The 54,357-nt window shown below is 72.3% G+C and carries 58 protein-coding genes and 2 tRNA genes (1 of these 60 only partly in view); 34 read left to right on the top strand and 26 right to left on the bottom strand.

Translation table 11 applies throughout. The features are described 5' to 3' along the window. The 4 genes in view from N4P33_RS05030 to N4P33_RS05015 are tightly spaced (at most 19 nt apart) and all read right to left on the bottom strand, a layout consistent with a single transcriptional unit that may run on beyond the window. A protein-coding gene (locus N4P33_RS05030; RefSeq protein WP_260824997.1) for a 2-hydroxyacid dehydrogenase crosses the window boundary here: on the bottom strand, positions 1-398 show its start. The gene continues 643 nt to the left of window position 1, outside the view; the window shows 398 of its 1,041 coding nt (coding positions 1-398); the start codon lies at positions 396-398; its stop codon lies off the left edge, out of view. 19 nt (positions 399-417) lie between these two features. Continuing rightward, a complete protein-coding gene (locus tag N4P33_RS05025; RefSeq protein WP_260824996.1) occupies positions 418-1,038 on the bottom strand; it encodes a histidine phosphatase family protein in 621 nt (206 codons plus the stop codon). Then, positions 1,035-2,525: an FGGY-family carbohydrate kinase gene (locus N4P33_RS05020; RefSeq protein ID WP_260824995.1), complete on the bottom strand. Its 1,491-nt coding sequence runs from the start codon at positions 2,523-2,525 to the stop codon at positions 1,035-1,037. Before N4P33_RS05020 ends, N4P33_RS05025 begins: the two co-directional genes overlap by 4 nt. Further along, entirely contained in the window at positions 2,518-4,044 is a 1,527-nt protein-coding gene (locus N4P33_RS05015) for an FGGY-family carbohydrate kinase (protein ID WP_260824994.1), read from the bottom strand. Before N4P33_RS05015 ends, N4P33_RS05020 begins: the two co-directional genes overlap by 8 nt. A 309-nt stretch (positions 4,045-4,353) precedes the next feature. Between N4P33_RS05015 and N4P33_RS05010 the strand changes: the two genes are divergently transcribed. Next, positions 4,354-5,145, top strand: a complete 792-nt coding sequence (locus N4P33_RS05010) for a DeoR/GlpR family DNA-binding transcription regulator (RefSeq protein ID WP_313904442.1) — start codon at positions 4,354-4,356, stop codon at positions 5,143-5,145. Positions 5,146-5,208: 63 nt separating this feature from the next. On the opposite strand, the gene N4P33_RS35645 is transcribed toward N4P33_RS05010, so the two are convergent. Further along, positions 5,209-5,424 carry a hypothetical protein gene (locus tag N4P33_RS35645; protein WP_399028600.1) on the bottom strand — a complete coding sequence of 72 codons (216 nt, stop codon included), beginning with the start codon at positions 5,422-5,424 and terminating at the stop codon, positions 5,209-5,211. Between the two features lie 81 nt (positions 5,425-5,505). On the opposite strand from N4P33_RS35645, the gene N4P33_RS35640 reads away from it, so the two are divergent. From N4P33_RS35640 to N4P33_RS04945, 13 genes are all read left to right on the top strand, one after another. Next, entirely contained in the window at positions 5,506-5,940 is a 435-nt protein-coding gene (locus N4P33_RS35640; RefSeq protein WP_399028597.1) for a histidine kinase dimerization/phospho-acceptor domain-containing protein, read from the top strand. A 460-nt stretch (positions 5,941-6,400) separates the two neighbouring features. Further along, a complete protein-coding gene (locus N4P33_RS05000; RefSeq protein ID WP_260824993.1) occupies positions 6,401-8,524 on the top strand; it encodes an ATP-binding protein in 2,124 nt (707 codons plus the stop codon). Positions 8,525-8,592: 68 nt separating this feature from the next. Next, entirely contained in the window at positions 8,593-9,054 is a 462-nt protein-coding gene (locus N4P33_RS04995; protein WP_260824991.1) for a roadblock/LC7 domain-containing protein, read from the top strand. Continuing rightward, the gene (locus tag N4P33_RS04990) at positions 9,051-9,428 is read left to right on the top strand and encodes a DUF742 domain-containing protein (RefSeq protein ID WP_260824990.1); all 378 of its coding nucleotides are present in this window, start codon (positions 9,051-9,053) and stop codon (positions 9,426-9,428) included. The genes N4P33_RS04995 and N4P33_RS04990 overlap by 4 nt, the downstream gene beginning before the upstream one ends. Further along, a complete protein-coding gene (locus N4P33_RS04985) occupies positions 9,406-10,071 on the top strand; it encodes an ATP/GTP-binding protein (protein ID WP_260824988.1) in 666 nt (221 codons plus the stop codon). The genes N4P33_RS04990 and N4P33_RS04985 overlap by 23 nt, the downstream gene beginning before the upstream one ends. Before the next feature lie 75 nt (positions 10,072-10,146). Next, positions 10,147-10,722: a GAF domain-containing protein gene (locus N4P33_RS04980; RefSeq protein ID WP_260824987.1), complete on the top strand. Its 576-nt coding sequence runs from the start codon at positions 10,147-10,149 to the stop codon at positions 10,720-10,722. Between the two features lie 207 nt (positions 10,723-10,929). Next, complete coding sequence (gene tdh / locus N4P33_RS04975) at positions 10,930-11,961, top strand: L-threonine 3-dehydrogenase (protein ID WP_260824986.1); 1,032 nt, start codon at positions 10,930-10,932, stop codon at positions 11,959-11,961. Between the two features lie 41 nt (positions 11,962-12,002). Further along, positions 12,003-13,196, top strand: coding sequence for a glycine C-acetyltransferase (locus tag N4P33_RS04970; protein ID WP_260824985.1), 1,194 nt, complete (start codon positions 12,003-12,005; stop codon positions 13,194-13,196). 36 nt (positions 13,197-13,232) lie between these two features. Continuing rightward, on the top strand, positions 13,233-14,138 hold the full coding sequence (locus N4P33_RS04965) for a LysR family transcriptional regulator (protein ID WP_260824984.1): 906 nt from the start codon (positions 13,233-13,235) through the stop codon (positions 14,136-14,138). Positions 14,139-14,172: 34 nt separating this feature from the next. Further along, positions 14,173-14,757, top strand: a complete 585-nt coding sequence (locus N4P33_RS04960) for a helix-turn-helix domain-containing protein (protein ID WP_260824983.1) — start codon at positions 14,173-14,175, stop codon at positions 14,755-14,757. Further along, positions 14,754-15,299 carry a GNAT family N-acetyltransferase gene (locus N4P33_RS04955; protein WP_260824982.1) on the top strand — a complete coding sequence of 182 codons (546 nt, stop codon included), beginning with the start codon at positions 14,754-14,756 and terminating at the stop codon, positions 15,297-15,299. The genes N4P33_RS04960 and N4P33_RS04955 overlap by 4 nt, the downstream gene beginning before the upstream one ends. 30 nt (positions 15,300-15,329) lie before the next feature. Next, positions 15,330-15,689 carry an MmcQ/YjbR family DNA-binding protein gene (locus N4P33_RS04950; protein ID WP_260824980.1) on the top strand — a complete coding sequence of 120 codons (360 nt, stop codon included), beginning with the start codon at positions 15,330-15,332 and terminating at the stop codon, positions 15,687-15,689. Positions 15,690-15,820: 131 nt separating this feature from the next. Then, positions 15,821-17,152, top strand: a complete 1,332-nt coding sequence (locus N4P33_RS04945) for an MFS transporter (RefSeq protein WP_260824979.1) — start codon at positions 15,821-15,823, stop codon at positions 17,150-17,152. Positions 17,153-17,186: 34 nt separating this feature from the next. Here the strand turns inward: N4P33_RS04945 and N4P33_RS04940 are convergent, their stop codons facing one another. Continuing rightward, positions 17,187-18,107 (bottom strand): transketolase family protein, encoded by a 921-nt coding sequence (locus N4P33_RS04940; protein ID WP_260824978.1) that lies wholly within the window; start codon positions 18,105-18,107, stop codon positions 17,187-17,189. 40 nt (positions 18,108-18,147) lie between these two features. After that, entirely contained in the window at positions 18,148-18,855 is a 708-nt protein-coding gene (locus tag N4P33_RS04935; RefSeq protein WP_260824977.1) for a transketolase, read from the bottom strand. 128 nt (positions 18,856-18,983) lie between these two features. On the opposite strand from N4P33_RS04935, the gene N4P33_RS04930 reads away from it, so the two are divergent. Next, a tRNA-Pro gene (locus N4P33_RS04930) sits at positions 18,984-19,057 on the top strand. A 53-nt stretch (positions 19,058-19,110) separates the two neighbouring features. Here the strand turns inward: N4P33_RS04930 and N4P33_RS04925 are convergent. Then, positions 19,111-19,347: a hypothetical protein gene (locus N4P33_RS04925; protein WP_260824976.1), complete on the bottom strand. Its 237-nt coding sequence runs from the start codon at positions 19,345-19,347 to the stop codon at positions 19,111-19,113. Here N4P33_RS04925 and N4P33_RS04920 point away from each other — a divergent pair. The 5 genes from N4P33_RS04920 (at position 19,337) to N4P33_RS04900 (ending at position 24,205) form a co-directional block, all read left to right on the top strand. After that, positions 19,337-19,696: a hypothetical protein gene (locus N4P33_RS04920; protein ID WP_260824975.1), complete on the top strand. Its 360-nt coding sequence runs from the start codon at positions 19,337-19,339 to the stop codon at positions 19,694-19,696. The genes N4P33_RS04925 and N4P33_RS04920 overlap by 11 nt on opposite strands. A gap of 293 nt (positions 19,697-19,989) precedes the next feature. Then, a complete protein-coding gene (locus N4P33_RS04915; protein WP_260824973.1) occupies positions 19,990-21,228 on the top strand; it encodes an ABC transporter substrate-binding protein in 1,239 nt (412 codons plus the stop codon). Continuing rightward, the gene (locus tag N4P33_RS04910) at positions 21,225-22,133 is read left to right on the top strand and encodes a carbohydrate ABC transporter permease (protein WP_260824972.1); all 909 of its coding nucleotides are present in this window, start codon (positions 21,225-21,227) and stop codon (positions 22,131-22,133) included. Before N4P33_RS04915 ends, N4P33_RS04910 begins: the two co-directional genes overlap by 4 nt. Further along, positions 22,133-22,966 carry a carbohydrate ABC transporter permease gene (locus N4P33_RS04905; protein WP_260824971.1) on the top strand — a complete coding sequence of 278 codons (834 nt, stop codon included), beginning with the start codon at positions 22,133-22,135 and terminating at the stop codon, positions 22,964-22,966. Before N4P33_RS04910 ends, N4P33_RS04905 begins: the two co-directional genes overlap by 1 nt. A 51-nt stretch (positions 22,967-23,017) precedes the next feature. Then, positions 23,018-24,205: an ABC transporter ATP-binding protein gene (locus tag N4P33_RS04900; RefSeq protein WP_260824969.1), complete on the top strand. Its 1,188-nt coding sequence runs from the start codon at positions 23,018-23,020 to the stop codon at positions 24,203-24,205. 18 nt (positions 24,206-24,223) lie between these two features. Here the strand turns inward: N4P33_RS04900 and N4P33_RS04895 are convergent, their stop codons facing one another. From N4P33_RS04895 to N4P33_RS04860, 8 genes are all read right to left on the bottom strand, one after another. Continuing rightward, positions 24,224-24,751: an NUDIX hydrolase family protein gene (locus N4P33_RS04895; protein WP_260825005.1), complete on the bottom strand. Its 528-nt coding sequence runs from the start codon at positions 24,749-24,751 to the stop codon at positions 24,224-24,226. Positions 24,752-24,767: 16 nt separating this feature from the next. Further along, positions 24,768-25,904 carry an amidohydrolase gene (locus N4P33_RS04890; RefSeq protein WP_260824968.1) on the bottom strand — a complete coding sequence of 379 codons (1,137 nt, stop codon included), beginning with the start codon at positions 25,902-25,904 and terminating at the stop codon, positions 24,768-24,770. Position 25,905: 1 nt separating this feature from the next. Next, positions 25,906-27,309: a glutamine synthetase family protein gene (locus N4P33_RS04885; protein ID WP_260824967.1), complete on the bottom strand. Its 1,404-nt coding sequence runs from the start codon at positions 27,307-27,309 to the stop codon at positions 25,906-25,908. Positions 27,310-27,373: 64 nt separating this feature from the next. Further along, entirely contained in the window at positions 27,374-28,186 is an 813-nt protein-coding gene (locus N4P33_RS04880) for an SAM-dependent methyltransferase (protein ID WP_260824966.1), read from the bottom strand. Positions 28,187-28,330: 144 nt separating this feature from the next. Then, on the bottom strand, positions 28,331-28,984 hold the full coding sequence (locus N4P33_RS04875) for an endonuclease (RefSeq protein ID WP_260824965.1): 654 nt from the start codon (positions 28,982-28,984) through the stop codon (positions 28,331-28,333). A 4-nt stretch (positions 28,985-28,988) separates the two neighbouring features. Further along, positions 28,989-29,321: a DUF3140 domain-containing protein gene (locus N4P33_RS04870; RefSeq protein WP_260824964.1), complete on the bottom strand. Its 333-nt coding sequence runs from the start codon at positions 29,319-29,321 to the stop codon at positions 28,989-28,991. Between the two features lie 50 nt (positions 29,322-29,371). Next, the gene (locus N4P33_RS04865; protein ID WP_260824963.1) at positions 29,372-29,854 is read right to left on the bottom strand and encodes a Dps family protein; all 483 of its coding nucleotides are present in this window, start codon (positions 29,852-29,854) and stop codon (positions 29,372-29,374) included. Between the two features lie 92 nt (positions 29,855-29,946). Beyond that, a complete protein-coding gene (locus N4P33_RS04860) occupies positions 29,947-30,756 on the bottom strand; it encodes an alpha/beta hydrolase (RefSeq protein WP_260824962.1) in 810 nt (269 codons plus the stop codon). 151 nt (positions 30,757-30,907) lie between these two features. Between N4P33_RS04860 and N4P33_RS04855 the strand changes: the two genes are divergently transcribed. Together N4P33_RS04855 and N4P33_RS04850 are read left to right on the top strand one after the other, a co-directional pair. Beyond that, positions 30,908-32,095 (top strand): thiolase family protein, encoded by a 1,188-nt coding sequence (locus N4P33_RS04855; protein ID WP_260824961.1) that lies wholly within the window; start codon positions 30,908-30,910, stop codon positions 32,093-32,095. A gap of 161 nt (positions 32,096-32,256) precedes the next feature. Further along, a complete protein-coding gene (locus tag N4P33_RS04850; RefSeq protein WP_260824960.1) occupies positions 32,257-33,024 on the top strand; it encodes a sulfite exporter TauE/SafE family protein in 768 nt (255 codons plus the stop codon). Positions 33,025-33,036: 12 nt separating this feature from the next. Here the strand turns inward: N4P33_RS04850 and N4P33_RS04845 are convergent, their stop codons facing one another. Further along, positions 33,037-34,434 (bottom strand): diacylglycerol kinase family protein, encoded by a 1,398-nt coding sequence (locus N4P33_RS04845; RefSeq protein ID WP_260824959.1) that lies wholly within the window; start codon positions 34,432-34,434, stop codon positions 33,037-33,039. A 228-nt stretch (positions 34,435-34,662) separates the two neighbouring features. On the opposite strand from N4P33_RS04845, the gene N4P33_RS04840 reads away from it, so the two are divergent. Continuing rightward, positions 34,663-35,412 (top strand): cobalt-precorrin-6A reductase, encoded by a 750-nt coding sequence (locus N4P33_RS04840; protein WP_260824958.1) that lies wholly within the window; start codon positions 34,663-34,665, stop codon positions 35,410-35,412. A 10-nt stretch (positions 35,413-35,422) separates the two neighbouring features. Here N4P33_RS04840 and cobF read toward each other — a convergent pair whose 3' ends face one another. Together cobF and N4P33_RS04830 are read right to left on the bottom strand one after the other, a co-directional pair. Beyond that, positions 35,423-36,196 carry a precorrin-6A synthase (deacetylating) gene (cobF, locus tag N4P33_RS04835; protein ID WP_260824957.1) on the bottom strand — a complete coding sequence of 258 codons (774 nt, stop codon included), beginning with the start codon at positions 36,194-36,196 and terminating at the stop codon, positions 35,423-35,425. A gap of 53 nt (positions 36,197-36,249) precedes the next feature. Continuing rightward, the gene (locus N4P33_RS04830) at positions 36,250-36,783 is read right to left on the bottom strand and encodes a DUF309 domain-containing protein (RefSeq protein WP_260824956.1); all 534 of its coding nucleotides are present in this window, start codon (positions 36,781-36,783) and stop codon (positions 36,250-36,252) included. A gap of 101 nt (positions 36,784-36,884) precedes the next feature. Here N4P33_RS04830 and N4P33_RS04825 point away from each other — a divergent pair. The 3 genes from N4P33_RS04825 to N4P33_RS04815 all read left to right on the top strand — a co-directional run bounded on the left by N4P33_RS04825 (position 36,885) and on the right by N4P33_RS04815 (position 38,587). Next, a tRNA-Pro gene (locus N4P33_RS04825) sits at positions 36,885-36,958 on the top strand. 68 nt (positions 36,959-37,026) lie between these two features. Further along, on the top strand, positions 37,027-37,698 hold the full coding sequence (locus tag N4P33_RS04820; RefSeq protein WP_260824955.1) for an NUDIX domain-containing protein: 672 nt from the start codon (positions 37,027-37,029) through the stop codon (positions 37,696-37,698). A gap of 85 nt (positions 37,699-37,783) precedes the next feature. Continuing rightward, the gene (locus tag N4P33_RS04815) at positions 37,784-38,587 is read left to right on the top strand and encodes a DUF427 domain-containing protein (RefSeq protein ID WP_260824954.1); all 804 of its coding nucleotides are present in this window, start codon (positions 37,784-37,786) and stop codon (positions 38,585-38,587) included. Here N4P33_RS04815 and N4P33_RS04810 read toward each other — a convergent pair. The 5 genes from N4P33_RS04810 to iolC all read right to left on the bottom strand — a co-directional run bounded on the left by N4P33_RS04810 (position 38,577) and on the right by iolC (position 44,436). After that, positions 38,577-39,386, bottom strand: a complete 810-nt coding sequence (locus tag N4P33_RS04810) for a GntR family transcriptional regulator (RefSeq protein WP_260825004.1) — start codon at positions 39,384-39,386, stop codon at positions 38,577-38,579. The genes N4P33_RS04815 and N4P33_RS04810 overlap by 11 nt on opposite strands. A gap of 200 nt (positions 39,387-39,586) precedes the next feature. Further along, positions 39,587-41,464, bottom strand: a complete 1,878-nt coding sequence (gene iolD, locus N4P33_RS04805; RefSeq protein WP_260824953.1) for a 3D-(3,5/4)-trihydroxycyclohexane-1,2-dione acylhydrolase (decyclizing) — start codon at positions 41,462-41,464, stop codon at positions 39,587-39,589. Then, entirely contained in the window at positions 41,461-42,354 is an 894-nt protein-coding gene (iolB, locus tag N4P33_RS04800; RefSeq protein WP_260824952.1) for a 5-deoxy-glucuronate isomerase, read from the bottom strand. Before iolB ends, iolD begins: the two co-directional genes overlap by 4 nt. 27 nt (positions 42,355-42,381) lie before the next feature. Beyond that, complete coding sequence (locus tag N4P33_RS04795) at positions 42,382-43,257, bottom strand: deoxyribose-phosphate aldolase (protein ID WP_260824951.1); 876 nt, start codon at positions 43,255-43,257, stop codon at positions 42,382-42,384. A gap of 192 nt (positions 43,258-43,449) precedes the next feature. After that, a complete protein-coding gene (gene iolC / locus N4P33_RS04790) occupies positions 43,450-44,436 on the bottom strand; it encodes a 5-dehydro-2-deoxygluconokinase (protein WP_260824950.1) in 987 nt (328 codons plus the stop codon). A 364-nt stretch (positions 44,437-44,800) separates the two neighbouring features. Between iolC and N4P33_RS04785 the strand changes: the two genes are divergently transcribed. The 5 genes from N4P33_RS04785 to N4P33_RS04765 are packed head-to-tail and all read left to right on the top strand — an operon-like array spanning position 44,801 to position 49,758. Further along, entirely contained in the window at positions 44,801-45,820 is a 1,020-nt protein-coding gene (locus N4P33_RS04785) for a sugar ABC transporter substrate-binding protein (RefSeq protein WP_260824949.1), read from the top strand. Further along, positions 45,820-46,896 (top strand): ABC transporter permease, encoded by a 1,077-nt coding sequence (locus tag N4P33_RS04780; RefSeq protein ID WP_260824948.1) that lies wholly within the window; start codon positions 45,820-45,822, stop codon positions 46,894-46,896. Before N4P33_RS04785 ends, N4P33_RS04780 begins: the two co-directional genes overlap by 1 nt. A 5-nt stretch (positions 46,897-46,901) precedes the next feature. Beyond that, entirely contained in the window at positions 46,902-47,813 is a 912-nt protein-coding gene (locus tag N4P33_RS04775; protein ID WP_260824947.1) for an ATP-binding cassette domain-containing protein, read from the top strand. A gap of 1 nt (position 47,814) precedes the next feature. Next, complete coding sequence (locus N4P33_RS04770) at positions 47,815-48,717, top strand: sugar phosphate isomerase/epimerase (protein WP_260824946.1); 903 nt, start codon at positions 47,815-47,817, stop codon at positions 48,715-48,717. A 21-nt stretch (positions 48,718-48,738) separates the two neighbouring features. Beyond that, a complete protein-coding gene (locus tag N4P33_RS04765; RefSeq protein ID WP_260824945.1) occupies positions 48,739-49,758 on the top strand; it encodes a Gfo/Idh/MocA family protein in 1,020 nt (339 codons plus the stop codon). Positions 49,759-49,820: 62 nt separating this feature from the next. On the opposite strand, the gene N4P33_RS04760 is transcribed toward N4P33_RS04765, so the two are convergent. Next, positions 49,821-50,825 carry a Gfo/Idh/MocA family oxidoreductase gene (locus N4P33_RS04760; protein WP_260824944.1) on the bottom strand — a complete coding sequence of 335 codons (1,005 nt, stop codon included), beginning with the start codon at positions 50,823-50,825 and terminating at the stop codon, positions 49,821-49,823. A gap of 252 nt (positions 50,826-51,077) precedes the next feature. On the opposite strand from N4P33_RS04760, the gene N4P33_RS04755 reads away from it, so the two are divergent. Next, positions 51,078-52,100, top strand: coding sequence for a LacI family DNA-binding transcriptional regulator (locus N4P33_RS04755; protein WP_260824942.1), 1,023 nt, complete (start codon positions 51,078-51,080; stop codon positions 52,098-52,100). Positions 52,101-52,150: 50 nt separating this feature from the next. Continuing rightward, positions 52,151-52,762: a TMEM175 family protein gene (locus N4P33_RS04750; RefSeq protein ID WP_260824941.1), complete on the top strand. Its 612-nt coding sequence runs from the start codon at positions 52,151-52,153 to the stop codon at positions 52,760-52,762. An 11-nt stretch (positions 52,763-52,773) separates the two neighbouring features. Here the strand turns inward: N4P33_RS04750 and N4P33_RS04745 are convergent, their stop codons facing one another. Further along, positions 52,774-53,937 carry a Gfo/Idh/MocA family protein gene (locus N4P33_RS04745; protein ID WP_260824940.1) on the bottom strand — a complete coding sequence of 388 codons (1,164 nt, stop codon included), beginning with the start codon at positions 53,935-53,937 and terminating at the stop codon, positions 52,774-52,776. 111 nt (positions 53,938-54,048) lie between these two features. On the opposite strand from N4P33_RS04745, the gene N4P33_RS04740 reads away from it, so the two are divergent. Further along, on the top strand, positions 54,049-54,357 hold a 309-nt coding region (locus N4P33_RS04740), incomplete at its 3' end, for a LacI family DNA-binding transcriptional regulator (protein WP_260824939.1).

The raw sequence follows: 54,357 nt of genomic DNA, 5'->3' as shown, positions 1-54,357 counted from the left end.
GCGAGGATCAGGGCCAGGGTGTGCTCGGCGGTGGCCACGGCGTTGCGGCCCGGCGCGTAGCAGACGGCGACGCCGTGCCGGGTGGCCGCCTCCAGGTTGGCGTTGACCGGACCGCCCCGGCTGACGCAGAACAGCTCCAGGTCCGGGCAGGCGGCCAGGACGCGCTCGGTCAGCGGTGCCATCTGGGTGACGCAGATCCGCGCGCCGCGCAGCGCCTCGATCAGCTGCTCCTCCGTGCCGGACGCCTCGTCGACCTCGGCGACCTTGCCGAACGGCGTGTGGGGCCAGGGGAGTTGAAGTTGCCGTACGTCGACTCCGGGGGCGGCGGAGCGCAGTTCCTGTTCGAGCAGCCGGGGCAGGACGAAGTGGTCGCCGGCGGCGAGGACGGTGGTGGGCACGGTGGGTCTCCGGATGCGATCAGGAAGGGAGGACGAGATGAACGGGCGCGTTCAGCCGCAGCAGCGACGCCTCGCCGCCGCGCAGCCGCAGTTCGGTCAGGGCGCCGTTCTCCAGACCGGGGAAGACACGGCGGTAGTGGGCGAGCGGGATGCCGAGCAGCTTGCACAGCACCAGGCGCAGCAGCGTCGAGTGGGCCACGACGAGGACACGGCCGTCGGGGAGTTTTCGCGCGACCTCCTCCAGGCACTCGATCGCCCGGTCGGCCGCGGCCACCGGATCCTCACCGCCGGGCAGATGGTGGGTCACCGGGTCGGCGAGGAACGCGGCCAGCTCCTCGGGGAACGCCTCGGCCATCTCCGCGCGGGTCAGCCCGTCGCCGCGGCCGAAGTCCACCTCGTACAGGCGCTCGTCGACCCAGGGGGTCAGGCCCAGCGCGGTCGCCGCCGGTTCGGCGGTCAGGCGGGCCCGGGACAGCGGGGAGCAGAGCACGGCGTCCAGCCGCTGCCCGGCGGCCCAGGTGCCGAGCGCGGCGGCCTGCCGGCGGCCGAGTTCGGTGAGCGGCACATCGGTGCGGCCCGCGTAGCGGTTCTCCGCGTGCCAGGCGGTCTCGCCGTGGCGGACGAGGACGAACGTGGTCACTGTGCGGCCTTTCTGTGCGCATGGTCGGCCACGGCCGCGTCCAGCAGGCCGCGCCGGGTCAGTTCGTCGACGAACCCGGTGTAGACGGGCAGCAGGGCCGCGGTGCGGGCCGGGTCGGGGTGGAGTTCCTCGCGCAGCCGCACCATCGCCGCCGCGGCCTCCCGCAGTGTGGCGCCGGAGGCCGTGGCGGCGAGCACCGCCATGCCGAGGGCGCTCTCGGCATGCTCGGGCAGACCGACCGTACGGCCGAGCAGGTCGGCGCGCAGCTGCGACCAGTAGCGGTTGCGGGCGCCGCCGCCGGTGAAGGTGAGCGGCCCGTCGACGGGTGCGCCGAGGTGGTCGAGGTAGTCGAAGCACAGCCGTTCGACGCAGGCCACGCCCAGCAGGCAGGCGTGGAACTCCTCGGCCTCGCCCGCCGGTTCACCGAGTACGAAGGGCTCGGCGCCGGGCGCGCGGAACGGGAAGCGTTCGCCGCCCGCGCCCACCAGCGGGTAGACGACGGCGGTGGAGCCGGTCGCGGCCGCCCGCGCGGTCAGCGCGTCGAGATCGGCGCCCGGGAAGCGCCGGGCGAGGATCCCGGCGCCGCTGCTGGAGGCGCCGCCGGGCAGCCAGGTGCCGCCGGGGCCACGATGGCAGTACACCACGCCCCCGGGGTCGCGCACGAGGTGCGGGCTCGCGCCCTTGAACACCAGCGTGGTGCCCAGCACCGAGTTCCAGGCGCCCGGCGTCAGCGCTCCGGCGCCGATCTGTGCCGCGCAGCCGTCGGTCATCCCGGCCGTGATGGGCGTACCGGCGGGGATGCCGGTCGCCTCGGCGGCGTCCGCGCACACGGCGCCGACCACTGTGCCCGGCGGTACGACCTCCGGCAGCAGGCCGGCCGGGACGCCGAGCGTGCTCAGCTCCGCCTCGGGCCACCGGTCGGCGAGCAGGTCGTAGCCGCTCTTCAGCGCATGGCTGGCGTCGCTCGCCACCTGCCGTCCGGCGAGCCGCCAGGTGATGAGGTCCGCCTGATGCAGCAGCCGGATCTCCCGGCTCCGGGAAGGGAGTCGGTCCAGCAGCCACAGCAGCTTCGGCAGCGCCCAGGACGGCTGCATCGCGCGGTAGCCGAGCTTCTCCCACACCCCCGCGCCCACCGTGTTCACGCGGTCGGTGTACGCGCCGGCGCGTCCGTCGTCGTACATCAGACCCGGTGTGAGCGGCGTGCCGGAGGCGTCGGCCAGGAGCACCGTCCCGGACGTGGCGTCGACGGCCAGGCCCCGCACCCGGCGCGGGTCGATGCCGGACAGGGCGTCGCGGCAGGCAGCGGTGAGCGCCGGCCACCACTGCGCCGGGTCCTGTTCGTGCCGCACGCCGTCACGGCGGCCGGTGAGCGGGCGGGACGCGGCGCCGAGCAGACGGCCCGTGCCGTCCACGGCGACCGCGCGGGCGCTCTGGGTGCCGAGGTCGAGGCCGAGGTGGACGGCGTCGGGGGACAGGGCGTCAGACATGCGGGGCCTTCGGTGGTGCGGGTACGCGGGAGGGTGCGGGCGCCGGTGACCAGCCGAGGGAGCGGGCGGCGTCCCGCCAGGTGAGATACGCGCCGTACAATTCGTCGTAGAGGCTCGCGCGCTCGGGGTCCGGCTCCCAACTGGAGCGCATCCGCACGTACTTGGCGGCGGCACTGTGCATGCTGCTCTCCGCGCCGCTGAGCACCAGGCCGGTCAGGAACGCGCCCTTGGCGCCCAGTTCGGTGTCGGCGCTACGGGCCGTCGGCACTCCGGTGACGTCGGCGATGAGCCGGCACCAGTCGTCGCTGGCGGATCCGCCGCCGCACAGGCGCAGTTCGTGCACCTCGGTCCCGGACGCGGCCAGGCAGTCGCGGACGACGAGGGACAGGCCCTCGAACACGGCGCGGGCCAGATGCGCGGGCGTGTGATCGAGGGACAGGCCCCAGAACGCGCCCCGCGCACGCGGGTCCAGGAAGGGGGCACGTTCCCCGGCGGGCGACAGATACGGCAGGAACGCCAGCCCGCCCGCGGCCGGTTCGGCGTCGAAGGCGAGCCGGCCGAGCGCGGCGGGATCCTCCACGGACAGGGTGCGGCAGGCCCAGTCGAGCACCTCCGTGCCGGACAGGGTGGGGAAGGCGCGCAGCGTGCGTTCCCGGCCGCGGTAGGCGATGTTGATGCCGCACGGCTCGCCGCCGGTGTCCGGCGCGCGCGAGACGATCTCGGTGCACAGGGTCGTGCCGAGGATCGCGCACGCCTGGCCGGGGTTGACGGCCCCGGCACCGCGCGCGGTCGCGGCGATGTCGTACGGGGCCATCACGACCGGCAGTCCGGCGGGCAGGCCCAGTTCGGCGGCGGTCCGGTGGGTGATCTCGGCGATCCGCTCGTGCTCACCGAGGATCCTCGGCAACAGGGGCTCCGCCCAGCGCAGTTGGAACACATCGAGGATCACCGGGTCGTAGGCGCCGGTGGAGTGGTCGAGGAAGGGCGCCGAGGCGTCCGACTCGTCGATCGCGGTGACGCCGGTGAGCCTCAGGAACAGCCAGCCGGCCGCCGTCAGCGCCGTACGGGATCTCTTCAGCCGCTCCGGGTCGTGCTCGGCGAGCCAGCTGAGCACCGCGTTCGGCATGCCGCTGCAGGTGAGTGAGCCGTTGCGGCGGAACGCCTCCTCCAGCACGCCGTCCGCCTGCCAGCGGGTGAGCAGGTCACCGGCGCGCCCGTCGGACCACAGGATCGCCGGGCCGGTCGGACGGCCCTCGCCGTCCACGAGCCAGCAGCCGTCGCCCTGCGCCGTGAAACTCACCAGCCACACGGGATCCTCGTCCGGGTCCAGTTGGGCGAGGGCGCTGCGCACGGCGAACACCACGCCGTTCCACACCGCCTCCATGTCCTGTTCCGCCCAGCCGGGGCGGGGCCGCAGCACCTCGGTGCCGATGCGGGAGACCGCCAATTCCTGACCCTGGTCGTCGAACACGACGGATTTGATGACCGAGGTTCCTACGTCGATGGTGAGTACCGACATGACTGCAATACCTGCCCCTTCATGCCCCTGCGCAAAGGACGCGCCCGTGCACCGCACGAGCCCGGAGAGCGCGGCGGCTCGCGAAATCAGGGAATCGCGCGGCGGGCGCCGCGTCAATCGGCCCGGGGAGTTATCCCGTGGCGGGATCGCGCCGCTGTGTGAGATCCCGGGGGCGGCCGGGTGCCCGCACGGCGCGGGAGCCGCGCCCGCAAGGGAAGGGGCCGGGGCACGTCGTGTTACGTTCATGTGAGATTCGCATCGCCGTATCTCGTGAGTCGTGTGCTCACAGGAACCGGAGGGAGCCGCGCCATGCCCGGCATCGACGCCCGCACGGACGCCCAGGAGGAGCGCCGGCAGCGGCTGCGCGAGCTCGTCACCTCCCAGGGCTTCGTCCGCACCGCCGACCTCGCGGCCGAATTCGGCGTGAGCGTCATGACCGTCCACCGCGACCTGGACGCACTTCAGGCGCAGGGCTGGCTGCGCAAGGTGCGCGGCGGGGCGAGTTCCCTGCCCTCCACGCAGTTCCACGGCAGCGTCAGCGAACGGCTCACGACGATGGCGCCGACCAAGCAGCGGCTGGCGCGCGCCGCCGCCGAGGAACTCGCCCCGGGCCAGGTCGTGATGATCGACGACTCCACGACCTGCCTGAACCTGGTCCGGCACCTCGCCGACCACACCCCGATCACGGCGATCAGCAACGCCCTGCCCGCCATCACCGCCCTCGCCCGCGAGCCCGGCGTGGCGCTGATCGCGCTCGGCGGCACGTACTTTCCCGCGTACGACGCCTTCATGGGCGCCCATACCGCGCACAGCGTGGAGTCCTTCCGGGCCGATGTGCTGTTCATGTCCACCACGGCGGTCACCGGCGGCCGCTGCTACCACATGTCGCCCGAGACGGTGCAGGTCAAGCGGGCGATGATGGCGGCCGCCGCCCGCCGGGTGCTGCTCATCGACCACACCAAGTTCGCCAACCAGGGCCTGTACGCGCTCGCCCCGCTCACCGACTTCGACCTCGTACTCGTCGACGACGCGGCCCCGGCGGGCGAGGTACGGCGGCTGCGGGACAGCGGGGTGGACGTACGCACCGTCGCCGGGGCCTGAAGGGTTCTGCAGGCCGGTCTGAAGGAGCCCGGGGGCTCCGCGGGCCCGCACGTCACGTGAAAGTCACACGGATCTCACTCGGCGTGCCAAGCGGATGCCGAGGTCCGCAAGGGCGGCCTGCGGCGTTCGGCAGGCCGCCTGGCTGCTGGTCGCCGTCGGCCGGTCGGCGTCGTCGCGGCGGGCGGTCTCGGCTACGGCGTCGCCCGCGCGGGTCTCGCCCCGGTCACCCGCCTCACCGCCACGGCGGAACGCGGGGCCGCCACCCGCGACCCGCGCCACCGCATCACCCTGCCGGGCCCGCCCGACCCCGCCCGGCGACGCAGGGACGAACTCGCCCGGCTCACCGCCACGTGCAACACCGTGCTGGAGGAACTGGACCGTTCCGTCACCGCCCAGCGGCGCCTCGTCGCCGACGCCTCCCACGAACTGCGCCCCCCGCTCATCGCGCTGCGCACCAAGGCCGAACTCCTCGCCCTCGCCGACTGCCTCCCCCAGGAGCGGCGCGACCGTGCGGCCCGAGCCCGGGTACGCCAACTCGCGGACGTCATAGATCTGGTGAACGACCTGATCGAACCGGCCCGTGCCGAGGAACCCCCGCCCCTGCTGGAACAGGTCGACCTGACCGACCTCTCCCGGCTGACCCGCCTGCTGACCAACCTCCTCGACAACGCGGCCAAGTTCAGCCCGCAAGGGACCTCCCGCACATCTTCGACCGCTTCTACCGCGCGCCCTCGGCCCGCGCACTGCCCGGCTCCGGACTGCGCTGCATGCGGGCTGAGCGGACCTCAGGCCTGATGATTACTGAGGGTGAGGGTCGGGGGTGGTGCCGTCCCCGGGGGCCGGGGTGTTCTATGTGCCCGAGGGGCCGGTCGGGCCGGTCGGGCCGGTGAGCGGGGCGGTCGAGGTGCGGTCGGCTTCCTCGGCCGCCCCGCTCACCTCTGACCGCTTCTGAGCAGGTCGGATCGATTCGTGAACGCTGTCCGGACGCATGTCGGCGGGCTTATCGGTCTGTCGTACGAAGCCTCATACCAGAGCGGGACGTCTGCCGTAGGAGTTTGTCAACTGCCCACCGCACATGATGCGGTGACGACTACGGTGAGTGTCGGTCGACAGCGTCGCATGAGGGAGCGGGGACCGGTACGTGCAGGCACAAGGCGGACGAGGGAACCTGCCGGGAGGCGTCGGCGCCGAGGCGGAGACGGGACCGGCCGCGCGCGGGCGCGCGCCTCGGCGCGAAGGTGCGTCCCGGCGCGAGGTGACGTCCCGGCGTGAAGCTGCGCCCCGGCGTGAAGGCGGGCGGCACGGGCGACCGGCCGTCAAGTCCGCTCCGGCGCTGCCCGAGACGCACATACGGCCCCAGCTGCTGCGTCTTGCCGTGCTGCCCCCCGTCGCCGTCGCCCTCAGTGCCTGCGCCGCCGTGCTGTTCCTGGTCCGCTCCACCGGAGTGCGGCCGGGCCCCGCCCTGTGGGGCGTGCTCGGCGGCGCGGTGTGCGTGGCGCTCGCCGGCATCGTCATCGCCGCCGTGGCCGCCGACCGCGCCGCACGCACCGTGCACGACCGCATCGGCACGTTGCGCCGGAGCACCGCCCGGCGCGAGGGCGAACTGCGCGCCCTCGTCGAGACCCTGCGCCGCGGCGACGGCCCGCCCCCTCGGCCCCGGCACGCCGGACTGCCCCGGGACGCCGACGACTTCGACCTCCTCGCCACCGACCTGGCCCGTGCGCACGACGGTGCCGTGACCGCCGTGGTGCAGGCCTCCCGGCTGTCCAGCCAGGCGGGCAGCGAACAGAAGCTCGAGGTGTTCGTCAACCTGGCCCGGCGCCTTCAGTCCCTGGTGCACCGGGAGATCTCGATCCTCGACGAGCTGGAGAACGAGATCGAGGACCCCGACCTGCTCAAGGGCCTCTTCCACGTCGACCACCTCGCCACCCGCATCCGCCGCCACGCCGAGAACCTCGCGGTGCTCGGCGGGGCCGTCTCCCGGCGGCAGTGGAGCAACCCCGTCTCCATGACCGAGGTGCTGCGTTCGGCCATCGCCGAGGTCGAGCAGTACTCGCGGGTCAAGCTCGTGCCGCCCGTCGACGGGACTCTGCGCGGGCACGCCGTCGCCGACGTCATCCATCTCCTCGCCGAACTCGTCGAGAACGCCACGGTGTTCTCCGCCCCGCACACCCAGGTGCTGCTGCGGGCCAACCTCGTCACCTCGGGGCTCGCCGTCGAGGTCGAGGACCGAGGACTGGGCATGCCGGTCGGCGAACAGGACCGGATGAACGCCCTGTTGAGCGACCCCGACCAGGTCAATGTGGCCAGTCTGCTGGCCGATGGGCGCATCGGTCTGTTCGTGGTCTCCCAGCTCGCCAAGCGGCACGGCATCCATGTGCGGCTGCAGACCAACATCTACGGCGGTGTACAGGCGGTGCTCGTGGTGCCGCAGGCGTTGCTGGGCGCGGAGCCGGGGGCGCCGGCAGGGGCTGCGGTGGGCGCGGTCGGGCAGCCGCGTGAGGGTGACACCGGCGCGGGGACCGACTCGGGTACGGGCCCCCAGCGCGTGGTGACCGCGCCGGGTGCGCCGCTCTCGCCGGTGGCCGCACCTGCCGTACCGCAGTGGCAGCGGCAGCCGACCGCGCCACGGCCCTCGGTGACCAGGGAGCCCGCATCCGCACGGGTGCCTGCGCCCACGCCGGCGCACGGATCCGCAGCCTCGTCCCCGACCGCATCCGCGTCCGCCGCCGCATCGACGTCCACGTCCGCCACGGCGCCCTCCTCCGACGGAGGAGCCATCGCCCCGCCGCTGCCCGTGCGCGGTGCCCGGCAGGTGCGGCCCACCCCGGCCGAGGCCGTGCCCGGTATCAGCGCCGACGACCGGCAGCTGCTCGCCGAGAACGACACCAAGCCGCTCACCCCTCGCACCGGCACCGTGCGCGGCACCATGGGCAAACCCCAGCTGCCCCGCCGCCGCGCCCAGGAGCACATCGCACCCCAGCTGCGCGAGGGCCCCGCTCCTCGCCAGGACACCGAGCACGTCCCCGGCCACGACCCCAACCTGATGGCCGCCTTCCAACGGGGCATCAGCCTGGCCGAGTCCCAGCAGCACATGGAGTCCCACCAACTCGTCGAACGGGACCACATGCAGACCGGCCCCGTGGAGACCGGCCACATGGAGCCCCAGCCCATGGAACGCGGCAGCAACGGGACCAGGCACACGGAGCCCGGCCACACGGAGCCCCACGCCATGGAGCGCGGCCACATCGGGCCCGACCACATGGGGCGCGAGCACATGTCGCCGGTCCCCATGCCCGACCGCACACCACTCCCCGCAGGGGACACAGCGCGTACCGACCACACCGCCCGGCACGACGGGAGCGCCTCCGCCGGATGACCACCCCCACCCCCACTACACGATCCAGCGCTCCCGCAGACCTTCGTATCCCAAGGAGTCGATCCACCATGGCGAGCGATGCGCCGACCGCCCATGTATCCGATCTCGACTGGCTGATGAGCGGCCTCGTGCAACGCGTACCGCACACCACCAGCGCCGTTCTGCTGTCCTGCGACGGGCTGGTGAAATCCATGCACGGCCTCGACCCGGACAGCGCCGACCACATGGCCGCCCTGGCCTCCGGCCTGTACTCCCTCGGCCGCAGCGCGGGCATCCGCTTCGGCGACGGCGGCGACGTCCGCCAGGTGGTCGTCGAGCTGGACTCGACCCTGCTGTTCGTCACCACCGCCGGCTCCGGCACCTGCCTCGCCGTGCTGGCCGGCCGCGAGGCCGACGCCGCCGTGCTCGGCTACGAGATGGCGATGCTGGTCAAGAGCGTCCGGCCCTATCTGGTGACCGCACCCCGCCAGCACGCCGTCGAGCCCCAGGCATCCCCGGGTTCGCCGGCCTCCCCGGCGATGAGGCCTTGAGCGCGGCGACCGCCGGTGACGGACCGTGGCTCGACGACGCGGCCGGGCGGCTGGTGCGCCCCTTCACCGTCAGCAACGGCCGCACCCGACCCACCGTCGCCCTCGACCTGCTGTCGCAGGTGATGGCCACCGGAGCCACCCCCCTCGGCTACCTCGGCCCCGAACACGTACAGGCCCTCGACCTGTGCCGCGCCCCCGTCCCGGTCGCCGAGATCGCCGCCCACCTCAAGCTGCCGGTGGCCGTCACCAAGGTGCTGCTGGCGGACCTCGTCGACTGCGGGGCGCTGACCACCAAGCCCCCCGCGTTCCACCACACCCCGACGGACCGGGCCCTTCTGGAGGCAGTGCTCGATGGACTACGACGACAGCTCTGACTACGGCGACGGCGCGCACTACGGCGACCGCGCACCGTACGACGACAACTCCGAGCAGGGCGGCGACCTCTTCCCCACCGCGCTGAAGATCCTCGTCGCGGGCGGGTTCGGCGTGGGCAAGACCACCTTCGTCGGCGCGGTCAGCGAGATCGCGCCGCTCAGCACGGAGGAACTGCTCACCACGGTCAGCGCCGCCACCGACAGCCTCGACGGGATCGAGAACAAGGTCGAGACGACCGTGGCCATGGACTTCGGCCGCATCACCCTCGACGCCGAACATGTGCTGTACCTGTTCGGCACGCCGGGCCAGGAGCGGTTCTGGTTCATGTGGGACGAGCTCTGCGAGGGCGCCCTCGGAGCGGTCATCCTCGCCGACACCCGGCGCCTTCAGGAGTGCTTCGCGGCCGTGGACTTCTTCGAGCAGCGCGGACTCGGCTTCATCGTCGCCGTCAACGAGTTCGACGGCGCCTTCCGCTACGACCCGGAGGAGGTGCGCGCAGCCCTCGACCTGCCGGACGAGATCCCCGTCGTGTGCTGCGACGCCCGGATCTCCAGCTCCGGAGTCCAGACCCTGCTCACTCTCGTCCGGCATCTCATCGCCCACGCCCCGGCCGCCGCCACGGGGTACGGCGCCCACATGTGATCCCCGCACACCGTCACGGAGCCCGTATATGACCGTCGCCCATAGGACCTTCGCCCACCCTCAGGGAGCCCGCCCATGAGCTACGACCCGCCCCGCCCGGCCGGTCGTCTGCTGCTCACCCCGGAGGACAAGGAGGCACCCGCCCGAACCCGCAGGCTGCACCGGCTGGGCCTGGGGGAGCGCCCCGAGCCCTCCCTCGACGCCTTCGCCTACGGTCTCGCCGAGCTCACCGGAGCCCCGTACGCCATGGTCAACTTCCTCGGCGAGGAGGGTCAGTTCTTCGCGGGCCTGTGCACCCCGGCCGCCCCGCCCGCCGTCCGCAGTGACGGCACCGGTGCCCTGCTGGGCCGGGTGCTGCCCCGCGACCATGGCTTCTGCCCCCATGTGGTGGCCCGGCGCAAGGCGCTGGCGCTCCCGGACGTGAGCGACTATCCGCGGTTCGCGGGCAACCCGGTCGTCGACGAGTTCGGCATCCGCTCCTATCTGGGCGCCCCGCTGATCGACAGCACCGGCATGGTGCTGGGCACCGTGTCCGTCTGCGACATCCGCCCGCGGGCCTGGGGACAGGAGGGCCTGGCCGCCATCAAGGAGCGGGCCGCGGATCTCGTCGTACGCCTGGAGCGGCGGGAGGACGACGGGCTGCCGCTGTGAGACGGCCGCGGCGGTGAGCACCGCGAGGGGGTCGCACCGCCGATGAGGTGACGGCGTGAAGGAAAGCTGTGGCTGCGCTTAAGAAATCCTCGATGGACCGGTGAAGGTGTTGTACGGCAGATTGCAGTGCGATTCCACTCCTCTTCCCGGCACCCGGGCTTCCTTCGCATGCCCGGGTGCCGGGACTCACCCACAGGAGCCGTTGCGTTGAAGGCGCTGGTCAAGCAGAAGGCGGAACCCGGGCTGTGGCTCGCGGACGTCCCGGAGCCCGCCGTCGGACCGGGTGAGGTGCTGATCAAGGTGCTGCGCACCGGAATCTGCGGCACCGACCTGCACATCCGCAACTGGGACGGCTGGGCCCGGCAGACCATCAGCACCCCGCTGGTCCTCGGGCACGAGTTCGCCGGCGAAGTGGTGGAGACCGGCCGGGACGTCCCCGAGGACATCAAGGTCGGTGACCGCGTGAGCGGCGAGGGCCACCTGGTGTGCGGCAAGTGCCGCAACTGCCTGGCCGGCCGCCGCCATCTGTGCCGGGCCACCGTGGGTCTCGGTGTGGGACGCGACGGCGCCTTCGCCGAGTACGTCACGCTGCCCGCCACCAACGTCTGGGTGCACCGCGTCCCCGTCGACCTCGACATCGCCGCGATCTTCGACCCGTTCGGCAACGCCGTGCACACCGCGCTGTCCTTCCCGGTCGTCGGCGAGGACGTGCTGATCACCGGCGCCGGCCCCATCGGCCTGATGGCCGCCGCCGTGGCCCGGCACGCGGGCGCCCGGCACGTCATGATCACCGACGTCAGCGAGGAGCGCCTGGAGCTCGCCCGCAAGATCGGCGCGAGTCTGGCCCTGAACGTCGCCGAGTCGACCATCGCCGACGGGCAGCAGGCCCTCGGCCTGCGCGAGGGCTTCGACGTCGGCCTGGAGATGTCCGGCCGCCCCGAGGCCCTGCGGGACATGCTCGCCAACATGACGCACGGCGGCCGGATCGCGATGCTCGGCCTGCCCGCCGAGGAGTTCCCGGTCGACTGGGCCCGGATCGTCACCTCGATGATCACCATCAAGGGCATCTACGGCCGGGAGATGTTCGAGACCTGGTACGCCATGTCGGTGCTGCTGGAGGGCGGCCTGGACCTCGCCCCGGTCATCACCGGACGCTACGGCTACCGCGACTTCGAGGCCGCCTTCGACGACGCGGCGAGCGGCAAGGGCGGCAAGGTCATCCTCGACTGGACTGCTTGATTTTTTGCTCGGTTCGCCCGTAACGCACCCTTGGAGCTGCCATGTTCGAATCCGTCCGCGACGACCTGCGCGCCACCCTCGACGAGATCCGCGCCGCCGGTCTGCACAAGCCCGAGCGCGTCATCGGCACCCCGCAGTCGGCCACCGTGAACGTCACCGCCGGCGGCCGCCCCGGCGAGGTCCTCAACTTCTGCGCCAACAACTACCTCGGCCTCGCCGACCACCCCGAGGTGATCGCCGCCGCCCACGAGGCGCTGGACCGCTGGGGCTACGGCATGGCGTCCGTCCGCTTCATCTGCGGCACCCAGGAGGTGCACAAGGAGCTCGAGGCGCGGCTGTCGGCGTTCCTCGGCCAGGAGGACACGATCCTGTACTCCTCCTGCTTCGACGCCAACGGCGGCGTGTTCGAGACACTGCTCGGCCCGGAGGACGCGGTCATCTCCGACGCCCTGAACCACGCCTCCATCATCGACGGCATCCGCCTGTCCAAGGCCCGCCGCTTCCGGTACGCCAACCGTGACCTGGAGGACCTGGAGACGCAGCTCAAGGAGGCCTCGGACGCGCGCCGCAGGCTGATCGTCACCGACGGCGTGTTCTCCATGGACGGCTATGTGGCGCCGCTGCGGGAGATCTGCGACCTCGCCGACCGCTACGACGCGATGGTCATGGTCGACGACTCGCACGCCGTCGGCTTCGTCGGCCCCGGCGGGCGCGGCACCCCCGAACTGCACGGCGTGATGGACCGCGTCGACATCATCACCGGCACCCTCGGCAAGGCCCTCGGCGGCGCGTCCGGCGGCTATGTCGCCGCCCGCGCGGAGATCGTCGCCCTGCTGCGCCAGCGCTCGCGGCCGTACCTGTTCTCCAACACGCTCGCCCCGGTGATCGCCGCGGCCTCGCTCAAGGTCCTCGACCTGCTGGAGTCGGCGGACGACCTGCGGGTCCGGCTCGCGGAGAACACCGCCCTGTTCCGCCGCCGGATGACCGAGGAGGGCTTCGACATCCTCCCCGGCGACCACGCCATCGCCCCGGTGATGATCGGCGACGCGGCACGGGCCGGACGCATGGCCGAGCTGCTGCTGGAGCGCGGGGTGTACGTGATCGGGTTCTCCTACCCGGTGGTGCCGCAGGGCCAGGCCCGTATCCGGGTCCAGCTGTCGGCCGCGCACTCCACCGCGGACGTCGACCGCGCCGTGGACGCCTTCGTCGCGGCACGGGCGGAGCTCGACGCCTGAGCCGACGGCACCGCTGTATTTGAGACAATCGATCGCATGATCGAGGCGCGGCGGCTCCACATCCTCCGTGCGGTGGCCGACCACCGCACGGTCACGGCGGCTGCCGCCGCGCTGTACCTCACCCCGTCGGCCGTGTCCCAGCAGCTCACCGCGCTGGAACAGGAGACGGGCCACCGGCTGGTGGAGCGCAGCGCCAAGGGCGTACGGCTGACCCCGGCCGGCGAGATCCTGCTGCGTCACACCAACGCCGTCCTCGCCCAGCTGGAGCGGGCCGCCGCCGAGCTCGCCGCCTACAGCTCGGGCTCGGCCGGAACCGTGACCGTCGCCTCCTTCGCGACCGGGATCGCCGAGGTCGTCGCGCCCGCGGTGGCCCGCCTCGCCCGGTCGGCGCCCGGCATCCGCATCCGCGTCCAGGACGCCGAGGGCGACGCCAGTCTGCCGATGGTGCTGGACCGGCAGGTCGACGTCGCCGTCGCGGTCGAGTACCGGGGGGCGCCGCCCGCCGACGATCCGCGCCTCGCCCACGTACCGCTGTACGCGGAGCCCTTCGACGCGGTCGTCCCCGTCACCCACCGCCTCGCGGACACCGCCGAGGTGCCGCTGGCCGAACTGGCCAAGGACCCGTGGATCGGACCGTACCCGGGCAACCCCTGCCATGACGTGGTGGTGCTGGCCTGCGAGAACGCCGGGTTCCAGCCCCGTCTGGAGCACTCCTCCGACGACTTCCGCGCGGTCGTCGCGCTCGCCTCGGCGGACGCCGGGGTGGCGCTCGTGCCCCGCTCGGCGCTGCGCGGCATGGATCTGACCGGCGTGGTGGTGCGCCCGGTCGACGGAGTGGCGCCCACGCGCCGGGTCTTCGCCGCGGTGCGCCGGGGCGCGGAGGAGCATCCGCTGATCAAGCCCGTCCTGGACGCGCTCCGCGAGGCCGCCGGGGAGGCCTGAGCAGTCGTTTCATATCTGGGATACAGTCCCGGATATGAAACGAGATGAGGCAGGGGTGACCCCGGACCCCGTCGACGTCCGGCTGGGCGCGCGGCTGGCCGAACTGCGGGCCGAACACGGCTGGTCCCTCGGAGAGTTGGCGGATCGCAGCGGGATCAGCCGGTCCACCCTGTCCCGGGCCGAGCGGGCGGAGATCAGCCCGACCGCCTCCCTGCTCAATCGCCTCTGCGCCGTCTACGGGCGCACCATGTCCCAGCTGCTCAGCGAGGTCGAGGCGGAGCCCGCCCCGGTGGTGCGGGCCGCCGAGCAGCCGGTGTGGGAGGACACGGCCTCCGGTTTCGTCCGCCGGTCCGTGTCACCGCCGCACGGCGGGCTGCGCGGCGAACTGGTCGAGGGCAGGCTCACCGCCGGCGCCGACATCGCCTACGACCGGCCGCCCGTGCCCGGCCTCGAACAGCACATCTGGGTGCTGGAAGGAGCCCTCACCGTGACGGCCCAGGACACCGACCACCCCCTTGCCACCGGCGACTGCCTCAGGCTGCGCGTCTGGGGCCCGACACGCTTCCGCTGCCCCGGACCGGACGACGTGCGCTACGTCCTGGCGGTGGTACGGCCATGAACATCACCCCCGTGGACGCCGGTCGACTGGCCGAGGACGCCGAGACCCTGGCCGACCTGCTGACCGACACCGTGGACGGCGGGGCCTCCGTCGGCTTCCTCGCCCCGCTCGACAAGGGCGCCGCCCTCGCCTGGTGGAAGGAGCGGTCCGCTGCGGTCGCCGCCGGCGAACTCGCCGTCTGGGTCGCCTACGACGACGAGGGCCGGGCGCTCGGCACCATCAGCCTCGCCTTCCCCGACAAGCCCAACAGCGCCCACCGCGCCGAACTCGTGAAGCTCATGGTGCACCGCGCCGCCCGCGGCCGGGGACTGGGGCGCAGGCTGCTGGCCCTCGCGGAGGAGGCAGCCGCCGCGCGCGGCATCACCCTGCTGCACCTGGACACCGAGACGGACAGCCCCGCCGAACACCTCTACCGCTCCGCCGGCTGGACCCCCGTGGGCGCGATCCCCGACTACGCGGCGGACCCGGCCGGGGTGCTCCGGCCGACGACGATCTACTACAAGCGCCTCGCGGGGACCCCGCACCACGCTCCGACCAGGTGATTGTCAGTGGCAGGCGCTACGGTGCCTGCCATGCCGGATGCCGAAGACGTACGACGGATCGCCCTGTCCCTGCCGGACACGACGGAGAAGGTCGCCTGGAGCATGCCCACGTTCCGGGTCGCGGGGAAGATGTTCGCCACGCTGCCCGAGGACGAGACCTCGATCGCCGTGCGCTGCCCGAAGGAGGAACGCGACGAACTGGCCCTCGCCGAACCGCGGAAGTTCTGGATCGCCGAGCACGAGGCGCAGTTCGCCTGGGTCAGAGTCCGCCTCTCCGCCCTCGAGGACGAGGCCGAACTGCACGACATCCTGGCCGACTCCTGGCGCCAGGCGGCCCCGCCCCGGCTGCTGGAGGCCCACCCTGGGCTGGGGCTGCCGCCCGCGGACTGAAATTCCCGGGGCGTTGTCACTGCCCCGTGGCATGATCCGGGACCGTGAGCGGAAGCCGGGGCCACAGGGGGCTCCGGCCGCCGTGACGTGAGGGGCAGACGGCACGGGGCAGCGGTCGGGGAGGCAAGCAGGTGAGGGCGACGTCCGAGAAGTCGACGCGGGCCCGGGAGGTCTGGTCGCGGGACTTCGGGCTGTTCTTCGTCGCGCGGGCCGTCGCCCGGCTCGGTGACACCATGCTGCCCGTGGCGCTGGCCGCGGGGTTGCTGCAGCACGGGTACGGGGCGGGCGCCGTCGGTCTGGCCATGGCCGCGACCGCCGCCGCGTTCGCCGGGCTCGTCGTCTTCGGCGGGGTGATCGCCGACCGGTTCAGCACCCGCAAGCTGATGATCGGGGCCGATCTGGTGCGCCTGGCCGCCCAGTTGCTCGCGGCCGGGCTGTTCTTCTCCGGGCATGTCGTGCTGTGGGAGATCTGCGCCATCGGCTTCGTCAACGGCGTCGCCGGCGCGGTGTTCCAGCCCGGTGTCGCCAGCACCGTGCCCCGGCTCGCCTCCGACATCCAGGGCGCCAACGGGGCGATACGCATCGCCGAGTCCAGCGCCCAGCTCGCCGGACCCGCCCTCGCCGGACTGCTCGTCGGCTTCGCCTCACCGGGTGGCGTCTTCGTGGCGCACGCGGCGACGTACGGGGTGAGCGCCCTGTGCCTGCTGCTGCTCCGGCTCCCCCCGCTCCCGGCGGGCAGCCGGACGGCACCGCACACCGGCCGCCGCGCCTTCCGGGCCGATCTCGTGGAGGGCTGGCGGGAGTTCCGGGCCCGCACCTGGCTCTGGGGAGTCATCGCCATCTGGTGCCTGTACATGATCGCCGTGTGGGGGCCGACCGTCCCGCTGGTCGCCGCCGATGTGGTGCAGGAGCACGGCCCGCGCGCGTACGGCCTGGTCAACTCCGCTCTCGGCGCGGGCACGGTCGTCGGCGGTTTCCTCGCGCTGCGTCTGCGGCCCCGCCGTATGCTCCGCGCCGGCGCGATCGCCCTCTTCGCCTTCGCGGCGTTCCCCGCCTCCGTCGGGGCCGGGCTCGGGGTGCCGGCCATGGCGGCCGGGGCGGCCGTCGCCGGGGCCGGCCTGTCGTTCTGGGGCGTGATGTGGGCGACCAGCGTGCAGACCCAGGTCCCGCCGGACGTCCTCAACCGCATCCACGCCTACGACGTGGCCGGCTCCCTGGCGATGATGCCGGTCGGCCAGGCCCTCGCCGGCCCCGCCGCGTCGCTGCTCGGCACACAGCACGTTCTGCTGGCGGCCGGCGTGATCAGCCTCGTCGTCTCGGGCGCCCTGCTGGCGGTCCCGGCGATACGCAACCTGGTCCGTGCGGAGACATCCCCGGGCGAGGGGCCCTTGGGCCGGCCGGATCCCGGCACCTCGCCGCACCGGAAGCCGACCGCCAAGGACACCTGTTCCGAACGGGGTTGAGCCGCCGGGGGGGATGAACCCCGGGCCGCGCCCATCAAACCCCCGCCGCCACCCGCCCCGCCGACAGGAAACCCCCGATCCGCTCGCGCAGCGACCGCGCGTCGAGGCCGTGCGCCGCGACATGCTCCTCGATGTGGCCGTACCGCCGCAGCTCGGCTCGGCCCACGCCCAGCCCCAGCACCCGGTGCGGTACATCCGACAGCGCGTCGTTCGCCGCCCCCGTCGACGTGCCCGCCAGATACGGCTCGACCAGCACGACATCCGTCCCCGCCGCCTCCGTGGCCCGGCGCAGAGCGGCGCCGTCGAAGGGGCGGACGGTGGTGGCGTACAGGACCGTGACGTCCAGGCCCTCCGTCGCGGCGAGCACCGCGTCCAGCATCGGGCCGACCGCGATCACGACTCCCGACCTGCCCTCGCGCACGCTCAGGAACCGCTCGCCGTCCACGGGCCGGGCCTGCTCGTTGGCCTGCACGGACAACCGCACGTACACCTTGTCGTCCCCGGCGGCCACGGCGTGCCGCAGCAGCGTCTCGGCCTCGTCCGGGTGCCCCGGCACATGCACGGTCCAGCCGTCCAGGGTGTCCAGCAGCGCCACATCGCCCGGCGCCATGTGCGTATATCCACCGGCGGGCCAGTCGAAGGACGCGGCGGCGCTCACCAGCACCGCACCCACGCCCTGATGCCCCAGATCCAGCTTGACCTGCTCGAAGGGCCGCTCGACCAGGAAGCTGGCGAACGTGTGCACCACCGGCCGCAACCCCGTGAGCGCCATCCCGGCCGCGGCCCCCACCAGCAACTGCTCACGAATGCCGACGTTCACGACCCGGTCGGGATGCCGCCGCTGGGCCGCCTCGAATCCGTCCCTGCCGATCTCGGCGAGCACCACGGCGACCCGTGGATCCTCGTCGAGCAGCCGGGAGACGACAGGGGCCAGACGATCACGCATGGTGTCCACGGAGATCGCTCCTTTCAAGTGCTGGATGAGTAAGGGGACTTCACACGGACTTCGGCTCGACCCGGGCCACCACCACATGGGGCCGCCCCGGATGCGGCGCGGTGAACGCGGCGTACAGCGCCTCGTGATCACGGCCGTCGACGGTGCGCGTGGACCAGCCCGCCGCCTCGAACCGCGCGGCGATCCCGCCGGGCCGGGCATGACTCGCGGAGGAGTTGTCCACGACGACGACGTGCAGCCGCTCCAGACCGGCGGGCCCGGCGAAGGCGAGCGCCTCGTGATTGCTGCCCTCGTCCAGCTCGGCGTCCCCGATCAGCGTCCACACCCGCGGCTCGTCGAGCCCCTGCGCCCGCAGCCCCAGCGCCGTACCGACCGCGATCGGCAGCCCGTGCCCCAGCGAGCCGCTGCCGATCTCCGCCCCCGGCACCAGCATCCGGTCGGGATGATGGCCGAGCGGGGAGTCGTAGGAGCCGAAGTCCGGGAGCCACTCCACTGGCAGGAACCCCTTCGCGGCCAGCACGGCGTAGTACGCCATCGGCCCGTGCCCCTTCGACAGCAGGAACCGGTCCCGTCCCGGATCGTCCACCCGCTCCGGACTCACCCGCAGCACCCGGTCGTACAGCACCCACAGCACATCCAGGGTGGACGTCGCGGCCGGCCCGTGCTTCTCGTCGCCGGTCATGAGACTCATCAGCCCGGGCACGTCCGCGTACCCGTACACACGCCTGGTTTCCTCGGTCGTCGTCATGCCGACGATGCTGCAACCTCAACCAAACTTGAGGTCAAGCGCGAGAAAGGGATGCGCGATCACCGCCGCGAGTGCGGTATGGTTTCCGTGCGCGTTCGGCCGGGGGAATCCCCAGGTCAGACGGGCAACGGGACGTGGCGCAGCTTGGTAGCGCACTTGACTGGGGGTCAAGGGGTCGCAGGTTCAAATCCTGTCGTCCCGACTTTTCGATCACGCGAAAGTCGCAGGTGAGGGGCCGTTGCTGACGGCCCCTTTTCACTGTGCCGGGGCGGTGGGGCCCTCGCCGTACCGGTCCACCGGGATGTGTCCGCCCGCGCGCCCCTCGTCGTCCAGCAGCTGGCCCCTCCGCTTCGCCGTCACCAGCGTGACGTCACGACGCAGCACCCGGGCCTCCGGCACCCTGGCGCCCAGCCGGGTCTCGAACGCCGTCGCGTCGGCCGGTGACCGCGCCCACGCCGACACCATCAGATTCGCCTCGCCCGTGACCGCCATGCACAGCCGGGCCACGGCCGCCGACGCCACGGCCACCGCACGCGCCGCCCTGACCGGCGTCTACGGCGAGGCCGGCGTCCAGCACATGCCGCGTCCGCTCTCCGGCAGCGAGGACTTCGGCATCTACGGCACCACCGCGGGCTACCCGTCCGTCTTCTGGATGTGGGGCTCGGCCGCCCCGAAGCTCTACGGCGACACCCCCGCCCCGACCGAGGTCCCGCCGGGCATCCCCGGCAACCACTCCCCGCGCTTCGCCCCCCAGGTCGAGCCGGTCATCGCCTACGGCGTACGCGGACTGCGCGCGGTGGCGGCGGCGTTCCACGGGACGGAGGACAGCGAGCAGGGCTGATTCCGGCGTCGCACGCGGGCCTCCGTGGCCTGCCGGACATCCCGGGGACGCCCCCGCCGGTGTACGTCCTTGCCGGCCGACTCCGTGGCCGGCGGCCCTCCTCCCGTCGGCAGTTCACCGATGCTCGGGGCGATTCATCATCAAATGTCCTTGATGTCGCCCTATGTGCTGCCTAACGTTCGCCGGGTAAGCAGCGCCGCGGGGTCACACCCGCGCCGCCATCCCGGAAGTGAGGTGTGGAGCGCGTGCACGCCAGGTGTGGACGGCCCCGAGGGGCGGCGCGGAGGGTGCCGGTGCTGGCCGCGCTGACGCTGCTCGCCTCGGCGCTCGCCGCCTGCGGCGGGGAGGAGGACTCCGGGCGGCCCACCCTCAACTGGTACAACTTCCCCGACGATTCCGGCGCCCTGCAGAAGGCCGCCGACCGGTGCAGTCAGGCCTCCGGCGGCCGCTACCGGATCAGCTACAACAAGCTGCCCCGCGCCGCCGACGGCCAGCGCCAGCAGATGGTGCGCCGTCTCGCCGCCGAGGACGACTCCATGGACATCCTCGGCCTGGACGTCACCTGGGCCGCCGAGTTCGCCGAGGCCCGCTGGATCCGCGAGTGGACCGGCGAGATGAAACGCCGGGCCACCGAGGGCACCCTGCGCGTGCCGCTGCAGACGGCCACCTGGAAGGACAGGCTGTACGCCGTCCCGTACAACACCAACACCCAGCTGCTCTGGTACCGCAAGGACCTGGTGCCCACCCCGCCGAAGACCTGGGCCGAGATGCTGGAGATGTCCCGCGAGCTGGCCCGGCAGCGCAAGCCGCACTACGTGGAGATCCAGGGCGCCCAGTACGAGGGCCTCACCGTCTGGTTCAACACGCTCGTCAACAGCGCCGGCGGCTCCATCCTGAACGCCAGTGCCACCGAACCGTCCCTCGGGCCGCCCGCGGTACGGGCCGCCGGCATCATGCGCGACCTCGCCCGTTCCCCAGCCGCGGACCCCTCCCTGCCCAACCAGATGGAGGACCAGAACCGCCTCGCCATGGAGTCGGGGGTGGCCGCCTTCGAGCTCAACTACCCGTTCGTCTATCCGTCGATGAGGGCGAACAACCCGGAGCTGTTCAAGAACTTCCGCTGGGCACCCTACCCGCGCGTCGACGCCGATCGCCCCGCCCGGCCCACCATCGGCGGCATCGACCTCGCCGTCAGCTCCTACTCCCGCCACCCCGACCTGGCCTTCGAGGCCGCGCTGTGCCTGCGCAACCGGGAGAACCAGCTCACCGCCGCCCTCGAGGGCGGCCTGCCGCCCACGCTTCGCGCCCTGTACGACGAACCGGCGTTCATGAAGGAGTACCCCTTCTCCAAGGACGTGCTGGCCGCCCTGGAATCGGCGAGCGTACGGCCGCTGACCCCCGCCTACCAGAACGTGTCGATCGCCGTCTCCCACACGCTGTCCCCGCCCTCCGCGATCGACCCGGAGAGCTCGGTGGCGACCATCAGGGACCAGATCGACAAGGCCCTGCGATCCGAGGGTGTGATCCCGTGACCGACCGCCCACCGCGCGGCAAGGCGCTCTCGGCCGGTGCCCGGCAGGAACGGCGCCTCGGCTGGCTGCTGTGCGCACCGGCCGTGATCGTCATGCTCGCCGTGACCGCCTACCCCATCGGATACGCCGTCTACCTCTCCCTCCAGCGCTACGACCTGCGCTTCCCGGCCCGCGCCGAGTTCGTGGGCCTGAGCAACTACGGGGCCGTGCTGTCCTCCCCCTACTGGTGGGACGCCTTCTGGGTCACGCTGTTCATCACCGCCGTGTCCGTGACCATCGAACTCGTCCTCGGCATGGGCCTCGCCCTGGTGATGCACCGCACCCTCTTCTGGCGCGGCACCGTACGCACCGCCGTCCTCATCCCGTACGGCATCGTCACCGTCGTCGCCGCCTTCTCCTGGCAGTACGCCTGGACGCCCGAACTCGGTTACCTCGCCGAACTGCTGCCGCAAGGGGACGCCCCGCTGACCGAGCAGTGGCCCGCGCTGTGGCTGATCATCCTCGCCGAGGTGTGGAAGACCACCCCCTTCATGGCCCTGCTGCTGCTCGCCGGACTCGCCCTCGTCCCCGAGGAGACCCTGAAGGCGGCCATGGTCGACGGCGCCACCCCCTGGCAGAGGTTCACCCGGATCATGCTGCCGCTGATGAAACCGGCGATCCTGGTGGCCCTGCTCTTCCGCACCCTGGACGCCTTCCGGATCTTCGACAACATCTACGTCCTGACCGCGGGCGCCCAGGGCACCGGCTCCCTGTCGATCCTCGGCTACGACAACCTGTTCACCGCGCTGAACCTCGGCATCGGGTCGGCGATCTCGGTCCTGATCTTCCTCTGTGTCGGGATCATCGCCTTCACCTTCGTCAAACTGTTCGGCGCCGCCGCACCCGGCGCGGAGGTGAAGCGCTGATGGCCGCCGCCGGCAAGACCCACGCCACCCGCTGGGGCGTCGTCAACGTGGTCGTGGTGCTCTACGCCCTGTTCCCGGTGTGGTGGATCGCCGCACTGTCGTTCAAGGACCCGAGCACCCTCACCGACGGCACCTACATCCCCCGCGACTGGACCTGGGAGAACTACAAAGGCATCTTCGAGACCGCCGAGTTCACCCGCGCCCTGATCAACTCCATCGGCATCGCCCTGATCGCCACCGTGATCGCGGTCGCCCTCGGCACCATGGCCGCCTACGCGGTCGCCCGGCTGCGGTTCCCCGGCAAGCAGGTGCTGATCGGCATGTCGCTGCTCATCGCCATGTTCCCGCCGATCTCCCTGGTGTCCCCGCTGTTCAACATCGAGCGCATCATCGGCATCTTCGACACCTGGATCGGCCTGATCATCCCGTACATGACCTTCTCGCTGCCGCTGGCGATCTACACCCTGTCGGCGTTCTTCCGGGAGATCCCCTGGGACCTGGAGAAGGCCGCCAAGGTCGACGGGGCCACGCCCGCGCAGGCGTTCCGTCTGGTCATCGTGCCGCTCGCCGCGCCCGGCGTGTTCACCACCGCCATCCTCGTGTTCATCTTCTGCTGGAACGACTTCCTCTTCGCGATCTCGCTGACCTCCACCGAGTCCGCGCGGACGGTGCCCGCCGCGATCGCGTTCTTCACCGGCAGTTCCCAGTTCCAGCAGCCCACCGGGTCGATCGCCGCCGCCGCCGTGGTGATCACCATTCCGATCATCGTGTTCGTCCTGCTCTTCCAGCGGCGGATCGTCGCCGGACTGACGTCCGGCGCGGTCAAGGGATGAGTCCGAAGGATCCGAAGACTCCGAAGGCTCCGAAAGCAAGGAGGCGCCCCCATGGCCGAGATCGTCCTCGAGGGAGTCAGCAAGCGGTACCCCGACGGGTCCCTCGCCGTGCGGGACGTGGACCTGGAGATCGCCGACGGCGAGTTCGTGATCCTGGTCGGCCCGTCCGGCTGCGGCAAGTCCACCACCCTGAACATGATCGCCGGGCTCGAGGACATCACCGAGGGCACGCTGCGCATCGGCGGCCGGGTCGTCAACGACCTCGCGCCCAAGGAACGCGACGTCGCCATGGTGTTCCAGAGCTACGCCCTGTACCCGCACATGACGGTGCGGGAGAACATGGGCTTCCCGCTGCGGCTGGCGAAGGTCGACAAGGCGACCATCGACGCCAAGGTCGAGGAGGCCGCCCGGGTCCTGGACCTCGGCGACTTCCTGGACCGCAAGCCCGCCCACCTCTCCGGCGGCCAGCGCCAGCGTGTCGCCATGGGCCGCGCCATCGTCCGCGACCCCAAGGCGTTCCTGATGGACGAGCCGCTGTCCAACCTCGACGCCAAGCTGCGGGTGCAGATGCGCACCCAGATCTCCCGGCTGCAGCGGCGCCTGGGCACCACCACCGTGTACGTCACCCACGACCAGACCGAGGCCATGACCCTCGGGGACCGGATCGTGGTGATGCGTCAGGGCGTGGTCCAGCAGGTCGGCACGTCCGCCGAGCTCTACGACACCCCGCGCAATCTGTTCGTCGCCGGCTTCATCGGCTCCCCGGCGATGAACTTCCTCCACGCCACCCTGGAGGAGGGCGCCCTGCGCTCACCGCTCGGCGACCTGCCGCTGCCGGACGCCGCCCGGCAGGCGCTCCAGCGGCAGAACGCGCCCCGTGAGGTCATCCTCGGGCTGCGCCCCGAGGCCTTCGAGGACGCCGCCCTCGCCCGGGAGCCCGGCGCCGCCACCGTCACCGCGACCGTGGAGGTGCTGGAGTCGCTGGGCTCCGACGCCTACGTCTACTTCAGCGCCGAGGGCGGGCCGGTGACCACCGCCGAACTGGAGGAACTGGCCACCGACTCGGGCGTGCGCGACACCGGCGCCGGGGCCGCGCAGCAGATCGTGGCCCGCCTGGATGCCGCCACCCGGGCCCGCGAGGGCGCCCCCGTCGAGCTCCGGGTCGACATGTCCAAGGCGCACGTCTTCCACCCGGAGACCGGCGCGAACCTCACCCACCCGGAGCACACGGGCGGCTGAGCCGCCCGCCGCCCGTGCTCAGATCGCGCAGCCCGCGTGTGCCAGTGCCTGCTTCAGCAGGACCCCGTGTCCGCCCGGCATCTCGCTCTGGACCGCCTCCGACACGGCCTCCTGCGGGCTGAACCACACCAGGTCCAGCGCGTCCTGCCGGGGCCGGCAGTCACCGGTCACCGGCACGATGTAGGCCAGCGACACCGCGTGCTGACGCGGGTCGTGGTACGGCGTGACGCCCAGCGTGGGGAAGTACTCCGCGACCGTGAACGGCTGCAGCGACGCCGGGACACGGGGCAGCGCCACCGGACCGAGGTCCTTCTCCAGATGCCGCAGCAGGGCGTCGCGGACCCGCTCGTGGTGCAGGACCCGGCCGGAGACCAGGGTCCGGCTGACCGTTCCGTCGGGCCCGATGCGCAGCAGCAGGCCGACGCTGGTGACTTCGCCGCTGTCGTCGACCCGCACCGGGACGGCCTCGACGTACAGGATCGGCATACGGGCACGGGCCGACTCCAGCTCGTCGGAGGACAGCCAGCCGGGCGTGGTCTCGGTCATGTCAGACATTGCTTGATCATACTTTCGACGGTTCCGGAGTGCGGGGAAGCCGCCGGTACACGCGCAGGGCGTTGTCCCGGCCGGCCCAGGCGGCGAAGCGCAGCGCGTCGGGCAGGGCGATCTCGCCGGCGTCCACCCGCTGTTGCAGCAGCTCGGCCAGGCCCTGACGGAAGGCCAGGGCACCCAGGTGGTAGAACTCGGCCAGACCGTAGGCGTCCGAGCTGTACAGCAGTTTGCGCGGCGGGGTGATCTCCAGCGCCTCCGCGAGCACGGCGGCGGCCCGCGCCGGACCGACGTGGTGCAGGGTGAGCCCGACGTCGAGGTACACGTGCTCGAAGACGGCGGCGAGATAGGCGGCATGCCGCTGGTAGGGCCAGCAGTGCAGCAGCAGCACCGGGACGGTGCCCGTGGTCAGATGGAGCCAGTCCGTCAGGTGGGTGGGGTCCACGCGGTGCAGCCGGATGTCGTTGTCGCCGAACCCGGTGTGCAGTTGCAGCGGCAGCCCCAGGTCCACGGCGGTCCACAGCAGATGCCGTACCAGCACCGGGTCGGCCAGGCGGGTGCCGGTGGGCAGCCACCGGGCGGCGGCCTCGGTGACCTCGGCGCCGGACGGCCGGGCCGGATCCAGGTCGAAGCCGGTGCGGTAGGCCGCCACCGACTTCACACCGACCACCTCCGGCCGCCGTACGGCCTCCTGCGCCGCCGCCCGGAACGCGTCGGCGTACGCGTCCGGCTCCACGCCGCCCGCCGCCAGTGACTCGGCGACGCTCTCCAGCCGGACGATCTCGTGCCGCACGGGCGGCACGGTGACCGGCTCGGGGGCGAAGCCGGTGTCGACGCAGAACACCTCCGTGCCGCAGGCCGCCAGGAGACGCCGGGTCGCCTCGGCCCCGCCGAGCTCCGCGCGCCGGGCCAGATAGGCGTCGGCGGGGGCGTGCCGGGGCAGGTCCAGCAGGGGTGCGCAATGGCGGCGGACGGCCAGTCCGGCGGGGCTGTCGAAGGGGGAGACGCCGGGCCAGGCCTCGCCCTCGGTGAGCAGGGACTCGAAGCCCGGCCGGTCCAGGCCGGCGGTGACGACGCCGTGGCAGTGGTGGTCCACCAGCGCCAGCGCGTCGAGCGCCTCGCGGACGGGACCGTTCACCGTGCCGGTCATCTCAGTACACCCACCGGTACGCCGCCGCGACCCGCTCGTCGTCCAGCCCGTCGACGGCCGCCAGTTCGCCCTGCCGTACGGCGATCACGGCGTCCGCCAGGACCGGGCCCAGCGTCTCGCGCAGCAGCCCGTCCTCGCGGAACGCGTCCAGGGCCTCGGCGAGCGACACCGGCAGTCTGCGGACGCCTCGGGCCGCCGCCTCCTGGGCGGTGAACCGGGCCGGGTCGCCGGTGACCTCCTCGCGCAGGGCGGCCGACGCGGCGAGTCCGTCGAGACCGGCGGCGATCAGGCAGGCGAGCGCGAGATACGGGTTGGCGGCCAGGTCGACCGGCTTCACCTCCAGATTCGCCGCCCTGTCCCGCAGCCCCGCCGTGCCGGTGACGACCCGCAGCGCGGTCTCGCGGGTCTCCCGGCCCCAGGCGGCGAAGACACCGGCCCACTGGGACGGCCTCAGCCGCAGATAGCTCGCCGGGGAGGGGGCCGTCAGCGCGGTCAGGCCGGGAAGGTGCGTGAGCAGACCGGCGGTGAAGGACTCCGCCGCGGACGTCATGCCGTAGCGGCCCTCGCCGCCGGAGTGCAGGTTCACCCCGTGGCGCCAGACCGACAGATGGATGTGGCCGCCGTTGCCGACACCCCGGGCGAGCACGGCGGGGGAGAAGGACACCCGCAGGCCGTGCCGCCGGGCGACCGCCCGGATCGTCTGACGCACCAGCACGCTGCGGTCGGCCGCCGCGACCGGGTCGAGCGCGCCCACCGACAGCTCGAACTGGCCGGGCGCGTACTCCGGATGGAACTGCTCGACATCCACGCCCTGCGCCGCGCACGCCGCCAGCAGGTCGGCGGCGTAGTCACCGGCCTCCACCTGCCGCGTCGCACCGTACGCCGGTCCCGTCGTCGCCGGGACGAACGCGCCCTCGGGGGCGTCGCCCCGGCCCAGCGTCCACTCGACCTCGACGGCCGCGCGGAACGTCAGCCCGTGCCGCTCGGCCGCCTCCGAGACGATCCGGCGCAGCAGGCTGCGCCCGCACCCGGGGTGCCGCTCGCCCTCCTGCGTGATGCGGTCCACCGGCGCCCACGCCCAGCCCGGTTGCCCGGCCAGCACCGTCACCTGGTCCAGGTCCGGGTACAGGCGCAGATCGCCGTCGGGGGAGCCGAGGACGTCGGTGCTGACGATGGCGTCGTTCGCCAGGAAGGTGTCGAACACCGGTGACATGCCGACGCCCCAGGCCGCCGCGTCGGGGAGCCGCGCCGTCGGGACGGTCTTGATCCGGCCGATGCCCGCCGTGTCGACGTACGACAGCACCACGCCGTGCACGCCCCGGCCGGCCAGCTCGCCGCCCAGCGCGGTGGCCCGTTCGACGTCTCCGGGACGCCCGCCGGGTACGGGGTCGGCCAGGGTCGTCATGCGTCCTCCTCGACGGTGCCGTCCGGCGCTCGGCCGGGGATCGTCCGGACCGGTCGGACTCCCGTCAGGGTTTCACGCCCACCGCGCCGTACTGCGGCACCACCACGGCGGAGCCGGACGTGGCGCGCCACCGGGAGCACGACACCAGGCCAGGGTCCACCAGCTCCAGGCCGTCGAAGAACGCGGCGATCTCCGCACCGCTGCGGGCCGTGATCGGCGGAGTGGCATTCTCGTTCCAGAACTCCATGGCGGGCACCTGGAGTTCACCGCCGACCTCGGGGTCGAAGGTCGGGTGGGTGAGCACCAGGAAGCTGCCGGAGGGCACCGCGTCCATGACGCGGCGCACGATGGAGCGGGCCTCGTCGGTGTCGAGGACGAAGTTGAGGATGCCCAGCATCATCACCGCGACCGGACGGTCGAAGTCGAGGGTGTCGGCGGCCCGTCGGAGGATCGCGTCGGGGTCGTGCACATCGGCGTCGATGTAGTCGGTGACGCCGTCACGGGTGCCGGTGAGCAGAGTGCGGGCGTGGACCAGCACGATCGGGTCGTTGTCGACGTAGACGATCCGGGCGTCGGGCGCGATCCGCTGGGCGATCTCATGGGTGTTGTCCGCGGTCGGCAGCCCGGTGCCGATGTCGAGGAACTGCCGCACCCCGCGCTCGCCGGCCAGGAACGTCACCGCCCGGCCCAGGAACTCCCGGTCGGCCCGGGCGATGTCCCGGATGATCGGGTTGATCGACGCGACGTGGTCGCCGACCTTCTGGTCGACCTCGTAGTTGTCCTTGCCGCCGATCCAGTAGTTCCACACGCGCGCGTTGTGCGCCACACCGGTGTTCAGCCTCGCCGACCCGCTCGGCGGGGTGTGGCTCTCACTCACGTCTCTTCCTCTCCCTCGCCCGTACGACCACGACCGGCCGATGCGGCCATTGTGCCGCGCGATGATCACGTTGTCCTGGGAACGGGGCAGGCCGGAGAGATGGGGGGAGGGGCGGGCGCAGGAGCCGGCGTGGGGCGGGCGGCGCTAGGAACCGGCGTGTTCCAGGACCTCCTCGGCCACGTCCTTCTCGGTGGCCGCGCGCACCAACGCCGCCGCGAGGACCGCCGGTTCGGTGCGGCCGGACAGGCCGAGCAGCCGGTCGGGGTCCTCGGGGAGCTTCAGCCGTTCCGCCCCCTGGAGGGCCTTGGTGTCCAGCAGGGGCGCCGTCTCCGGCCACACGCGCTGCACCTCGCGCAGGAAGATGTCGGCTCCCGCGGGCCCGAGCCCCGGGAACTCCCGCAGCCGCCGCCGCAGTTCGTCCAGGTCGCCGTCGGCCTCCTTGCGCAGCCGGCGCAGATCCCCGCCCCAGCGTTCGGTCAACAGCTCGGCGGCGTCACCCAGTTGGGTCGCCGTGCGCTCGTCGTAGCGCCGGTAGCCGCCGCGGCCGAGCGCGTCCACCCGCTCCTGCCAGTCGGCGTCCGCCATCCGGCGCGGATCGCGCAGCCCCGCCTCGTGCAGGGCACGGGCGGTGGCCACGGCGATCGAGGCGCGGATGCGGGCGCTGAGCAGATGCGCCAGCACCAGCAGCCGGTACAGCGGCTGCGGGGTGTCCTTGAGCCGGATGCCCGCCTCCTCCGCGTACGTCTGCCCGTGCGCGCGCACGAGTTCGCGGACGACCCGCTCGTCCCGGCCGCTCATGGCCTCACGCCTTGAGCGGATCGTGGCCGAGCGACATCAGCCGGTGCCGCAGGGCGGTGTCCTCGGCGGCGGGTTCGTTCTCCAGGTCCGTCTCCGTCGTCACGGTGTCCACGACCTGCCGCATCACCCGCAGATCGTCCTCGGTGAGATCGGTCCGCCGCTTCTGGAGGACGGCGAGGACATGCTGCCCGGTGGCGTCGCCCGCCTGGTCCGGCAGCGGTTCCGTCCGCTCGTCGGCGTCGGCCACCCGCAGCCAGGCCGCCAGCTCCGCAGACGTCATGTTCACCACGCGGTGGAAGTCCTCCCACAGCGCGTCGAGTTCGAGGGCGTCACTCATCATGGGCCCCTTACGTCCGTACGTGCGTGCTGTCGCCGGAAACGCCGCGCTCAGGACTCGCCCGGGACGTTCTCCGCCTCGAACATCCAGCGCTGCTTCTCCAGTTCGGCGGTGATCGTGATCAGCAGGTCCTGGGTGACCAGATCCGCCTTCTCGGTGGCGTCGATGCGCTCCCGCATCCGGGTGATCGCCGCGCCGAGGGCCTCCGTCATCACCCGCACCGCCTCCGTGTCGCGCAGCCAGCCCTCCTTGGGGGCGGGCAGCGAGAACACCTTGGCGATCGTCTCGGGACGGCCGTCCGGGGGCACACCGAGCGCCGCGGCCCGCTCCGCCACCGTGTCGGAGTGGGTCCGCGCGGCCGAGACGACCTCGTCCAGCTGGAAGTGGATGGAACGGAACCGCGGGCCCACGACGTTCCAGTGGGCCTGCTTGCCGATCAGCGACAGACCGAGAAGATCCACCAGCGTGTCCTGGAGCGCCTCGCAGGAAACCCGGCGGGCTTCCTCGGGAAGGGTGCTCCGCACAACAGTCATGGGTCAGTGCTCCTTCTCTCATGGAATCCGGGACTGATCGGGTGCCCCGGCCCATGCGCCACAAACCCGGGCGGCTGTCGCGCGGAGGCCGCTCAGCCTGCGAGAACGTCGTCCAGGAAGCGCGTCAGATCGTCGTACGCCTCGGCCCTGCACGTCTCGTTGAACACCTCGTGCCGGGCGCCGGGATACACCTTCCGCGTCAGCCGGCCGCCGCTGAGCGGCTCCACTCCGACGCGGCTGCCCGGCAGCGGCACCAGGCGGTCGTCGTCCCCGTGCAGCCACAGCAGCGGCAGCCGGCCGACGTCGCCGGACTTCGCCACCGTGGCGAGCGTGCGGGCGAACGCCTCCACCGTCGGCCGCTTCATCGGCCCGTGCCAGACCAGCGGATCGGCCGCGTACGCCGCGCCCACCGCGGGGTCACGGGAGAGCGCCGCCGGGCTGATCGGCGTGTCGGGGATCTCGTCCAGGGCGAGCAGCCGGCCCGGCAGCTCCCAGTCGCCGATCACCGGGGCCGAGAGCACCAGGGCGGCGAGCGTCTCGCCGTACCGCTGGGCGTAGCGGGCCGCGATCAGGCCGCCCATGGAGTGGCCGATCACGACCAGCGGCAGACCGGGGTGGTCCTCGCGCAGCCGCAGGGCGATGGTGTGCACATCGGTGACGACCTCCTCGAAGTCCTCGATCAGCACCCGCTCGCCCGCCGACTCGCCGTGCCCCATGTGATCGGGCCCGGCCACCAGCGCCCCGTGCCGGACGAGCACGCCGGCGAGTTCGGCGTAGCGGCCGATGTGCTCGCCGTATCCGTGGACGACCAGCGCGAGGTAGCGGGGGCGACCGCCGGACCATTCGCGGACCGCCAGCGTGCCGCGGGTGCCGGGGAGGTTGTACGCGCGGGCATCGGGCATGGATCCTCCAGATCGTCCGGGAGAAACTGCTCATGTCCTGGGGATCTTTCCAGGTGGCCGCGGTGCGGTCTATAGTTCGAAACTAGCGGTGCTAATTAAGAGTTCGCCGGACACGGCACACCCCCCTCTGCTTCCGTCAGGAGTCCTCCTCGTGCGTCCCGTCCATTTCGCGGCCGCCCGCCGCACCCCCATCGGCAAGCTGCGCGGAGCCCTCTCCCCGGTACGGCCCGACGATCTCGCGGCCGCCGTGATCCGGGGTCTGGTCGCCGAGGTTCCCGCGCTGGACCCGGCCCGCGTGGACGACGTCTACTGGGGCGCCGCCAACCAGGCCGGCGAGGACAACCGCAACGTGGCCCGCATGGCCGCGCTGCTCGCCGGGCTCCCCGAGTCCGTGCCCGGCGCCACCGTGAACCGCCTGTGCGCCTCCGGTCTCGAGGCCGTCACCGCCGCCGCCCGCACCATCGCCGCGGGCGAGGCCGACATCGTGATCGCCGGCGGCTCCGAGTCGATGAGCCGGGCCCCCTTCGTCCTGCCCCGGCCCGACGAGGCCCTGCCGCACCGCATGGAGACCGCCGACACCCGGCTCGGCTGGCGGCTGGTCAACCCCGCGATGAAGGACCTGCACGGCCTGCTGTCCATGGGCGAGACCGCCGAGGAGGTCGCCGAGCGGTACGGCATCTCGCGTGAGCGGCAGGACGAGTTCGCGCTGCGCAGCCATCAGCGGGCGGCCGACGCGCGCAAGAACGGCTGCTTCGACGACGAGCTGCTGCCGGTCGAGCGCGCCGACGGGGTGGTGGTGGACGCCGACGAGTGCATCCGTGAGGACACCTCCCTGGAGAAGCTGGCCCGGCTGAAGCCGGTGTTCCGTCAGGGCGGGTCCGTCACGGCGGGCAACGCGTCCCCGATGAACGACGGTGCGGCCGGGCTGATCCTGGTCAGCGAGGAGGTGCTGAACGAGCTGGGCCTGGAGTCCCTGGGCCGCTATGTCGCCGGTGGGTCCGCCGGTGTCCACCCCGACGTCATGGGCATCGGGCCCGTGCCGGCCACCCGCAAGGTGCTGGCGCGCGCGGACTGGGAGATCGGCGACATCCAGGAGGCCGAGTTCAACGAGGCGTTCGCCGCGCAGGCGCTGGCGTGCGTGGACGAGCTGGGGATCGATCCCGAGCTGGTCAATCCGACGGGCGGGGCGATCGCCCTCGGTCATCCGCTGGGCTGCTCCGGGGCGCGGATTCTGACGACGCTGCTGCACCGGATGCGGCGGACCGGGGCGTCCAAGGGGCTGGCGACGATGTGTGTGGGTGTGGGGCAGGGGAGTGCGGTGCTGGTGGAGCGGCATTAGGCAGGGGTCGTCTCGGTCCGCTTGGGGCTGCGGGTGCGTGGGGGCTGGTCGCGCCCACGCGGCGGAGCCGCACATCGATACAGCCCCGCGCCCCTATCGGGGCGCCTTGCTGAGCCCCTCTTGGCAGCCCCTGCTTGTCAGGACATACCATCGGTCCCCGCATGGATACGATCACGCAGCTCAGCGGGTGGGAATTCGGCGCGCTCGCTTTCGCCGCTCTGCTCGTCGGGTTCTCCAAGACCGCCGTCAGCGGGGCCAACACCGTCAGCCTCGCCATCTTCGCCGCGGTGCTGCCCGCCCGGGCCTCCACCGGTGTGCTGCTGCCCATCCTGATCGCCGGTGACGTGCTCGCCGTGCTCACCTACCGGCGGCACGCGCACTGGCCCACGCTGTGGCGGCTGTTCCCGGCCGTCGCCGCCGGTGTCGTCGTCGGCACCGTCTTCCTGATGTGGGCCGACGATCAAGCCGTCCGCATGTCCATCGGCGCGATCCTGCTGCTGATGGCCGGGGTGACGGTGTGGCGGCGGCGCCGGGCCGGGGCCGAGGAGGAGCCGGAAACGGTCACCAGTCGCGCGGGGCGGGTCAAGGCCCGTTCCTACGGAGTCCTCGGCGGGTTCACCACCATGGTCGCCAACGCGGGCGGACCCGTGATGTCGATGTACCTGCTGTCCGCGGGCTTCCGGAAGCTGGGCTTCCTGGGGACGTCCGCCTTCTTCTTCCTGATCGTCAATACGTCCAAGCTGCCGTTCAGCGCCGGACTGGGCCTGATTGACGCCGGTTCGCTGCTGCTCGACGCGGCGCTCGTGCTGTTTGTCGTGCCGGGCGCGCTGCTCGGGAAGTGGGCCGTGGACCGGATCAACCAGCGGCTGTTCGAGCAGCTGGTGATCGCGGCGACGGTGGTGGGCGGAGTGCAGTTGCTGGTGAGGTGAGCGGGCAAACCGTCAGCCGATGCGCTCCGTCGGCTCGGGCGTCTCCGTGGGCTGGGTCTGCGCGGCGTCCCGGTGGCGGCGGTGCGGTGCGGCCGTGCGGCCGACCGTCGCCGCCAGCTTCCGCAGCCGCCGCCAGTCCAGGCTCGGTGCGGCGCGCGTGACGCCGGGACGCCTGCGCGGGACGCGGACCCGCAGCGCGCCCGGCGCGATACGGCACACGACCGGCGCCGGCAGGACGAGGGCCTCACCGTCCAGGCCGACCTCGATCTCCGGGCGGTCCGCCTCGATGACGACCTCCGGCGCGGTCAGCTTCGTGAGGCCGCTCGGCTCGGGGCCCAGCAGCAGCGCGGCGAAGTGGACCGCGCCCTCCAGCTTGACGCCGAGGACACCGAGCACCCCGGCGTCGAGCCGCTCGCGCCGGCCCAGCCCGAAGGGGTCGTCGGTGCGGTACGGGTTGTTGCTGACCAGCACCGCCTGCGGAGCGGTGATCACCGTGTCCCCGGCGCGGGCCGTCAGCCGGGGCCCCTGCTGACCGGTGAGCAGATCGGGCAGCAGGTCCAGGCTGGTGCCGATCTTGTCGTCGCGGTAGGCCGGACTCTGCACGAGGGCCGCGTACGCGCCGAAGGAGGCGTTGTTGACGAACGGCCGGTCGGCCGCGAAGCCCAGATCCACCCGCACCTCCACTCCGTCGGTGAGCGCGTCCAGGCACGCCGCCGGGTCGTTGCGGTCCAGCCCTAGGTCCAGCGCGAAGTGGTTGCGGGTTCCGGCGCTGATGACGAGAAACGGCAGGTCGTGCTCGGCGGCCACGGCCGCGACCAGCGCCTGCGTGCCGTCGCCGCCGGCGGCGCCCAGCAGGTCCGCGCCGTCCGCCACGGCGGCCCGCGCCAGTTCGGTGACGTCGTCCCCCCGCTCCGGGTCCAGCAGCACGACACGCGCGCCGAGCCGCTCGGCCTTCTCCCGCAGACGGAAGCGGTCCACCTTGCCGCCGCCCGACCGCGGATTCATGATCAGCACCGGCTTCCTGGGCGGCGGCGCCCGCCGCTCACGCTCCTTCGCGGCCGTGCCCACGCCCCGCAGCGCGACCCTGCCGGTCCACACCGCCAGACCCCACAATGCCAGCGACACCAGCAGTGCCCAGAACAAGGTGGCGGTGAACAGCGCGACGACGGCGGCCGGCACACACACCGCCACCAGCGCCGCCAGCCACCTGACGGGTCCGCGCAGGGTCAGCGTCCACCACACCGCGGCCGCGCTCAGCACCAGCCCGGCGACACCGCAGACCAGCAGCAACAGGCCGCGCCACCCGCCGTACACCAGCGGGACCAGCACCGCGGCCGTGGCCGCCGCCAACGCCGCCCGCGCGGCCCACCGCTGCACACGGTAGGCCCGCCTGCTCAGGTCCACGGCCATGACTCCTCCAGTCGCCGGCGCCATCGTAGGCCGTACCGGCTCGGGGCCGCGGCACAGTTCCGTCTGCTGATCACACCGTCCGGCCACGGTTTCCCCCGGCGCCCGCCGAGACACATCGCGCGTATGCCCGGAGGTCGCCTGGCATGCACCTTGCGTGGCATGCACCTTCCGGGCGAGGACGCACCCCGGCCCGCCGCCTTTCGCCGTCTGCCCCCTACGCTCAGGCTCATGTCCCCCCACGTCCTGATCCTCGGCGGCACCACCGAGGCCCGTGAACTCGCCGCCGAGCTGACCTCCCACCCCGGAATCAGGGTCACCACCTCGCTCGCGGGGCGTGTGGTGCGGCCGGGACCGGTCGCCGGTGAGGTACGGGTGGGCGGCTTCGGCGGAGTGCGGGGGCTCGCCGGCTGGCTGCGCGCCGAGGGCGTGTGCGCGGTCGTCGACGCCACGCATCCCTTCGCCGAGACGATCACGGCCCATGCGGCACGGGCCGCCGAGCTGACCGGGCTGCCCCTGGTGGTGCTGCGCCGACCGGGCTGGCAGCCGGGACCGGGGGACCGATGGCACCCCGTCCCCTCACTGGACGCCGCCGCCGGCCTGCTGCCCCGCCTGGGCCGCCGGGTCCTCCTCACCACGGGCAGGCTGGGACTCGGCGCCTTCGCCCACCTCACGGAACTCCACTTCGTCGTACGGTCCGTGGAGCCCCCCGAGCCACCGATGCCGCCGCACACGCGCGCCCTGCTGGCCCGCGGCCCCTTCACCCTCGCCGACGAGACCGCCCTGCTCCGCGAGCACGGCATCGACGTCCTGGTCACCAAGGACAGCGGGGGAGCCGCGACCTCCGCGAAACTCACCGCCGCACGGGAACTCGGACTGCCGGTGGTGCTGGTGCGCCGCCCGCCGCTGCCGCCGGGGGTGACCGCGGTTCCGGACGTGGCGACGGCCCGGGCCCGCCTGCACACGGTCCTTCCGGAGTGACTGACCCCGCCTACTCCTCCGCCACCCGGCGCCGCAGCAGATACGTGTCCATGATCCAGCCCTTGCGCTCACGGGCCTCGGCCCGCAGCCGCTCGATGCGCGGAGCGGCCTCGGCGAGCGGACCGGAGACGAGGATCTCGTCCGGGGTGCCGATGTAGGCGCCCCAGTAGATGTCGACGTCCTGATCGGCGTACTGCCGGAAGGCCTGGTGGGCGTCCAGCATCACCACCACGTCGTCCACGCCCTCGGGGAAGCCCTCGGCGAGCCGGCGGCCCGTGGTGATCTGCACCGGGCGCGCCACGCGGTTGAGCCCCGTACGGTGCCGGGCGACCAGCGCCGAGACACTGCTGATGCCGGGCACGACGTCGTATGCGAAGGCGACCTGCCCCCGCTCCAGCACCTCCTGGAGAATCCCCAGCGTGCTGTCGTACAGCGACGGGTCCCCCCAGACCAGGAACGCGCCCGTCTCGTCCTCGCCCAGCTCCTCGGCGATCAGCGTCTCGTAGATGTCCGCGCGGGCGCGGCGCCAGTCCCCGACGGCGGGGGAGTAGGCCGAGCCGCCCGCCGTACGGTCCCGCTCCGGGTCGCGCGCCTCGACGACCCGGTACGTCCCCTCCGGTATGTGCGCCTGAAGCATGTCCCGGCGCAGCCCGGTGAGGTCGGACTTCACCTCGCCCTTGTCGAGGATGAAGAACACGTCCGTGCTCCGCAGGGCCTTGACCGCCTGCAGGGTCAGCTGGTCGGGGTCGCCCGCGCCGATTCCGATGACATGAATGGTTCGCACGCCCCGAGTCTGCCGCACACCACTGACACCACACGCACCGCGTCCGGAAAGCCTTACGACGTGCCCCGCAGCCGCGGCGCCCGTTGCGCCGCGGCCACCGGCTTGCCGCCCTGCCCGTGTTCCACCTCCGCCGCCAGGTCGCGCGCCCACGCGATCACGCCGGGCAGATCGATCCCGTGCACCCGCTCGCCCCCGCCGCGCGCCCACTCCTCGACCGCTCCCGCGCCGCGCCGCAACAGCCGTGCCCCGCCCGTGGCGTTACCCCGGGCCGCGTGCGTGAGACCCACCGCGAGCTGGGCGAGGCCGCGCCACAGCTCACGCTCCTCCTCCGGTCCCGACTTCCAGGCGTCCTCGAACACCTCGTGCGCGTGGAAGGGCTTGCCCTCGTCCAGCAGGCGCTGGGCCTCGGCGACGCTCTCCTCGGGCCGCCGTACGACCCCCTCGGGCTGGCGGGGCACCCCCTGCGCCCCGTACGGCAGGGGCCGCCCGAGGCCGTCGCGGGGCCGGGCGTTGCGCGCCCGCCCCTCGCTGTCGCGGTCCCGCGCGGCGGAGGTCGTGTGTGCCGGTGTGCCGTCCGTGCTGCCCATGGCCCCGATTGTCGCGCGACCGGGCCCGCTTCGGCGCGGCCGGGGGCGTGCGGTAAAGTGCTGTTCGCGCGATCACGCGGGTCATCCGCGCGTGAGGGCACCGGGACGTGGCGCAGCTTGGTAGCGCACTTGACTGGGGGTCAAGGGGTCGCAGGTTCAAATCCTGTCGTCCCGACGGTGTGAAAGGCCCCGCGGGCTTCGGTTCGCGGGGCCTTCGCGTGCTACTGGAGGGGAGCAGCGGGCATGACCGCCGGGATCGACACCCCCGACCGCCGAGGGCGCACCGGGCTCGACCGTGCCGGGCGGGACCTCACCGGCAACCCCCGGGTCAAGGTCCGGGACGTGAGACTGCTGTCCAGCCACTGGTACGTCGAGCGGACCACGGTCTTCGACTTCCAGCACGCCGACGGCACTTGGAGCACGCAGGAGCGCGAGACCCACGACCGGGGCAACGGCGCCACCATGCTGCTGTACGACACCGCACGCGGGACCGTGCTGCTCACCCGCCAGTTCCGCTTCCCCGTGTACGTCAACGGACACCCCGACGGCATGCTGATCGAGACCCCGGGCGGTCTGCTCGACGACGAGGACGAGCACCCGGAGATCGCCGTGCGGCGCGAGGTGGTGGAGGAGACGGGCCACACCATCGGACCCGTCCAGCATGTCTTCGACGTCTATATGAGCCCCGGCTCGGTCACCGAGCGCGTCAGTTTCTACGCCGCCGAGTACGGCACGTCGACCCGTACCCACGAGGGCGGGGGGCTCGGGGAGGAGGGCGAGGACATCGAGATCCTCGAACTGCCCTTCCGGCGCGCCCTGGACATGATCGGCACCGGCGAGATCAACGACGCGAAGACCATCATGCTGCTCCAGTGGGCGGCGCTCCAGGGGCCCTTCGCCGAGCGCACCCACTGAGCCTTCGCGCCGATCGGGGAGACCGTGGAGCCGAGGGGTGGGACCGTGGACACGTACCCGGACCTTCCGGAAGGGAGCCGTCGCCATGACCACCCACCCCGGCGCCCGAGCCCTGCGCGCCACCCCCGAGGGCCTGCTGTGGGAGCCCACCGAGCGCTGGGTGCGCGGCCGCAAGGGCGACGTCACCGTCGTCGACAGCCGCCGCCCCGTACTCGTCTGGGAGCCGGAGCTGCCCGTGCCGCAGTACGCGTTCCCGCGTGAGGACGTGCGCACCGACCTGCTGCGCCCGGCGGAGAAGCCGCGCACCGGCCTGCACACCGGCTCGCGGATCTTCTACGACCTCCATGTGGACGACGACGTGCGCCCGAACGCCGCCTGGGTGTTCCCCGCGGACGATCTCGCCGGCCACATCGCCTTCGAGTGGTTCCTGCGGCCCGAGCGAGGGCTCGACCACTGGTACGAGGAGGACGAGGAGATCTTCGTCCACCCCCGGGACCCGCACAGCCGCGTCGACGCGCTGCCCAGCAGCCGCCATGTCATCGTCGAGATCGACGGCACGGTCGTCGCCGAGACGCGGGCACCGGTGGTGCTGTTCGAGACCGCCCTGCCGCCCCGCTACTACCTGCCGCCCGAGGACGTACGCCTGGACCTGTTCGAGCCCACGGACCACAGCAGCCGCTGCCCCTACAAGGGCATCGCCCGGTACTGGTCCTTGCGCGGCGGCCAGGACGTACCGCCCAACCTCCTGTGGAGCTACCCCGACCCGCTGCCCGCCGTGAGCGTGATCAAGGACCGGCTCGCCTTCTACAACGAGGTGGTCGACCTCGTCGTGGACGGCGAGCGCCTGGAGCGGCCCGTGACACCGTTCAGCTCCGCGCTCAGTTCCTGACCAGCAGCTGGAAGTCGAAGGCGTAGCGCGACGCCCGGTACAGGTGCGTGCCGTACTCCACCGGGCGGCCCGTGTCGTCGTAGGCCGTGCGCTGCATGGTCAGCAGGGCCGCGCCCTCCTGCTCGTCGAGGCGGGCGGCCTCCTGTGCCGTGGCCGCGCGGGCGCCGACCGTCTGGCGGGCGCTGTGCAGGGTGAGGCCGGCCGCGCGCATCATGCGGTACAGGCCGGTCGTCTCCAGGCGGGCGCTGTCCAGGTCCAGCAGGCCGGCCGGAAGGTAGTTGCACAGCAGGGCGACCGGCTGGCCGTGGGTGCGGCGCAGGCGTTCCAGCAGGATCACCTCGGCGCCCTCGGCCACGCCCAGCGCGGCGGCGACCTCCGGTGCGGCCGGGACCGGCTCGTGACGCACGACCAGCGTGGTCGGGGCCTGCCCCGCCGCCTCCAGGTCGTCGTAGAGGCTGCTCAGCTTCAGTGGGCGTCTGACCTGGCTGTGCACCACCTGGGTGCCCACCCCGCGGCGGCGGACCAGCAGGCCCTTGTCGACCAGCGACTGGATCGCCTGCCGCACCGTCGGCCGGGACAGACCGAGGCGCACCGACAGGTCGACCTCGTTGCCCAGCAGGTCGCCCGGCACGAGGGCGCCCTGCTCGATCGCCGCCTCCAGCTGCTGGGCGAGCTGGTGGTACAGCGGCACCGGGCTGCCCCGGTCCAGGGCGAAGTCCAGCGCACCGAGCGCGGATCCGGCCGCGGCCCGTGCGGGGCCGCCGGGCCGCGGCACGGCCGAGCCACCGGTTCTCGCCATGGTCGGTTCGCCGGTCCTCGCCACGGCCGAGCGGCCGGTCCTCGCCACGGCCGAGCGGCCGGTCCTCGCCACGGCCGAGCGGCCGGTCCTCGCCACGGCCGAGCGGCCAGTCCTCGCCGTGGCCGGTTCGCCGGTCCTCGCCACGGCCGGTCCATCGGTCCTCGCCATGGGCGTACCTCCCCTGGAGCGCGCGGTCATGATCAGGACGACAGATGGCGGCGGCGCCCGGCGACCTGCGCCTCGTACCGTTCGCGGGCCGTGACGGCGGACGCGCGGGAGGCCACCTCGGCGACCGGCACGTCCCACCACGCCTCGGCCGGGGGCGCGGTCCCGGCCGGGTCGGTCTCGACGTACACGCACGTCGGACGGTCGGCGGTGCGCGCCTCGGCCAGCGCGTGCCGCAGCTCCCGTACGGTCTTGGCGCGCAGCACGTCCATGCCGAGGCTGGCCGCGTTGGCCGCGAGGTCCACGGGCAGCGGGGCGCCGGTGAAGGTGCCGTCGGCGGCCCGGTGACGGTAGGCGGTGCCGAAGCGTTCGCCGCCCACCGACTCGGACAGGCCGCCGATGGAGGCGTACCCGTGGTTCTGGATCAGGACCATCTTGACCGGCAGGCGCTCCTGGACCGCGGTGACGATCTCCGTCGGCATCATCAGATACGTGCCGTCGCCGACCAGCGCCCACACGGGCGTGCCGGGCGCGGCCTGCTGCACGCCGATCGCGGCCGGGATCTCGTAACCCATGCAGGAGTAGCCGTACTCCAGGTGGTACTGGCGCGGGCCGCGCGCACGCCACAGTTTGTGCAGGTCGCCGGGGAGCGAACCGGCCGCGTTGATCACCACGTCCTCGTCGCCCACGATCGCGTCGAGCACGCCCAGCACCTGCGTCTGCGTCGGCACCGCGTGCTCGTCGTCCGCACGGTAGGCGTCCTCGACGACCCGCTCCCGGCGCTCCTTGCCGGCCCGGTACTCGGCCTCGTACGCCGCGTCCACGCGGTGCCCGGCCAGCGCCTCCGTCAGCTGTTCGAGGCCGGTGCGCGCATCGCAGACCAGGGTGCGCGCGGCCAGCTTGTGCGCGTCGAAGCCGGTGATGTTGAGGTTGAGGAAGCGGACGTCCGGGTGCTGGAAGAGGGTTCCGGAGGCGGTGGTGAAGTCGGTGTAGCGGGTGCCGACGCCGATCACGAGGTCGGCCGTGCGGGCGAGGTCGTCGCTCACCGCCGTACCGGTGTGGCCGATGCCGCCGAGGTCGGCCGGGTGGTCGTGGCGCAGGGAGCCCTTGCCGGCCTGGGTGGAGGCGACCGGGATGCCGGTGGCGTCGGCCAGCGCCCTCAGCGCGCCCTCGGCCTCGCTGTGGTGGACCCCGCCCCCGGCGATGATCAGCGGGCGCCGGGCGGACCGTACGGCGGCCACGGCGGCGTCCAGCTCCACCGGGTCCGGCGCGGGGCGGCGGACGTACCAGACGCGCTCGGCGAAGAACTCCTCCGGCCAGTCGTACGCCTCCGCCTGCACGTCCTGCGGCAGCGCGAGCGTGACCGCACCGGTCTCCGCCGGGTCGGCGAGGACGCGCATGGCCTGGAGCGCCGACGGGATCAGCGCCTCCGGGCGGGTGATCCGGTCGAAGTAGCGGGAGACCGGGCGCAGGGTGTCGTTGACGGACACGTCGGCCTCGACCGGGTGCTCCAGCTGCTGCAGCAGCGGGTCGGCGGCGTGCGAGGCGAAGTAGTCGCCGGGGAGCAGCAGCACGGGCAGGCGGTTGATGGTGGCGAGGGCCGCGCCGGTGACCAGGTTGGTCGCGCCGGGGCCGATGGACGTCGTCACGGCCTGCGCGGAGAGCCGGTTCAGCTGGCGGGCGTGGCCGACGGCCGCGTGCACCATGGCCTGCTCGTTGCGGCCCTGGTGGTACGGCATGACGTCCGCGTACTCCACCAGCGCCTGCCCGAGGCCCGCCACATTACCGTGGCCGAAGATGCCCCATGTGCCCGCGATCAGCCGGCGTCGCGCGCCGTCGCGCTCGGTGTACTGGGCGGCGAGGAACCGCACCAGCGCCTGGGCGGTCGTCAGTCGGCGGGTGGCGGCGCTCATAGGGACCTCTCCGGTGCGGTGTAGAGGGGCAGTCGGGGATCGACCGTCTGGTCCGGCCAGGTGTCGCGGATCCAGGCGTGGTCGGGGTGGTCGCAGATCAGCCAGGCGCGCTCGGCCTCGGGGCCCGCCATGACGTTGAGGTAGTACATGTGGTGGCCGGGTACGGCCATCGACGGCCCGTGCCAGCCGTCGGGGATGAGGACGACGTCGCCGTCGCGCACCTCGGCCAGCACATCCGTCTCACGGCCGGGGCCGGAAGGTGAGACGCGCTGGTAGCCGAGACCGGGGATGCCGGCGTGCGCGGCGAACTCGAAGTAGTAGATCTCCTCCAGCACGGACTCCTCGCCCGGCCGGTGCTCGTCGTGCTTGTGCGGCGGGAACGACGACCAGTTGCCGCCGGGGGTGATCACCTCGACCGCGATCAGCTTGTCGCACTCGAAGACTCCCGCCGCGCCGAAGTTGTTGACCTGGCGGGAACAGGTGCCGGTGCCGCGCAGCTCCACGGGGACGTCGGAGGCGGGGCCGTAGCGGGCGGGCAGGCGGCGGGTGCAGCGGGCGCCGGTGAGCGCGAACCGTCCGCCGCCCGTCGAGGTGACGGTGGCGCGGGCGTCGCGCGGGACGTACGCGAAGTCGCTCACCCCCTCGAACACGCTGGTGCGGCCGGTGAGTTCGAAGGTGTCGTGGCCGAAGTCGTCGGCGGCGGCGACCGTGCAGCCGCCGGTCAGCGGGAGCACGATCCACTCGCTCTCGCCGGTGTCGAAGGTGTGCGTGCCGCCCGGCGGCAGCTGGAGGACGCGCAGGCCGGAGTAGCCCCAGCCGGCCGTCTCGGGGGTCACGTCGACGAGGTAGGGGCCGGCCTGCGCCTTACCCGCGGGAAGGTGATACGTCATGGGTTCCCTTTCGTCACGACGGGCGTCTCACAACAGGCCGACGGCCGTGTCCACCGCCTGCTCCACACTGCCCTCCGCCGGGTAGAGCAGCGACCGGCCGACGACCAGACCGCGCACGGTCGGCAGCCGCAGCGCCTTGCCCCACCGCTCGTACGCCGCCTCCTGATCGCCGACCTCGCCGCCCAGCAGCACCACGGGCAGCGTGGAGGCGCCCAGCACCTCCGCCATGTCGTCGGCGTGTTCGGTGACGGGCAGCTTCAGCCAGGTGTAGGCGGAGGTGCCGCCGAGGCCGGAGGCGATGGCGATGGACCGGGTCACGGCCTCGGCCGACAGGTCGTTGCGGACCCGGCCGTCGACGCGGCGGGAGATGAACGGCTCCACGAACACCGGGAGCCGGCGTGCGGCCATGGCGTCGATGGAGCGGGCGGTGGACTCCAGGGTGGCCAGCGAGCCCGGGTCGTCGTAGTCGATACGGACCAGCAGCTTGCCCGCGTCGAAGCCGAGCCGTTCGATGTCCTCGGCGCGGTGGCCGGTGAACCGGTCGTCCATCTCGAAGGCCGCGCCCGCGAGGCCGCCGCGGTTCATGGACCCCATGACGACCTTGTCGTCCAGCACCCCGAGCAGCAGCAGGTCCTCCAGGATGTCGGCGGTGGCCAGCACCCCGTCGACACCGGGCCGGGACAGCGCGACGCACAGGCGCTCCAGCAGGTCGGCGCGGTTGGCCATCGCCAGCGGTCGGCCGCCGACACCGAGCGCGCCCCGGGCGGGATGGTCCGCGGCCACGATCATCAGCCGCCCGCTGTCACCGAGCAGCGGCCGGCGCACCCGACGCGCGGCGGCCTCGGCGACGGCCTCGGGGTGCCGGGCCCGGACCGTGGTGAGGTCGGCGATGCTGAGATTCAAGGAAGGGCTCCGTTCAGAACTGAGACTCGGCCGACTCGCCGGAACCGGCAACGCGGCTCAGGTGCGACGCGCGCGGGACGCGCTCCGCGTGCGCCGTCCGGCGACGAGGCGGTGGTGGTGCGGGGTGTGGCGCCCGGCGAGGCGGCAGTCGTACGGCAGCCGGGCCCGAGTGCCGTGTCCGGGGACCTGCCGTCACGGCCGGCTCGTTTCCGGGGCGCCCGGCGTCGCGTGGGCCAGGAGGTCGGTGATCTCCTCCTGTGTCGGCATCGCGGAGGAGCAGGCGAGGCGGGAGGCGACGAGGGCGCCGGCGGCGTTGGCGTGGCGCATGGTCTTCTCCAGGTCCCAGCCGGAGAGCAGGCCGTGGCACAGGGAGCCGCCGAAGGCGTCGCCCGCACCGAGGCCGTTGACCACCTCCACCGGCACCGGCGGCACCTCGGCCCTCGTCCCGTCACGGTGGACCGCGAGCACCCCCTTGGGCCCCTGTTTGACGACCGCCAGCTCCACCCCGGCCGCCAGCAGCGCCTCCGCGCACGCGGCGGGCTCACGGACACCCGTGGCGATCTCGCACTCGTCGACGTTGCCGACCGCGACCGTGGCGTGGCGCAGGGCCTCGCGGTAGTAGGGGCGGGCCTCGTCGGGGGCGCGCCAGAACATCGGCCGCCAGTCGAGGTCGAAGACTGTCGTGCCGCCCTTCGCACGGGCCCGCAGCGCGTCGAGCGTGGCGGAACGGCTCGGTTCCTCGCTCAGCCCGGTGCCGGTGATCCAGAAGATGCCGGCCGCGCGGATCGCGCCCAGGTCGAGTTCGCCGGTGTGGATCTCCAGGTCGGGGGCCTTGGGGCGGCGGTAGAAGTAGAGCGGGAAGTCGTCCGGCGGGAAGATCTCGCAGAAGGTGACCGGCGTCGGGTACGCGGCGACCGGGGTGACCCAGCGGTCGTCGACGCCGAAGTCCTTCAGGGCCTCGTGCAGATAGACGCCGAAGGGGTCGTCGCCGGTTCGGGTGATCACCGCGGTGGAGCGGCCGAGGCGGGCGGCGGCGACGGCGACGTTGGCGGCCGAGCCGCCCAGGAACTTGCCGAACGTCTCGACCTGCGACAGGGGCACTCCGGTCTGCAGGGGGTAAAGGTCGACCCCGATGCGCCCCATGGTGATCAGGTCGAAATACTGTGGTGAGTCGGCCATTGAGCGACGCTCCTCGAGACTCTTGGGGATGCGGGTCCCAGGGCGCCCTGCCACGGGGGGGGGCGTGTTCCGGGGACCTGCCGCCTCCCAGGTGTAGGTCTCCGAGGGCGGCGCTGTCAATAGTTTGTACTTACATTCGGACTAGCTCGTGAAATGATGTCTTAACAAAGTATTGACAGAGAACGCGTCAGGGGATTGGATCCGGTCCCAGCACGACAGCCGTTCTCCCTGGCACTCGACCCGGACTCCGGCCGCACGAGCCGGACTCCGGCACAACGATCCGGACTCCGTGGCTCCGGCCCGGTACCCCCGGGATCCGCAGCCCCCGCCCCTTCCCCGCGTAGCACAGTGAGGTGCAGGACAGATGAACCGCTCTTCTCACATCCGCTCCCGCAGAGTCGCGCCGATCGTCGCCGTGGCCGCGGCAGCTGCCCTGACCCTCGCCGGCTGCTCCAGCGGCTCCGGCGGCAAGAAGGCCGAGGAGGGCGGAGCCGACGCCTCGGCGGGCAAGGCCGACACGCCCCGGATGACGGTCGCCCTGGTCACCCACCAGGCGCCGGGCGACACCTTCTGGGACATCGTCCGCAAGGGCGCCGAGGCCGCCGCCGCCAAGGACAACATCAAGCTCGTCTACTCCGCCGACCCGAACGCCGGCAACCAGGCCAACCTGGTGCAGAACGCCATCGACCAGAAGGTCGACGGCATCGCCGTCACCCTCGCCAAGCCCGACGCGCTGAAGAGCGTCATCGGCAAGGCCGAGGCGGCCGGCATCCCCGTCGTCGGCCTCAACTCCGGGCTCAGCGACTGGAAGGAGCTCGGCCTTCTGGAGTTCTTCGGCCAGGACGAGTCCGTCGCGGGCGAGGCGTTCGGCAAGAAGCTCAACGAGGTCGGCGCGAAGAACGCCGTCTGCGTCATCCACGAGCAGGGCAACGTCGGCCTGACCCAGCGCTGCGCCGGCGTCGAGAAGACCTTCGAGGGCAAGACCCAGATACTCAACGTCAACGGCACCGACATGCCGTCCGTGAAGTCGACGATCACCGCCAAGCTCAAGCAGGACCCCTCCATCGACTACGTCGTCACCCTCGGCGCCCCCTTCGCGCCGACCGCGGTGCAGTCGGCGGGCGACGCGGGCAGCGAGGCGAAGGTCGCCACGTTCGACCTCAACAAGCAGCTGACCTCGGCGATCAAGAACGGCGACATCCAGTTCGCCGTCGACCAGCAGCCCTACCTCCAGGGCTACCTCGCCGTGGACGGCCTGTGGCTCTACAAGAACAACGGCAACTACAGCGGCGGCGGCGAGCAGCCGGTGCTGACCGGCCCGGCGTTCGTCGACAAGTCCAACGTCGACGCGGTCTCCGAGTTCGCCGCGAAGGGCACTCGGTGATGAGCATGACGCGACAGGCTGAGCCGGCGGTGACCACACCGCCGGCCGGCGGCCCGAAGCAGTCCGACGGCCGGACCACGCGGCGCCCGCCGGCGCTGCGCCTGCTCGCCCGGCCCGAGGTCGGGGTGTTCCTCGGTGCCGTGGCCGTCCTGGTGTTCTTCCTGTTCGCCGCCCCGCCCGTGCGCGACGGCAGCTCGTTCGCCAACATCCTGTACCAGTCGTCGACCATCGGGATCATGGCGCTGCCCGTGGCCCTGCTGATGATCGGCGGCGAGTTCGACCTCTCGGCCGGCGTCGCGGTGATCACCTCGGCGCTCACCGCGAGCATGCTCAGCTACCAGCTCACCCTGAACGTCTGGGTGGGTGTGATCGTCGCCCTGATCGTGTCGCTGGGCATCGGCCTGTTCAACGGCTGGCTGCTGATCAGGACGGGACTGCCCAGCTTCCTCGTCACCCTCGGCACCTTCCTGATCCTGCAGGGCGTCAACCTCGCGGTGACCAAGCTGGTCACCGGCAACGTCGCCACCGACAGCATCAGCGACATGGACGGCTTCGACCAGGCCAAGGCGATCTTCGCCTCCAGCTTCGACGTCGCCGGCGTCCAGGTGAAGATCACCGTGGTGTGGTGGCTGGTCTTCGCCGCCCTCGCCACCTGGGTGCTGCTGCGCACCAAGTACGGCAACTGGATCTTCGCGGTCGGCGGCAACAAGGAGTCCGCCCGCGCGGTCGGCGTCCCCGTCACCTTCACCAAGATCTCGCTGTTCATGCTGGTCGGCTTCGGCGCCTGGTTCGTCGGCATGCACAACCTGTTCTCCTTCGACACCGTGCAGTCCGGCGAGGGCGTCGGCCAGGAGCTCATCTACATCGCCGCGGCCGTCATCGGCGGCTGTCTGCTCACCGGCGGCGCCGGCTCGGCGATCGGCCCCGTCTTCGGCGCGTTCATGTTCGGCATGGTGCAGCAGGGCATCGTCTACGCCGGCTGGAACCCCGACTGGTTCAAGGCCTTCCTCGGCGTGATGCTGCTCGGCGCCGTCCTCATCAATCTGTGGGTCCAGCGCACGGCGACCCGGAGGTGACCGCAATGACCGACAAGACCACCGGCACCCACGGGACCGCCCTGAAGGACACCGCGCCGGACGGCGACCGCCCCCTGGTCGAACTGCGCGGCGCCGGCAAGTCCTACGGCAACATCCGCGCCCTGCACGGAGTCGACCTGACCGTCCACCCCGGCAAGGTGACCTGTGTCCTCGGCGACAACGGCGCCGGAAAATCCACCCTCATCAAAATCATCTCCGGCCTGCACCAGCACACCGAGGGCGAGTTCCTCGTCGACGGCGAACCGGTGCGCTTCTCCACCCCGCGCGAGGCGCTCGACAGGGGCATCGCCACCGTCTACCAGGACCTCGCCGTCGTCCCGCTGATGCCGGTGTGGCGCAACTTCTTCCTCGGCTCCGAGATGACCAAGGGCCCCTGGCCCGTACGCCGCCTCGACATCGACCGCATGAAGAGGACCGCCGACGAGGAACTGCGCAACATGGGCATCGTCCTCGACGACATGGAGCAGCCCATCGGCACGCTCTCCGGCGGTCAGCGCCAGTGCGTCGCCATCGCCCGCGCCGTCTACTTCGGCGCCCGCGTCCTCATCCTCGACGAGCCGACCGCCGCCCTCGGCGTCAAGCAGTCCGGCGTGGTCCTGAAGTACATCGCCATGGCCCGCGACCGCGGCCTCGGCGTCATCTTCATCACCCACAACCCGCACCACGCCTATATGGTCGGCGACCACTTCAACGTGCTGCGCCTGGGCACCCTGGAGCTGTCCGCCGACCGCAGCGAGGTCAGCCTCGAGGAGCTCACCAACCACATGGCCGGCGGCGCCGAACTCGCCGCGCTCAAGCACGAACTGGCGCAGGTCCGCGGCGTCGACGTCGAGGAACTGCCCGAGGAGACGGACCTCCAGGCCCCCGCCGCCGCGTCCCCGGAAGGAAAGTCCTGACATGGCCCTCGCGCTCGACCGCATCCGGGTCGGTTCCGCCCCCGACTCCTGGGGCGTCTGGTTCCCCGACGACCCCCGGCAGGTGCCCTGGCAGCGCTTCCTCGACGAGGTCGCCGAGGCCGGCTACTCCTGGATCGAACTCGGCCCCTACGGCTACCTCCCCACCGACCCGGCCCGCCTCACCGACGAGGTGAACCAGCGGAACCTCAAGGTGTCCGCAGGCACCATCTTCTGCGGACTGCACCGCGGCCCCTCCGAGTGGGACGCCACCTGGGAGCAGGTCAGCCGGGTCGCCGCCCTCACCCAGGCCATGGACGCCAAGCACCTCGTCGTCATCCCGTCCTTCTGGCGCGACGACAAGACCGCCGAGATCCTCGAACCCCCGGAGCTCACCACCGAGCAGTGGGGCCACCTCACCCGCGGCATGGAACGCCTCGGCCGCGAGGTGCGGGAGACGTACGGCCTGGACATCGTCGTCCACCCGCACGCCGACACCCACATCGACACCGAGGAACACGTCGAGCGCTTCCTCGACTCCACCGACTCGGATGTCGTCAACCTCTGCCTGGACACCGGGCACTACGCCTACTGCGGCGGCGACAGCGTCAAGCTGATCGAGACCTACGGCGAACGCATCGGCTACCTGCACCTCAAGCAGGTCGACCCGGACATCCTCGCCGACGTCGTGAAGAACGAGATCCCCTTCGGACCTGCGGTCCAGCGCGGCGTCATGTGCGAACCCCCGTCGGGAGTACCCGAGTTGGGCCCGGTCCTCACCGCCGCCCAGAAGCTGGGCGTGGACCTGTTCGCCATCGTCGAGCAGGACATGTACCCGTGCGAGCCGGACAAGCCACTGCCGATCGCGGTCCGCACCCGCACCTTCCTCCGCTCCTGCGGCGCCTGACGACCGAAGGGCCAGCACGCCATGACCGTACGCGAGCCACTGGGCATCGCCGTGATCGGCACCGGCCGCATGGGCGCCGACCACGTACGCCGTATCGACAGCGTGATCAGCGGCGCCCGGGTCGCCGCCGTGGCCGACATCGACGCCGAACGCGCCAAAGCCGTGGCCGCGGGCATCGACGGCTGCACCGCCCACACCGACCCGGCCGCCGCGATGGCGGCGGCCGACGTCGACGCCGTCCTCATCGCCTCCCCGGGCCCGGCCCACGAGGCCGCGCTGCTCGCCGCGTTCGAACGCGATCTGCCCGTGCTGTGCGAGAAGCCGCTCACCCCCGACGCGGCGTCCGCGCTGCGCGTCCTGGAAGCCGAACAGGCCCTCGGCCACCGCCGCGTGCAGGTCGGCTTCATGCGCCGCTACGACACCGAATACGTACGCCTGAAGGCACTGCTCAGCACGGGTCAGCTGGGGCGCCCCCTGATGCTGCACAACCGCCACCGCAACGTCGCCAGCCCGCCGTTCTTCACCAGCTCCATGCTCATCAGCGACTCCGTCGCCCACGAGGTGGACGCCACGCGCTGGCTGCTCGGCCACGAGATCAGCGCTGTCACCGTCCTGCGCCCCACCCCGTCGGGCGGCGCCCCGGAGGGCTTGAGCGACCCGCAGTTCGTCGTCCTGGAGACCGACGGCGGCGCGATCTCCGACGTCGAGATCTTCGTCAACTGCGGCTTCGGCTACCAGGTCCAGGCCGAGGCGGTCTGCGAACGCGGCACCGCCCGCATCGGCGACGGCCACGCCCTGATCACCCACATGGCAGGACGCTGGGGCGGCACCATCACCCAGGACTGGACCGAACGCTTCGCCCAGGCCTACGACGACGAACTCCAGGCATGGGTCGACAGCACCCGCCGCGGCGAGGTCACCGGACCCAGCACCTGGGACGGCTACGCGGCGGCCGCGGTCTGCGAGGCGGGGATACGGGCACTGGAGGAGGGCGGCCGGGTGGAGGTCGACCTCGTCGAGAAGCCGCAGCTCTACCGCTGACCCGAGACGCAAAGGGCCCGCCCCCCCCGACGAGCAGGGGGCGGGCCCTTCTCACGTCTCGCTCACCCCTCCCGCACCTCCTCGACCCTCACGGGCCGGTGCTCGCGCAGTGACAGGGTGCACGCCTCGGCGATCCAGCCGGCCTCCAGCGCGTCCGCGACCGTGCAGGGTGAGGGCCGGGTGCCGGCCACGACCTCGGTGAACGCGGTGAGTTCGGCGCGGTAGGCGTCGGCGAAGCGGTCCATGAAGAAGTCGTGCGGGGTGCCCGCGGGGAAGGTCACGCCCGGCTCCACCGACCTGAGCGGCAGCTTGTCCTCCAGACCGACCGCGACGGAGTCCTCGAACCCGTGGATCTCCATGCGGACGTCGTGACCCCGGCCGTTGTGACGGGAGTTGGAGACCACCGCGATGGTCCCGTCGTCCAGGGTGAGGACCGCGCCGGTGGTGTCGGCGTCGCCCGCCGCCCTGATGTAGTCGGCGCCCCGGTTGCCGCCGACCGCGTACACCTCGGTCACCTCACGGCCCGTCACCCAGCGGATGATGTCGAAGTCGTGCACGGAGCAGTCCCGGAAGATGCCTCCGGAGGCGGCGATGTAGGCGGCGGGCGGGGGAGCGGGGTCCAGGGTGGTCGACCGCACGGTGTGCAAGGTGCCCAGCTCCCCGCTCCGCACGGCGTCGCGCGCGGCGACGAACCCGGCGTCGAAACGCCGGTTGAACCCGATCTGCACGGGCACGTCCCGCCCCGCGACGGCCTTGAGCACCTGGACACCCTCGCTCATGGTCCTGGCAACAGGCTTCTCGCACAACACAGGCACCCCGGCGTCGACCCCGGCGAGGATCAACGCGGGATGGGCGTCGGTGGCGGCGGCCACGACCACACCGTCCACCCCGGCGTCCAGCAGAGCCTCGGCCGAATCCACGACGTCGGCCCCGAACCGCTCGCCGGCGGCCTTGGCGGCATCCGCGACCGGATCACAGACGACGAGCAAGTCGACGACGTCGAGCCCGAAAAGAGTCTCGGCATGAAAAGCACCGATCCGACCAAGCCCGAGAATTCCGATGCGCATAAAAGTCCGACTCCTTGAACGAGGGTTGATGACAACGCGCCCCACAGGGGCGCGGGGAACTGCGCGACCAGCCACAACAAACCCGCAGACAACCAACGACACCGCGCGGCAACCCCTCACCCGAGAAGCCAGAACCGCTCGCGCAGCCTCGTCCTTTCGGGTCACTGAGCGACGCGGCTCTGCCATTCTTGTCAGTACAAACCCCTCGAACAACCAGCAGCGAGCCATCAAAAACCCCTCAGGAGCCGGCGCATGGGCCACCCCTTCCCGATCCGGGAGATCGCACGTCAGGCAGGGCTGAGCGAGGCCACCGTCGACCGGGTGCTCAACGGCCGGGGTGGCGTGCGGGAGAGCACCGCGCAGGAGGTGCGCCGGGCGATCGCCGACCTGGACCGGCAGCGCACCCAGGTCCGCCTCGTCGGCCGTACGTTCATGGTGGACATCGTGATGCAGTCCCCGCAGCGGTTCTCCACCGCCGTACGGGCCGCGCTGGAGGCCGAACTGCCGTCCCTGCACCCGGCGGTGGTCCGCTCCCGCTTCCACTTCCGGGAGACGGGACCCGTGGCGGACCTGGTCGCCACCCTCGACCGGATCGCCCGGCGCGGCTCCCAGGGCGTGATCCTCAAGGCGCCGGACGTCCCCGAGATCACCGCCGCCGTGGGACGCCTCGCGGCGGCGGGCATCCCGGTCGTGACGCTGGTGACCGACCTGCCCGCGAGCGCCCGGATCGGCTACGTCGGCAGTGACAACCGCGCGGCGGGCGCCACCGCCGCGTACCTCGTGGGCCAGTGGCTCGACGACCGTCCCGCCCATGTCCTCACCAGCCTCAGCAGCGGCTTCTTCCGCAACGAGGAGGAGCGCGAGATGGGCTTCCGCAGCGCCATGCGCGCCCGGCACCCCGAGCACACCCTCGTCGAGATCGCCGAGGGGCAGGGCCTGGACGCCACGCAGTACGACCTCGTACGGACCGCCCTGGACCGGGACCCGGACATCCGCGCCGTCTACTCGATCGGCGGCGGCAACGTCGCCACGCTCCGCGCCTTCGAGGACGCCGGACGCGCCTGCGCCGTGTTCATCGCCCACGACCTCGACCAGGACAACACCCGGCTGCTGCGCGAGCACCGCCTGTCCGCCGTGCTCCACCACGATCTGCGCCATGATCTGCGCGAAGCCTGTCATCTCGTGATGCGCGCCCACGGCGCCCTGCCGCCCGCCGGACCCACCCTGCCGTCGCCGATCCAGGTGGTGACGCCGTACAACATGCCCACGGGGTGACGCCGTGTCACGAAGGCCCGAGCCTGCCCCTGCTGCATACCGTCGTGCGCATGAGGAAACCCACCCCGGAAGGCGGGCCCGAGCGGCTGGTGACGCTCGCCGACGGCGTCTTCGCCATCGCCATCACCCTGCTCGTCCTCGATCTGTCCGTGCCGCCGGGACTGGACTCCGCGGCCTACCACGAAGCCCTGCGCGAGGTGCTGCCCAACCTCGGTGCCTACGGGATCAGCCTGGGGGTGCTGGCCGGGTTCTGGCGTGACCACCGCATGATCTTCAGCGGTGTGCGGCAGGTGGATGCCCAGGTGGTCCTCCTGACCATGCTCGGCCTGGGGCTCGCCGCACTGCTGCCCTTCCCCACCACCCTGGTCTCGGACTACGGCCACGAGACCGTCTCGGTCGTCGTCTACGCGGCGACGGTCGCCTCCCTCGGCACCGTTCACCTCGTCCTGCTCCTCGTCATCACCCGGCGCCCCTGGCTGTGCGGCGACGAGCAGCCGCGGCGCAACGCCACCTACTCCGCCCTCGACATGGGATCGACGGTGGCGGTGTTCCTGGTGACCATCCCGCTGGCCCTGCTCATGGGGCCCGCCGCCATGTGGTGGTGGCTGGTGCTGGTGCCGGTCAAGGTCTGGCTGGGACGCCGGGAGGTCGCGGCCCGCTGACGGCCCACCCGTCAGGAAGCGCCCTCCACCGTCACCCACGTGCCGTCCGCCGCCGAGCGCACCATCGCGTCCAGTACGGCGGCCGCGGCCACCGCGTCGGCGAGCGTCGCGCCGTGCGGGACGCCCTCCGCGACGGAGCGCAGGAAGCGGTGGGCCTCGATGACCTTCAGGTCGTCGTAGCCCATGGCGTTGGCCGCCCCGGGCTGGAACGCGCCGAACTCACCGGCGCCCGGACCGACATACACCGTGCTCACCGGCTGGTCCTGGTACGACGTGCCGCGGCTGACGCCCAGTTCGTTCATCCGGCGGAAGTCCCAGAAGACGGCGCCCTTGGTGCCGTGCACCTCGAAGCCGTAGTTGTTCTGCTCGCCCACCGACACCCGGCACGCCTCCAGCACGCCCCGCGCACCGGAGGCGAAGCGCAGCAGGCAGTTGACGTAGTCCTCGTTCTCCACCGGCCCCGGCTCGCCGCCGGACGCGCGGGAGTGACCGGCCGTGGCGCCCACGGGCCGCGCCCGCTCCGGCACGAAGACGGCGGTGTCCGCGGCCAGGGAGGCGATGTCGCCGAGCAGGAAGCGGGCCAGGTCCGCGCCGTGCGAGGCCAGGTCGCCCAGCACCCCGCTGCCGCCCCGCTCCCGCTCGTACCGCCAGGTCAGCGCGCCCTCGGGATGAGCCGCGTAGTCGCTGAACAGCCGGAAGCGGACATGCGTGACCGTGCCGATCTCCCCGGAGGCGATCAGATCGCGGGCCGCCTCCACGGCCGGAGCGTTGCGGTAGTTGAAGCCGACCGCGCCCTGGACGCCCGCCTTCGCCACCGCGTCCGCGACCGCGCGGGCGTCCTCGGAACTCAGGCCCACCGGCTTCTCGATCCAGAGGTGCTTGCCGGCCTCGGCCATGGCGACGCCGATCTCCCGGTGCAGGAAGTTCGGCGCGGTGATGCTCACCGCCTCGACTCGTGGATCGGCGGCCACCTCACGCCAGTCGCGGCTCGTCGAGGCGAACCCGAACTGCGCGGCGGCCTCCTCGGCCCGGCCCGGCACCTCGTCAGCGACGGTCACCGGTTCCGGGCGCACGGCGAGCCGCGGATAGTGGTGCCGCACACGCGCGTACGCCTGCGTGTGCACCCGCCCCATCCAGCCGAACCCGACGACGGCGACACCGAGCGTATCCACCATGAGCGCCCCTACTTGGACCGTTCCAGAAGCTGTCCAGGCCACCCTGGAGGGCTTCAGGTGAGGGTGTCAAGCCTTTGACAACCCCGCGCCGCCCATGGAACGGTCCATGCCATGAGACCGCCGACGATCCGTGACGTGGCCGAACGGGCCGGGGTGTCCAAGTCGCTGGTCTCGCTGGTCCTGCGCGGCTCCGACCAGGTGCGCCCGGAGAAACGCGACGCCGTGCTGCGTGCCGCGCGCGAGCTCGGCTACCGGCCCAACGCCGCCGCGCGCAGCCTGAGCGAGCGGCGCACCCGCACGGTCGGCGTGCTCCTGAACGACCTGCGCAATCCCTGGTACGTCGATCTGCTCGACGGCCTCAACTCCCTGCTGCACGCGAGCGGTCTGCGGATGCTGCTCTCCGACGCCCGTCTGAACCGC

The organism is Streptomyces sp. 15-116A (assembly GCF_025290915.1).
GTDB lineage: Bacteria > Actinomycetota > Actinomycetes > Streptomycetales > Streptomycetaceae > Streptomyces.
The sequence above is the reverse complement of the archived record's forward strand: the minus strand, read 5'-3'. Positions and strand labels throughout refer to the sequence as shown.

Excerpts from the sequence above, each read along its gene's own strand:
- N4P33_RS04875 (WP_260824965.1), bottom strand. The coding sequence starts at position 28,984 with ATGAGCGGCCGGGACGAGCGGGTCGTCCGCGAACTCGTGCGCGCGCAC.
- N4P33_RS04960 (WP_260824983.1), top strand. The coding sequence starts at position 14,173 with ATGAAACGAGATGAGGCAGGGGTGACCCCGGACCCCGTCGACGTCCGG.
- N4P33_RS04840 (WP_260824958.1), top strand. The coding sequence starts at position 34,663 with ATGTCCCCCCACGTCCTGATCCTCGGCGGCACCACCGAGGCCCGTGAA.
- N4P33_RS04925 (WP_260824976.1), bottom strand. The coding sequence starts at position 19,347 with ATGGCGGTCACGGGCGAGGCGAATCTGATGGTGTCGGCGTGGGCGCGG.
- N4P33_RS04810 (WP_260825004.1), bottom strand. The coding sequence starts at position 39,386 with ATGGCGAGAACCGGTGGCTCGGCCGTGCCGCGGCCCGGCGGCCCCGCA.
- N4P33_RS04905 (WP_260824971.1), top strand. The coding sequence starts at position 22,133 with ATGGCCGCCGCCGGCAAGACCCACGCCACCCGCTGGGGCGTCGTCAAC.
- N4P33_RS04890 (WP_260824968.1), bottom strand. The coding sequence starts at position 25,904 with ATGACCGGCACGGTGAACGGTCCCGTCCGCGAGGCGCTCGACGCGCTG.
- N4P33_RS04970 (WP_260824985.1), top strand. The coding sequence starts at position 12,003 with ATGTTCGAATCCGTCCGCGACGACCTGCGCGCCACCCTCGACGAGATC.
- N4P33_RS04980 (WP_260824987.1), top strand. The coding sequence starts at position 10,147 with ATGAGCTACGACCCGCCCCGCCCGGCCGGTCGTCTGCTGCTCACCCCG.
- N4P33_RS04750 (WP_260824941.1), top strand. The coding sequence starts at position 52,151 with ATGAGGAAACCCACCCCGGAAGGCGGGCCCGAGCGGCTGGTGACGCTC.
- N4P33_RS04755 (WP_260824942.1), top strand. The coding sequence starts at position 51,078 with ATGGGCCACCCCTTCCCGATCCGGGAGATCGCACGTCAGGCAGGGCTG.
- N4P33_RS04815 (WP_260824954.1), top strand. The coding sequence starts at position 37,784 with ATGACCACCCACCCCGGCGCCCGAGCCCTGCGCGCCACCCCCGAGGGC.
- N4P33_RS04935 (WP_260824977.1), bottom strand. The coding sequence starts at position 18,855 with ATGACGACGACCGAGGAAACCAGGCGTGTGTACGGGTACGCGGACGTG.
- N4P33_RS04900 (WP_260824969.1), top strand. The coding sequence starts at position 23,018 with ATGGCCGAGATCGTCCTCGAGGGAGTCAGCAAGCGGTACCCCGACGGG.
- N4P33_RS04760 (WP_260824944.1), bottom strand. The coding sequence starts at position 50,825 with ATGCGCATCGGAATTCTCGGGCTTGGTCGGATCGGTGCTTTTCATGCC.
- N4P33_RS05010 (WP_313904442.1), top strand. The coding sequence starts at position 4,354 with ATGCCCGGCATCGACGCCCGCACGGACGCCCAGGAGGAGCGCCGGCAG.
- N4P33_RS04985 (WP_260824988.1), top strand. The coding sequence starts at position 9,406 with ATGGACTACGACGACAGCTCTGACTACGGCGACGGCGCGCACTACGGC.
- N4P33_RS04785 (WP_260824949.1), top strand. The coding sequence starts at position 44,801 with ATGAACCGCTCTTCTCACATCCGCTCCCGCAGAGTCGCGCCGATCGTC.
- iolB (WP_260824952.1), bottom strand. The coding sequence starts at position 42,354 with ATGACGTATCACCTTCCCGCGGGTAAGGCGCAGGCCGGCCCCTACCTC.
- N4P33_RS04885 (WP_260824967.1), bottom strand. The coding sequence starts at position 27,309 with ATGACGACCCTGGCCGACCCCGTACCCGGCGGGCGTCCCGGAGACGTC.
- iolD (WP_260824953.1), bottom strand. The coding sequence starts at position 41,464 with ATGAGCGCCGCCACCCGCCGACTGACGACCGCCCAGGCGCTGGTGCGG.
- N4P33_RS04865 (WP_260824963.1), bottom strand. The coding sequence starts at position 29,854 with ATGACTGTTGTGCGGAGCACCCTTCCCGAGGAAGCCCGCCGGGTTTCC.
- N4P33_RS04995 (WP_260824991.1), top strand. The coding sequence starts at position 8,593 with ATGGCGAGCGATGCGCCGACCGCCCATGTATCCGATCTCGACTGGCTG.
- N4P33_RS05015 (WP_260824994.1), bottom strand. The coding sequence starts at position 4,044 with ATGTCGGTACTCACCATCGACGTAGGAACCTCGGTCATCAAATCCGTC.
- N4P33_RS04775 (WP_260824947.1), top strand. The coding sequence starts at position 46,902 with ATGACCGACAAGACCACCGGCACCCACGGGACCGCCCTGAAGGACACC.
- N4P33_RS04895 (WP_260825005.1), bottom strand. The coding sequence starts at position 24,751 with ATGACCGAGACCACGCCCGGCTGGCTGTCCTCCGACGAGCTGGAGTCG.
- N4P33_RS04845 (WP_260824959.1), bottom strand. The coding sequence starts at position 34,434 with ATGGCCGTGGACCTGAGCAGGCGGGCCTACCGTGTGCAGCGGTGGGCC.
- N4P33_RS04745 (WP_260824940.1), bottom strand. The coding sequence starts at position 53,937 with ATGGTGGATACGCTCGGTGTCGCCGTCGTCGGGTTCGGCTGGATGGGG.
- N4P33_RS04870 (WP_260824964.1), bottom strand. The coding sequence starts at position 29,321 with ATGAGTGACGCCCTCGAACTCGACGCGCTGTGGGAGGACTTCCACCGC.
- N4P33_RS04820 (WP_260824955.1), top strand. The coding sequence starts at position 37,027 with ATGACCGCCGGGATCGACACCCCCGACCGCCGAGGGCGCACCGGGCTC.
- iolC (WP_260824950.1), bottom strand. The coding sequence starts at position 44,436 with ATGGCCGACTCACCACAGTATTTCGACCTGATCACCATGGGGCGCATC.
- N4P33_RS04850 (WP_260824960.1), top strand. The coding sequence starts at position 32,257 with ATGGATACGATCACGCAGCTCAGCGGGTGGGAATTCGGCGCGCTCGCT.
- N4P33_RS05020 (WP_260824995.1), bottom strand. The coding sequence starts at position 2,525 with ATGTCTGACGCCCTGTCCCCCGACGCCGTCCACCTCGGCCTCGACCTC.
- N4P33_RS04860 (WP_260824962.1), bottom strand. The coding sequence starts at position 30,756 with ATGCCCGATGCCCGCGCGTACAACCTCCCCGGCACCCGCGGCACGCTG.
- N4P33_RS04955 (WP_260824982.1), top strand. The coding sequence starts at position 14,754 with ATGAACATCACCCCCGTGGACGCCGGTCGACTGGCCGAGGACGCCGAG.
- N4P33_RS04965 (WP_260824984.1), top strand. The coding sequence starts at position 13,233 with ATGATCGAGGCGCGGCGGCTCCACATCCTCCGTGCGGTGGCCGACCAC.
- N4P33_RS04770 (WP_260824946.1), top strand. The coding sequence starts at position 47,815 with ATGGCCCTCGCGCTCGACCGCATCCGGGTCGGTTCCGCCCCCGACTCC.
- N4P33_RS04765 (WP_260824945.1), top strand. The coding sequence starts at position 48,739 with ATGACCGTACGCGAGCCACTGGGCATCGCCGTGATCGGCACCGGCCGC.
- N4P33_RS04830 (WP_260824956.1), bottom strand. The coding sequence starts at position 36,783 with ATGGGCAGCACGGACGGCACACCGGCACACACGACCTCCGCCGCGCGG.
- N4P33_RS04950 (WP_260824980.1), top strand. The coding sequence starts at position 15,330 with ATGCCGGATGCCGAAGACGTACGACGGATCGCCCTGTCCCTGCCGGAC.
- N4P33_RS04780 (WP_260824948.1), top strand. The coding sequence starts at position 45,820 with ATGAGCATGACGCGACAGGCTGAGCCGGCGGTGACCACACCGCCGGCC.